Genomic DNA, 48,698 nt, shown 5'->3' with positions numbered 1-48,698 from the left:
ACAATAAATGTGTATAAAATACCATTATTAGTATTTCCTGATAATAAAAAAATATTACTAGAATTGAAAGTTTCCAGTAATATTTAGTAGCAAAAATATATATTTACACAAATCTATATACATTCTCTAGAAATACAAAAAAAGTAAGGGTCTTCATATTCTTCAGATGATCCTTCCTTCACTAAGTATCTTATTACATCTTCATTGATTTGTAGATCTATAGTATCTATTGCTCTTGATTTATCTATTGTAACTTTGGACACAAGTAAGTTCAACAATTGCTTTCTTTGTTGTATTGTACTACTCTCCTTGAATACTTCTCCAAACTTCTTCATCACTTGGCTTACTAATTCAAAATGAATTGGCTATCCTTCTATTATCATTACTTCTCTTTGAATCTCATCCAGTCTAAACTTCAAGCATTCTATTTCCTCATTCAGCTTATTTACTCTTTCAGAAATTCACTGTAGTAGTTACTTATCTTATCTATATCTATTTCCTCTATGTTTAAATTGTACCAAGCAAAGAATATTATCTTATCTATGTCTAAATTATTTATATTTTTATATTCAGTTACTATTTCGTCTAAATTATTACTATCTTTTAAAATATATTCCTTATATGTACTTATCCTCTATTCTTTTTATTACAGTTATAGTTTCATCATCTATGTTATTGTATTTATCCACTAATTGCTTTAATTTATCAAATAATAATTTATTTATTATTTCATATTTATTATTTATCATAGTCATTTCTACATTCCAATTTTTTAATTATTTACCTATTTCTACTAGGCTAAGACTCTCTACATCATGAAATTTTCCTTAAAACTAAAGTATGTATCATTATCTCCTACTATTATATAGTCTACTAATTCTATTCCTAATATTTCTCCACACTTTTTCAATCCATTGGTAATATTTTCATCTTCTTTACTACATTTTAGATTTCCTGATAGATGATTGTGAAAACAGATTATTTTTGAAGCATTGCTTAACATATCTACTTTAAAAACTTCTCTTGAATGTACTATTGCAGAATTTACACTACCAATTAAATCTACAGAAATATTTACAGGTTGATTTTTGTATCTAAACAGGCTACTACAAACTGTTCTCTATCACTATATATCAAAAAATTTTTTATTAACTTGTAAGCATCGTGCGGATTGCTTATCACTCTAGTTTCATATAGAACACTACTTCCCTTTACTAATTTCAATAAAACTATGCCAACTCTTTGTGTATGTATTTTCTTTTTATCCATTGTAATCACCTCCTTTTACTAATCTATTTTTTCAATTAGATCTTTTAATTCTTTTTAGTTGGTGTTGTTTTAGTTCTTCTATTCCATTTTTTTCTACTAAGTCTTCTACTGTCCTTTCTGTGCAGTAATTTTCATATAGTATTTCTAGGGTATTTTCTATTGTAGATAGCACTTCTATAGGTAGTTCCTTTGTTAAGTCTAAGTATTGCTTTTTCCAAATGCTTATTATTATTGTATATTCCTCCTTATTTTTAAAACAAAATAAGCCAGATGAAGTAATTTACCTCATCTAGCTTTATCATAGTTATAATATAATTTAAAATTATTTTTAATACTATTTAATTATATTCTCTGTTTTTTATTTATCATCATTTTATAATGCTATCCATAACCTAGTTTTTCAAACATCAGTCTAAATACTTCTAGGTATTTTTCTATTTTATCTGAATCCATAGACATTTCTAAGTCATCTCCTATAAAATGTGATCTGTCATTTATCCAAGAAATTAAATTTCCAATTTATAAATCTTCTTTACATATTATTTTCGCTGATAAAATTTTACTATCCTTTAATAATTTAAGTTTATTATAGCTTATATATATTCAGTTAAAAAATTGCTAAATACTTTTTTACATTTATATATTATTTCTTCTTCACTTAATAAATCATATGTATTTTCTTTTTCATATAAACATTTATTCAAAAACTTCTCTTTTGATGATATATGTCCTTTAAAAGTTATACTAAATATATCATTATATCTTTGTTTTAATCTCCAGCATTTTTCTGCAATTTTATTCTTTTCAACTATTCTATGTTCTAGTTTTTTTTTAATGTTACTTTATTACCATTAATTTAAGGTTTTAAGTTTTCAATTTCTTTATTAGCATTTTCTATAAAGTCCATACAATCTTTACTATATTTTCCTAAAGTAAAAATACCTCTAACAGATACACTTTGTGAAAAATTTTCTTTTGCAAAATCATTATTATATACCATAATTTGATTAGATGGGTTTGAATATGTTATATCACAGGTCGGATATTTTGTATAATTATTAATTACTTTAGATATCGTAGTTTTTCCACTCCCATTGCTTCCATAAAAATAATTAATTGCTGTAGGATTAATTTCTACTTCTATTTTTATTTTATTAATCAACCTTTTTCTATCCTTTTTAATAATTTTACATTTTATTATATTATAACATATGCTAATTTTTTAATTTACTTATTAATTGTTATAGTACCTTTCAAATAATAACTTCACTAGTATTAAATTTAAATTACACCAAATATTTATAACATTATCTATTACTTATATCAAATAAAAATAGGCTAGATAAGATATTTTTATCTTATCTAGCTTATTCTTAGCTATTTATATATTTAATTTTTCAACAGATTTTCTTATGTTAAACAATTGTAACAATGAAATTCTTATACTTTCATAGTAATCTTCTAAACCAAATGCTTTTAACACAGCTTTATCAAATTCAATCCTATCTATTTGATCTAATTCTTCTGTAATTGGTTTAACATCTCTAGATTCTAACTTTTTATACAATTCTATTATTTTATCTCTACTCTCATTAGTAATCAATTCAGGATTCAACATTTTGAAACGTTCTTCTACCTTATTTTTGTTTAAATCTAAAACCCCTAATCCCCTTCCAAATCCTATAGCTTCTATATAGAACAATCCTAAAATGCTATTTAACATTGCAGATAATATCATTAAATCATCTGATTTATTTTTTCTAACTAATCCTGTTAACCTTTGATCAAAAAAAACAGGGTATGGAGCTTTTGAAAAAAATAATCTCTCATCAGGATTAATTAATAATCCAATATCAAATGTATTATTTAATGACATTTCATACCAATTTAGATTAGCTCTCTTCAATTTTTCATTATATAATTTTCCGTTTTTATCTAATTTACCATTAAACTTATTTATCCAATTCTCTGCACCAATATGACCTAATTTTTTCAATTCAGCCAAAGATTTTCCACATACAAATCCATCAATAGATGCATTTAGATTCATAATATATGATGATGTATCTAATTTTTTCATGACTGGTACTATATAGTCATTCTCAATATTATGGTCTTTAGGATAAAACAAATCATTACACCCTCTACGTTCTCCTCGTTTTACTATAAAATACTTACTTATCGGTTCAACTTTATCTTTAAAATCTAGTAGCCATCTGCAGTCAGTAAACAAAGAATTTTTAATCATTCCCATAGCATCTAAATTTTTCACTTCTTCATCTGAATAAGTATTTATTGTAATTTCCTCTGTATTAATATTTCGTCTTATTTTCGCCACTAATCTAGATGCATTTTCAACTTGTGCTGTTGTATTATTATCTCCTATTAACACTTCAATTTTATCATTCAGCGTAATAAACTTAATATCACTAACTTTATCTATATCTTTTTTATTCAATATAATTATATTCGTTACAACATCTGCATTTTTGAACCATCTACCTTTTCCAGATGTTATTATACATTCAACATTATATTTTTCCTTTAATTCATCGAAAAACTTATCGCCAAATTCAGTTCCTAACCATGAATTAGAGACTATAATTCCTATTCTTCCTTGTTTTGATAAAATATCATCTAACTTCAATGATATATATGCATATAGGTCACTTCTTCCGTTAAATATTGAGTTTGTTTTATTAATAAACTCTACTGCTGTGCTGTTTAATTCTAATAAATTTTCTTGTTGCACAAATGGTAAATTTGATATTATAGAATCATATTTTCCACATTCAATACTAAGGATATTGTTACTATTTGCATCATGTATTGAAATTTCAGTCTCTGGCAGTAAATTAAAAACATCACTCTTATAAATATTTATTTGTCGCCCCATATTTTCTGGACTAGTTAATGCCAACATCGCAAATTGCAATGGATATCTAAACTTATCTCCTGCCCATACCTGACTAATAGCATCTTTACTATCAATACCTGATGTTATCTTTATATCATATGCTGCTTTTGCAATTGTTCCAGTACCACAACAAGGATCTATAACTCTAGATGCTTTATTTTTTATAGTCAATGCTGATAAGAAAACAGCTAATTCCCTTGGTGTTGAAAATTGTCCTGCCACTTTTCTCTTACTTCTAGTTACTACTTGAGTTAGTAAACTTTCTAAAATTCTATCATCATAAATTGTAAAATCTAGTTCTAACAAGTAATTATTAAAATTCAAAATTGTAGCCAAAGATGATGAATCAATATATCTTTCACCTGTTTTCTCTTCAAATATATTATAAAAATCACAATCATTTGAAATTTTATTAAATACTTCTAAACACTCATCAATCGATGATTTCTCATTTATTTCATTTATTATACTTGCTTTGCTATTGTATTTTTTTAAGATATTAGCAAATATAAATTTATTCATTAAAGATATAATTGCTAATTTAGATATCTCAAACCACTTATCGGCTTTTTTACCATAAGTAATACCTTCCATATCCCACCACAACATTATTTCATCATTTAAGTCACTATCAATTATACATGCATTCTTAATTGATTTAGAACATTCCCCCACATTATTAAACATTAATGATAGTAATTTATCACCTGCTATAGAATTTAATATTTTTTCACTTTTTAAAGTTCCATTTCTAAAAAAATAATTTAAATCATCTAATATAACATGAAGTTCATTCTTAATTTCATGCATGTTATATGAAACTTCAGTTCGTGTTGTTATATGTGATAATGAATTCCATTCTTTTATAGCTTTAAACTCATCTTCTTCATTAAGTTTTGCATACAACTTAGCAATAGAAACATTCCATACTAAAAAGCTATTCACTCCCAATAATTCAGCTTTAGTTTTTGCATTATTAATAAGATCTTTGTCATCAATATTTGTATCTGGGTACTTTAGCTCCCAACCTTGTAAAATTCTCGTTTTTCCTTTATCTCCAAATAATAATGTATCTGGAAATAATGAGCCAATGCCCGTCGATAGGCTCATTTCTCCTCCTGCATATTGTATTATACTTTCTTTACTTTCTTCACAAACATAAGTGTTTATATCTGAAATTAAATCAATTGCCCAACTTCTTTCATTATCACTTGTTGTCCCTATTATTTTCATATTCTATATTTCCCCCATGAATCTTTTTATAAGCATCATTTATTCTCTCATTACAAATATCAATTAAGTCTATTTCTTTATTTTTATATAATTGAATTCCTTCATTTTTTTCTATTCCTATAAAATTTCTTTTTTCCATTATTGCAGAAACTAAAAAGCTACCACTTCCACAAGCATTATCCAAAACTACATCATTTTCATCGGTAAAAGTCTTTATTAAATATCTCCCTAATTCAACTGGTTTTTGTGTTGAATGATATACTTTGCCTTCTGACTCTGCAGTTTTAAAATAAACAACATCTGTAGGATACCTCTGACCCTCACTCTTTACATGTATTGGATTAAAATCTCCATAACTTCCTGTTAATTGATTTTTTCTTACCCCTTTATCATATGGTTCTCCTTCTCTCATTTGAGGATTGTATATAGGTTGTTTATTATAGAATACACATATATCTTCATGCTTCCTTAATGGTTGCTTTTTTGCATTTAGAAAATTTGTTGCTTTAGATTTTTCCCAAACTAATTTATACTTGAACCATTTTTCATTGCTCAATATAAGTTTTGCTGTAAATACACCTTGTGATGTAAGTACAATAACTCCATTATCTTTTATTATTCTTTTATACTCTTTCCAAAGCTCATCAAGTGGGATAATAGAATCCCATTTATTTTGAGTAGTACCATAGGGTAAATCACACAATATCATGTCTATAGATTTATCTTCAAAATTTTTCATTACGTGAATACAATCGCCTTGAATTACTTTGTTTAAATAATTTTGTAACATTAACTTTCCTCCTGCTTCCAAAGTAAATTATATCATATAACTATTATCCTCTAATATGAAAAAGTTACTTCTGCAAATTAGAAGTAACTTTTTCATATTACCTATTTATTATTCAAAGTTCTTATTTTATTAAAACACTATCCCTTACTTGTGATACGGTTCTCCATTATTTATCCTATAGGCCCTATAAATCTGCTCTAACAATATCAATCTCATCATCTGATGAGGAAAAGTCATCCTCGAAAAAGATAACCTATAATCAGACCTTCCTAATACTTCATCAGAAAGCCCTAGAGAACTTCCAATTATAAAACAGACGCTACTATTCCCTCTAACTGCTAAATCACTCATAGTCTTAGCAAGCTCTTCAGAGGACAAATTCTTCCCATCAATAGCCAGAGCTATAACATAACTATTATGTTTTATCTTCCCTAAAATTTTCTTTCCTTCTTTATCTTTTATAATTTCCATTTCTTTAATACTCAAATTTTCTGGAGCTTTTTCATCATCCAACTCTATAATTTCAAGCTTACAGTACTTAGAAAGCCTCTTCTTAAATTCATCAATACCTAACTTTAAATATTTTTCTTTAATTTTACCTACTACAACTATACTTATATTCATATGTTTCTCCTAAACTTGATTTTGCTACAAATTTATATACTAATATAATTTACAAACTGTTATAAAATTATCTCACTCTTTATTGATTTGTATACTCTACGAACTTGTCAAAAAATATAATCTTACTAAATAGTACCCTCAATATATTTCACATCCTAAGCTATAAATTTATCTCTTTGATTCAAATTGATAAAAGCAGTTGAGCCCATCATGATAGTAGATATCGCTAAAATACTTTCTTGTTCACCTCTACTTCATCTCATAGACATTAGAAACATCGTTTCGTGATAGTACATCTAACTTTACATCTTGTCCAACTACTATATCATTTGATGCTAATACTCCTTTTGAAGTTTCATATGCCAATTCTGGAAAATTATTTTCTTTACTTAAGTGTGCTAATAATATAGATTCTGTACCTTTATTAATCAACTCAACACAGAAGTCAGCAGCATCCTCATTAGATAAATGTCCAGTATTTGACATCACTCTTTTCTTTAAAGCATATGTATATGAACCCATCATAAGCATATTAGGATCATAATTTGATTCTAGCACTACTAATTTAGATTTATACAGATGTTTTTTTATATTTTGAGTTATACATCCTATATCAGTAGCTATAGATATCTTTTCATCACTCTCTGTGTAAAAATTATACCCAACTGGGTCAGACGCATCATGTTCTATTGAAAAAGGTCTGACTATAATATCTCCCAGTGAATAAGTTTTATCATTTTCAAAAACTTTCATATTTTTATCTTTGATATCACCTAACTTATCCTTCATAGAACACCACGTCTTTATGTTAGCAAATATTGGTATATCAAACTTTCTTGATAATATACCTGCCCCTTTTATGTGGTCAACATGCTCATGTGTTATAAATATTCCTTTTAATTTATCTGCATCTACATCAATGTCTTTAAGACCTGTAGTTATTCTTTTTCCACTTAATCCTGCATCTACTAGTATACTGGTATTTTTATACCCTATATAATGGCAGTTTCCACTACTGCCACTTCCAACTGAACAATACTTTAGCATTCCTTCACCTCTTTTTCTGCCTTATAAATTATATTATACCAAAAAAACAGGAGTTGTCTCGAAATTGATTTTTTCCAATCAAATTCTAAGTTCAACTCCTGTTTTGAATTTTCATGAGTTATTTTTGATACTTCATGTTAACGAATAGGTAACATCATTTTAGTCAATAGTTCGTTTGTTGGACGATTTGGTGTATTTAAGTACTGATAATAAATTTCTCCAATAATTTCATAGGGGCTACTTTGTATCCATGCAAACAATTCTTCTAACGTAGAATCTTGCAAAAGATAATCACCTTGGTCAATTGCAGTAACTATCTTCTGTGCAGGTATTTCTATGCTCTGAATATCATCGACACCTTCCATCTTAGTTGAAGTAGGGAAACCTATCTCAATGTCCAAATTTTCTAAATCCATGTTGTGAAAGCAGACAATAGGTTCTCCTGCCACGAAAGTATTTTTTCTTTTTACATAGCCCATGATTTTCGCATATCCTTGAGCAGAGAACTCTTGAAATTCATCCATGAAGTTAATTGTTTTTCTTATTACTAAAGCATAATATGCACTCTGTTCAACTACAGTAATATCTGTTATTCTTGACATCTTATCTCCTCCAACAAGTTTATTTTATTTTTTGAGGGGCTTTCTCACGCTTATGCGACTAAAAATACCCTTAGTATTTTCCTTGATTTGTTCCTATAAAATCAAGCCTTTGTACATGACTAGATTTTCTACTTTTAAAGGTTTTATATTTCATTATCTATTTCATCTTACTATTATAAATGCTCTTCAATGTAATCCATTACTAATTGAATTACTTTTCATTCATGACATAACTGCCTTCCTAATTTATTTTTCTTTATAGTTAACATGATACCACCTATTATAGATTATGGCTTGTCCTACAGTGCTCTTTTTGAGTTCCAAATTAATGCTATTATTAAATGGCATAAGTATAGTTGAATACTATAAATAGTGTTTATTTTTAAATAGCAATCAAATATGATAATTGTTCTTTGTACAAAAAAAGGAAATGCTTCAAACTCCCATTTTGAAACATCTCCTGTACAAAATTTACTTGTATTCACTTATAATCTTATTTATATCTACCCCCTTACTATTCCATAGCTCTACAAAAGCTTTTCCATTAACGTTTTTATATTTATATTTATTATAATATTCATTTAAAGTCTCAAAGAATACTTTATCACCAACTTCTTTTCTTATTTGATTAAAAGCTATTGCCCCTTTTGTGTAAACATTTAAACTATATTCAGTAGAATTTTTATATTCATTTGTTGGTTTAAATATATTCTCACTCAAATAACTCTTTGTCTGTATTTCCATTGTCTTTATAAGCTTATTTGCCATTTCCTTACCATACTTCTGCTCAAAGTAAACTATTGTAGAATATTCAGTAAGTGCCTCATCCAACCAAGGTTCACTTATTTCATCATTTCCAACAGCAGAATACCACCATTGATGTGCTGTCTCATGAGCAATAACATATTCTAGTAAAAATTCATTTTTTTCATTATATAGGCTTTGATCTATCATAACAAGCATAGGATATTCCATTCCCCCTATAAAAAAGTCACTTGCTACAACAGAGTATTCTTTATACGGATATTTCCCAAATAATTCACTAAATATATTTATTGAATCTTTTGCAACTTCAGTTGCTTTTTTAGAAAGATTTTTATTTAAATTGTATGTATTAATAGCTACTCCTCTTGAATCAACCTTATTTACATCAAATTTACTACTTAATATAAATGCAAAATCTCTAACATTTTCAGCTTCTATTTCATATAACATCTTCTTATTATCATGTTTATCATCAATAAGTTTTCCCGTATGAGCAATTTTATATTTATTTGGAATCAATAGTTTCACATGAAAATCACTAGTCTCACTATAAAATGGGTCACCAATAGCTTCATAACTCTTTAAATTCCATCCTCTTTCATCATTTACACAAGCTATAGGAAACCAATTAGTAACATTTATAGTATTTTCTCCATATCCAAATCTTCCAACTGAATTTGGTATTTTTACATTATATTTTATATCTAATGACATTCTTTCATTCGGTTTTAATTCTTTCCCTAATTCAATTTCTAATATATCGTTTTTATCCCCTTTAATTTTATACTCCATTTTACTATTCTTATTTAATATATTTTTTATATCTATATACCCTTCATTAAATCCATTAGGATAAGCCCTTGTCATTTCACTTTTTTCAAAAGGAGCAAAATCTTTTTTGGAAAAAGCATTCGGATATATGTGGAAATATATTTTATCTATGTTTGATTTTGTATTATTTATGTACTCAACATTCTGATTACACATTAGCCTCTTAGTCTCATCATCAAATATAACATCCATATTATATTGATTTATTTTTGAATCAATTTTTTCTTTGTATGTTTCTAAACTGTCATCCTTTTCTATAAAGCAACCTATTATTAATACCATAAATAGAATTGCTACTGATAATGTTCTTCTTACTTTTTGGTTGAATTTTATAACCAAAATATCTCCTCCTTTTCAAAATGAATATTTCTAGAAAATATTTACATGCTAATCTTATGACCTTTTATTTGTTTACAGACAAATATAATATAAAAAATGATATAATTTAATCTGAGGTGATAAAATGTTTTTTAAAGAAAGCAATGAAATAGATTTAGGTGAAATCACTATTCCCAATATCTTTATAGATATATTTATGCCAATGGCGGACGGGTTATACGTAAAAGTTTATCTTTTGGGATATAGACAGGCATGTGATATTACTTCTAATCCTAAGTTCGACAATAATTCAATAGCCAAAAACCTAAATATACCCTTATCTGATGTGTTATCTGCTTGGAAATTCTGGGAAGAAAAGAAGATTATAAAAATACATGACAATGGAGAATATGATAATTTTAATTATTCAATAGAATTTTTAGATTTAAAAAATTTCTATATTGAGAATATATTAGGTAATAATTCATCTATAAAATCTAATACAGATCAAGTTGTATCTACTTCTGAAAATCCAAGTATTAGAAAAATGTTTAATTCTATAAATAAAATAGTTGGTCGATATCTCGACCCAAGTGAGAAGATTAGTATTATGGATATAATGAATAAATACAATATGAGTCCTGATATGATACTTTGTGCTTATGAATATGTCAAAGATAAAACTGGTACATCAAAGCCAGTTAAATACATTGAAGGCATTATCAGGAATTGGTATGATTCAAATTTATATACACCAAAGGATGTTGAAGAAAGCTTTTTAGTTAGAAGTGAAAGATATATTTTATATAAAACGATTTTCAATGAATTGGGATTTTCAAGACAACCATCAAAATCAGAAAAAGAGCTTATGGACACTTGGTTTGATGAATTTGATATGGATATAGAACTGATAATAAATGCCTGTTCTAAATCTAAAAATATTTCAAACCCAAACATATCTTATATAAATGGTATAGTTAAAAATTGGAATGAAAAAAATATAAAAAATTTAAATGATTTAAAGCAAAAAGAGGAAGAACGTATAGTTAAGGAGAATATTAATAAGAAGCAGATTAATACTACTCAAAACAACAGTACTTACAAGAAAACTAAGTTCCATAATTTCAACGAAACATTTACTCAGTATACTTCTGATGAACTCGATGAGATTATTAAAAAAAGTCAAAAAGAAAAGTTTAAGTAGGTGATTAAATGAATGAGGATAAAATAAGAAAAATACTTGCTAAATACGATAAGAGAAGAGATAACAATGAACTCTTATTAGAACATAGAAAAAATGAGGTATATAATAGAATCCCTGAAATAAAATCTATAGATGATGAAATTTCTAAAATAGGTCTTAGATTAGCTAAAATAGTGCTTTTAAATCCTAAGTCTAAAGATGAAATTGTAAATAAGACTAAAGAGAATATAGAATCCTTAAAAATAAAGAAAGAAAAACTTTTAGCTGAAAATAATATACCTCTTGATTACTTGGAAATAAAGTTTCAATGTGCTTCTTGTAAAGATAAAGGTTTTTTACCTAATGGTGAAAAATGTTCTTGTCTTAAACAAGAAATTGTAAATGAAGCTTATAAGATGTCTAATTTAGACAGGATTTTAAGTCAGGAAAATTTTTCGAATTTTAACTTGAATATATTTTCTCCTAAGAAAGGTTCTAATGGAGAAATATCTCCTAGAGAAAATATGCTAAATAATTTAAGTATCTGCGAAAATTTTGTTCATGATTTTAATAAAGATAATAATGAAAATCTACTATTTTATGGTTCTACTGGACTAGGAAAAACATATATGTGCAATTGTATTGCAAAGGATTTGTTGGATAAAGGTAATGTTGTAATCTACCAGACTTCTTTCAGAATCTTAGATATTCTTGAAGATTATAAATTTAGGAGAGACACAAATAATCAGATAAGTGAAGATAATTATAAAAACTTGTTTGATTGTGATTTATTAATAATAGATGACCTTGGTACTGAACTTAATAATTCTTTTACTAGTGGAGAAATCTTCAATATTGTAAATACAAGACTTGTCGATGGTAAAAAAATTATTATCTCAACCAACTTAACACCATCTCAGATAGGAAATACTTATACTCAAAGAACTCTCTCTAGAATCTTAGATAAGTTTAGAATTTTAGAATTTACTGGAGATGATTTGAGATGGGAAAGATTCAAATAAACTAGCCCTTAAAAAACATTTTTTTATTTTTAAATAGAGAGGTAAGAACAAACTTGCTTCTCTGTTTAAAACTTATACTACATAAATTAAGCTATCCTTTTTATTTTTCTATTTACATATCTAATGTATTCTCAATATAATAAATCTTTTACGTTCTTTGTAATTTATATTTATTGGCACTATAAATTTATTATATTATTCAATACGTTTCTATAATTATTCTAAATTTTAGTTTTAAAACTATAGTGTTAGAAATAATTAAATATTTTGTTGTAATTAAATTTCATTTTTCATACAATAAAAAATGAAATTAAAAAAAGATACTTAAAAGTATCCTGTAACATAGAAAATTATATTAATTTAAATTTATGTACCTTGTGGAGCTGGTGATAGGAATCGAACCTACAACCTGCTGATTACAAGTCAGCTGCTCTACCGTTGAGCCACACCAGCATATAATCTAATCTTTATCTCTAATTCAAAATTTGGTGGGACTAACAGGGCTCGAACCTGTGACCCCCTGCTTGTAAGGCAGGTGCTCTCCCAGCTGAGCTATAGTCCCATACTGGTGACTCGTAGGGGAATTGAACCCCTGTTACCGCCGTGAAAGGGCGGTGTCTTAACCTCTTGACCAACGAGCCATATTTTGGTGATCTATCCGCGACTCGAACGCGGGACACCCTGATTAAAAGTCAGGTGCTCTACCGACTGAGCTAATAGACCACATTCTTTCGACTTTTTTCGTCGTTTCTTTCACTTTCTTTCACTCACAAATTATATTATAACTGCTGTATAATTTTTAGTCAATAGTTTTTTTATTTCTTTAGTATATAATTAAAATACTCTGGAGTTGTCTATTTTCAACAAAATATTTTAAATAAAATATATAATTAGAATACAGAAATATGACTTTAATTACACTTAAAATATACATAAATTTTAAGTAAGTAAAAATTTGATATAAATCTAATGCAAAAGAGTATCTCTAATAACTACAATCATTACCTTGAGATACTCTTTCCTTATTATTCAAAATTTAACTTTTTTAATAAAATATTAAGCAAATATATTTTTTCTTATTATTGTTTGAGCTCTGTTAGGACCAACAGAAACCATGTCTACACTTACTCCGACCAACTCTTCTATTTTAGCTATATATTTCTTTGCATTTTCTGGAAGATTATCAAAATTATCTACTTGAGTTATATCTTCGTTCCATCCATCTAACTCTTCATATACAGGTTCACATTTTGCTAAGTCATCTAATGAAGCTGGAAAATCTGTTATTATTTTATCACCCATTTTGTAAGATGTACAAACTTTTATTTTATCAAATCCAGTTAAGACATCCAGTAACATAAATGAAATACTAGTCAATCCATTAACTCTAGCAGCATACTTAACTATAACTGCATCAAACCATCCACATCTTCTTGGTCTACCAGTAGTTACTCCAAATTCACGACCTTGTTCTCTTATTTTGTCACCAGTTTCATTTATTTGCTCTGTAACAAACGGTCCTTCTCCAACTCTTGTAGTATATGCCTTTACAATACCAACAACGTCTTTTATCATATTTGGTCCTATTCCTGCACCAATCGCAAATCCGCCAGATGTTGGATGAGAGGATGTAACAAATGGATAAGTTCCTAAATCTAAATCTAATAAAGTCCCTTGTGCTCCTTCAAATAATACTTTTTTACCTGCTTTTATTGCATCATATACAATAACTGATGTATCTGCCACATATTTTCTTATTTGCTCTGCGTATCCCACATATTCATTATATATAGTTTCAAAATCAAACAATTCTTCTTTTCCATATATATTTTTAACTATTTCATTTTTAGCATCTATTTGAGCTTTTAATTTTATAGCGAATTTCTCTTTATCCATTAAGTCACATATTCTAATTCCAGATCTCTCTGTTTTATCCATATAACAAGGTCCAATACCTTTTTTTGTTGTACCTATCTTTAAATCTCCTCTGGCTTCTTCTGACAATGCATCTAGTTCTTTATGATATGGGAATATGACATGTGCTCTATCACTTATTTTTATATTTTCTGTACTTATATTATCCGCTTTAAACATTTCCAATTCTTCTAAAAATCCTTTAGGGTCAAACACTATTCCATTTCCGATTATATTTACTGTATTTGGATTTAAAACTCCAGATGGAATTAAATGTAGTGCGTATTTTTTACCTTCTACAACTAATGTATGTCCTGCATTGTTTCCACCTTGCCCTCTTACTACTACATCTGCTTGAGTAGCAAGATAATCTATAACTTTACCTTTACCTTCATCTCCCCATTGAGAACCAACAATTGCAACTGTTTTCATGTAATTCACCTCTATATTTTATATACTCTCGAACACTTTACTTACTTATTCTATCAAATATTCGTATTTTTTTCAACTTTTTTAGCATTCTCCAATATTTAACATATATTCTTCTATTTTTGAAAATTCTTCTTTCTCTATTATTTCTTTTTCAGATTTTATAATTTTTTCCATAAATTTATCCACATCTAAAAGTTTTTCTAATTTACATATGTTAATTATGTTTCCAAAGTTTGTATTAGTCATGTTTATATAATATTGATTATCCACATTATTAGCATAAACAACAATAGATTCTCTTAAATTACTATCAATTACTCTAAATAAGTTTATTTCATCAAGTACTTTAATTATATTGGGATATATATATTTTAAGCTTATTTTTTCCATATTATTCCTCCTAATAATTAATATTTATACACAGATAAAGCAAGCCAAAAGCTTGCTTTATCTACTTATTCACACTTATCAACAGGCCATCTGTGGATAATGTGGATAATTTTTTAGCTAAATTTCAATGTTTAGCCATATTTAGTGACATGTATCCACATTTTTCCTGTAGAAAGAAAGGATGTTCTGTGGATATTAGTTAGATTATAGGTCTCTCAACTTATCCCCAAATCTTTGAACTTCACCAAGCCAAACAAGTTCCACAGAGCCAGTTTCACCATGTCTATTTTTTGATATTATTACTTCTCCTATATTTTTACTTTCAGAATCAGCATGATAATATTCGTCTCTATATAGAAACATGACTATATCTGCATCCTGCTCTATTGCTCCAGATTCTCTTAAGTCAGATAACATAGGTCTATGGTCTGCTCTTTGTTCTGGTGCACGTGATAGCTGAGATAATGCTACCACAGGACAGTTTAGTTCTTTTGCTAGTACCTTTAATGACCTTGATATTTTAGATATCTCTTGTTGTCTACTCTCATTATTACCTTCACCTTCCATAAGTTGAAGATAATCAATAAGCACTAAATCTAGTCCTTTTTCTATTTTTAACTTTCTACACTTTGACCTTAGTTCTGATATTTTTATACCAGGAGTATCATCTATGTGTATTTTTGCATCTGATAACACTGCCATAGCATCTATAATTCTAGGCCAGTCATTATCATTAAGTGTTCCAGTCTTTATTTTTTTTAATTCTACACTAGACTGTGAAGATAACATACGTTGTACTAATTGTTCCTTAGACATCTCTAAACTAAATACAGCTACAGAAGCATCACCTTTTAAGGCTGCATTTTGAACTAAGTTTAAAGAAAAAGCAGTTTTACCCATTGCTGGTCTAGCTGCAATTAATATTAAATCAGTTCTTTGAAGACCATTTATTTTTTTGTTTAAATCTTTAAAACCAGTAGTTATACCAGTAACATCACTCTTATTGGTATATAATTTTTCTATCATATCATAGGCATCCATCAAAACTAAGTTTATAGATTTAAAATCATCACTAGTTTTCTCCTGTGATATATCAAATATACTCTTCTCAGCTTGTTCTAAAACATCTTCAATCTTAGTTGCTCCACTATATCCTAGATTTATTATTTCATTAGAAGCTTTTATAAGCTTTCTAAGTACAGACTTTTCTTTTACTATGTCAGCATAGTATTTTACGTTTGAAGTCGTCGGTACTATAGTAGAAAGACTTGTAATATAACTGATTCCTCCAATATCATTAAGATGCCCTTGTTTTCTTAGCTCTTCTGTCAATGTTATCAGGTCTATAGGCTCACCTTTATTACTTAAAGTTATCATACATTCATATATTATTTTGTGAGCCTCTTTATAGAAGTCATCAGGCTTTATAGTTTCTGTAACCGTTATTATAGCATCTTTATCTAGAAGTATAGAACCAAGTATTGATTGTTCAGATTCTACACTATGAGGAGGAATTCTCGTCATATCTTCCATCTTAATCACCTCTAGTTATTACTGTTTTTCTTTTACATCCACTCTTATTTTAGTAGTTACTTTTTGATGTATTTTTATTTCTACAAAAGTTGAACCTAAAGCTCTTATTGGCTCATCTAATAATATTTTTCTTTTATCTACGTCTATGTCTTTTTGTTTCTTTAATTGCTCAGCAATTTCTTTAGCAGTTATTGAACCAAATAATCTTCCACCTTCCCCTGCTTTTGAATATATTTCTATATTAATTTCTTCCATTTGCTTACCTAATAAAACTGCTTCTTCATACTCTTTTTGTGCTTTTATTTCTTTAGATTTATTCTTTTCATTTAACTCTTTTATTGCTACACTATCTGCTTGCACAGCCATCTTTTTAGGAAATAAGAAATTTCTTGCATATCCATCACTTACTTCTTTCATTTCTCCCTTTTTACCAGTTCCTTTTACGTCTTTCAATAATATAACTTTCATCTATTCTTCCTCCTCCAAATACTCCTCTATTATTTTATTTACCATCTTATAAGCTTCTTTTAGAGAAACATTTTTTAACTGTGCTCCAGCTATATCTATATGTCCCCCGCCTCCTAATTTTTCCATAAGTACATGTACATTTATTTGTCCTAAAGACCTAGCACTTACAAATATAGTATCATCTTTTTCACCTAATACAAAGGAAGCTTCTACTTCTTTGATGTTTAGTAACTCATCAGCAGTTTGAGCTATTATAACATTTATACTATCTACTTCAGTACTTGAATATGCTAGACATATTCTATTATTTATTATTTTAGTACTTTGAATTATTTCAGCTTTTATTATGAAGTCTTTTACATCAGAATTGAAGAACTTCTTGACCTCTATAGTATCTGCTCCAACTTTTCTAAGGTAAGAAGCAGCTTCAAAAGTCCTAACACCTGTTTTAAATGCAAAGTTTTTAGTATCTAGACTTATACCTGCTAAAAGCCCTTCAGCTGTAAGTTTATTTATTGTTACATCTTCATCCATATACTGAACTAACTCTGTAACCATTTCACATGTTGAAGATACATATATCTCATGGAATAAAAGTACTGCATCATTTATGAACTCAACACCTCTTCTATGATGGTCTATAACTACTACCTTCTCTGATAGCTTTAACAGTTCTTCACATTCAGTATAATTAGGTCTATGAGTATCAACTACTACAACTAATGTATTTTTAGTACAGTTGTCAATAGCCTCCTCTTTTCCAATAAACAACTTCTTATAGTAACTATTTTCATTTATTTTATTTATAAATATTTCTATAGATTCATTTACAGATTGTAAAACTATGTTTGCGGTTTTGTTACAGGATTTACATATATCATAAACTCCAACTGCTGCTCCCATAGCATCCATATCTGGATATTTATGTCCCATTATATAAACTTGATCACTTTGTTGTATGACCTCTCTTAAAGCATGACCTATTAATCTGGATTTTACTTTGGTTTTCTTTTCTACAGCTTTAGATTTTCCTCCATAAAATACAAATTTATCTTTTGTTTTTACAACAGCCTGGTCACCACCTCTACCAAGTGCTAAATCAAGAGCACCTGTAGCAAGCTTTAGGTTCTCATTTAATGTATCTCCATCTATACCAATTCCTATACTTATAGTAACAGGAAGATTATTTCCATAATCAATATGTCTTATTGTATCTAAAATAGAAAACTTCTCAGCTTCCAATTTTTTTAACTCTTTTTTATGCATCACCAAGAAGAATTTATCTTTTGAAGTTCTTCTCAATGCACCATTTGAATTTAATTCTAAAGCAGAAAGTATTTTTTCTACTTCAACATTAATTAAAGCCCTCTTATCTTCTGCTGCACTTTTTAATACTTCATCATATCCATCTACTTGTATTAGCATCATTGCATTTTTTTCATCATCATAATCTTGTTTTACTTTTAAATATTCAGTCTTGTCTATCCAGTATAATATCATCAAATATTTAGGATTCTTTTCTTGGTCATTTTTTATAACATTATAAATTATTGTATATTCTTTTTCTTTGTAGTTTATTTCTGTGTACATCTCTTTATTTTCATTTAATACTTTTCTTAAATTAAGATTTTTAACTATGTCTTCTATATTTTTATCCAGTAAATCTTTTTGACCAATCATATCATAAAACTTTCCATTATACCAGGATATATTTCCATCAAATTCTAATATACATAGTGGTATTGGAAGATTTATTATAGCTTTTTTAGTTGTTTCATCTATATCTAAAGATAAATTTTGAATATACTCTGTCCATTCATGACGTCTGATATTAGTTGTTCTCCAGTTGTGAAAAACCATATATACAAAAATACAGAAAAATAAACACCCTACATACAAGTTGTAATAAAGCAAAATTATACTAGAAATACCAATAACAATTATATATAAATTTATTTCTGGCATATTTAATTTAAAGGTTTGTTTATTACTCATTTCTATCCTCCTAAGTGGATTTATAACTTCTTACCTTTCTAAAGTCAATTATACTATCTACCATACCAACAAAAGATATTCCCATAAATCCAAATAAACATAAAATTATCCCTGAAAGAAACATAATTTTATTTGGTCCTTGTCTTATCCATTTCTTTAAAAAATAAATACAAACTGCTATACCTTGAATTACAAACATTAAATTAAAAACTAGCTGTAAATTAGTCATTATTAATTCTGTATATAGTTTTGAACCAATAATTTGAATAAATAATACTAACAAATAAAGTAAGAATGTTGTGAGTATAGCATTTCCTGGTAAATAAAAGTCAGCAAATTTAGGAAATCTTATATTCATCTTTGTAATTCTTTTAATAAAAAATACACTTAAATAATATGTTACAAATGCTGATAACAACCCTTGTAAAAATAACATCATTGGTAGCATATTTGTAAAATAACTTACAATCTCATCTGGCTTCATTTTATCAAACACTTTAAGCTCAGTTGCAGAAAAACTATTTTTTTGAATATTTACAACTTCTGTTATCATCTTAGAAGCTTCATCTAATAGATTTACATTTAAAAATATCTTTAATACAAAAAAATATACAAGCATTGAAAGTACAAATATTATAGTTCCACCATATATTGGTTCAAATTTATTACTATCCTCTTGTTCAAAACTTCTCTTTAACATCTTTCCTATTGCTATACCTGGTAAAGAATACATTATACATATATTTAATGCATAAGAAATGTCTGCAAATAGAGCAAGTACGCAAAATGTAATTAAAATAGATATAAAAGAATACTTTCTATCAGTAATAGCACCTATAATTACATATGGAACAGCTGCTAATATACTAAACATTCCTAGCATTGGAATATAGGCTATTACTAAAGCGATTATTATAGCTAAAACTATTATAGAAATTGCTTTAGATAGTCTAATTTTATTATTCAATTTAATATCACTCCCTATTATCCATATGTTTTTTTAAATTAGATAAATCTCCATACCATCTTTCAACGCTATGTTCCTCATCTATACCAATTTTTATTTTTTCTTTGACTTTATAATCCACGTCTCTAAAACTAATTCCTAATCTCTTTGCTAAGAGATATGTTATCATTATTATATTTGCTAAAGTATCTTGAATTGCTTCATCTAATGGTTTTACCCCTTTAAACAATAAATTAAACAAATCACTTACACTCATTAATATTTCTGTTTTCATCCACTCTATTATCTTTATGTTTCTAGTTATCTCAGAACCTTTATCTATTTTCACGTTTACAACCCTCCTTAATATATAATATTATATCATAAATAATAATATATTTAAGTATATAAACAAAAAAACGAGCTTTATAGCTCGCCTCATTAGATATATAAATGCATACAATAAAAAATGAGCACAAGGCTCATTTTTTTAGTCTAATGTATATGGTAAAAGTGCTATATTTCTCGCTCTTTTTATAGCAACTGTTAATTCTCTTTGATGCTTAGCACAAGTTCCAGATATTCTTCTTGGTAATATCTTTCCTCTTTCAGTTATATACTTTTGTAATCTTTGAGTACTTTTGTAATCTATTTTAGCGTTTTTGTCAGCACAAAATTGACAAACTCTTTTTTTCTTACGTCTTTTTTTATTCATCATGACTTTTTTCCCTCCTTTTTAAAATGGTATATCGTCATCATCTATAGCTTGGAAACCTTGTGGGTCTAAACCTTGAGGTTCAAAGCTTGGCTCAAAAGCTGGAGCACTCTCTCTATATGAATTTTCCGATTTATTCTTACTATCCAAAGCTTGTACTGATCTAGTACTTACTTTTGTAAAAGTTCTCTTTTCACCTGATTGTGTCTGATAATTGTCTACTCTTATAGATCCTTGAAGTGCAACTAATCTACCTTTAGTTATGTAATTAGCACAAAACTCAGCAGATTTCCCCATTACTTCAACAGGTATAAAATCAGTTTCTTTAGATCCATCTTTTTTTACATAGTCTCTATCAATGGCTATTGTAAAGGATGCCACTGGTGTTCCTGTACCTGGGATGTATCTTAATTCAGGGTCTCTAGTCAATCTTCCCACTAATACAACTTGATTCATAAAAACACCACCTATTTTTTATAATAAAACCAGTTATTAAGCAACAACTATCATGTGTCTTATTACGTTTTCATTTATCTTTAAGTTTCTGTCTATCTCTTTAGGAACGTCTACTGCTGATTTGAAGTTAACTAATACATAGAAACCTTCTGTAAACTTAGCTATTGGATAAGCTAATTTTTTAGTTCCCCAAGTATCAACTTTAACTATTTCTCCGTCAGTTGCAACAACTTCCTTAACTTTGTTTAGTATAGCCTCTCTTATTTCTTCATCAGAGTTTGGCTTTACCACATAAACTAATTCATAATTTCTCACTATAATTCACCTCCCTTTGGACTTAACGGCTCTACACTCTTAGAGCAGAGAAATGAGACTAAAATCTCATACCTACATATTTTATCATTTATTCTTATTTCTGTCAATTTAAATTTTGGACAAAGTTTAGTATAAGATAAATTATATATTCTTAAATTAACAAGGGATGGCAACAGCCATCCCTTGTAATATATCTATATAAGTTATTATTTTTAATTAAGCTTCTACACCCATAGCCTCTTTTAATACAGCTGCTATATTTTTTATACCTTCTATTATCTTTTCTTCTGGCATATTTGAATAATTAAGTCTGAAAGTATTTTCTCTACCACCATTAGGGAAGAATCCTCCTCCAGCAACATAAGCAACATTCTTATCTAGGCATTTTGGCATTAATTCTTTAGCATTTAAATTACTTGGAAGCTCTACCCATGTAAATAATCCACCTTCTGGATGAGTAAATACTAATCCTTCTGGGAATTCTTCTTCCATAGTCTTAAGCATTACATCTCTACGTTTAACATAAACTGCTTTTATTTTGTCAACATGCGCATCTAAGTCATACATATCCATAAATTTACTTACTTCCATTTGAGATATAGTTGATGCTTGTAAGTCTGCACCTTGTTTTGCAAAGTTAAATTTAGATAATATTTCTGGAGAAGCACAAGTCCATCCTAATCTGTATCCTGGACAGAATATTTTAGAGAAAGTTCCTAAGAATATTACCAATCCTTTTGTATCCATTGATTTTAAAGATGGTAAAGTCTCTCCTTCAAATCTTAAATCTCCATATGGATTATCTTCTATTACTGGTATTTCAAATTTATTTACTATTTCCATGAATTTTTTACGTCTTTCAAGTGGCCAAGTTCTTCCTGTTGGATTTTGGAAGTCAGGTATTACGTAAATCATTTTTATTCTATCAGTTGTTTCTAGTATTTTTTCTAATTCTTCCATTATCATTCCATCAGCATCTGTTGGAACATCTATGAATTTAGGTTGGTAAGATTTAAATGCGTTTATAGCTCCTATGTAAGATGGGCTTTCACATAAAATTACATCACCCTCATCAATAAATACTTTTCCTGCAAAATCTAGACCTTGTTGAGAACCACTTGTAACTAATATATCATCTTTGTTTACATTAGTTTTATTTTTCTCATTCATTCTAGCTGCTATTTTTTCTCTTAATGGTTCATATCCTTCTGTTGTAGTATATTGCATAGCTGATCTTCCATTTTCTTCAAGCACTGCAACTGATACTTTTTTCATTTCCTCAACTGGAAATAACTCTGGAGCCGGCATTCCACCAGCAAAAGATATTATTTGTGGTTGTTGAGTAAGTTTTAAAAGCTCACGTATCTCTGATCCTTGTAAACCTTGCATTCTTTTCGCATATTTAACTGCCATAATTAAAGCACCCCCATGAAAATGTTTTCTTCATTTTTTATTATACCAAAATTTTGGATATTAATATACGGTATTTGACATTTTTAAATGTTAAATTTTTATCACTTTTTTATTAGCTTTTTTATTCTCTTTTCTAAGGTCTCTCTATCAAGCATTATTAGCCTTGAACATTTGATACATTTTATCTTTATATCCATTCCAGTTCTTATGATTTCAAATTCTTTACACCCACATGCATGTTGCTTTTTTAATTCAACAATATCTCCTATTTTTAAATCCATTGGCATAAATAATTAGCCTCCTAATCTAACTTCTCTACTTCTTTTGAGCCATTTTCTAATTTACTTATACAATAAATTCCTTTTATATCTACATTATTTTCAACTAAAATATTTTTTATCTTTTCCATATCTTCAAAAGAAAATTTAATTGATATTCCACAACTTGCTGTTATTTCTCTTGGTGTTGGAAGAACCATTACTTTTAGACTATTTTTACCAAATAACTTTTCTGATCTTATCGCATGATGTGTCGAATTAAATGACACTATATACATTTGATTCATTACTTAATCCTTTCTGACTATCTATTTGAGTTAATCTTTATTATTAGTTTTATATTATTAAACAAACATACATTATATAGAAATGGTATTTGATGCATTCTTTAATGTCTCAACTATAGTATACATATTTGTAACCGTACCCACTTGTAATTTGTCTTTTAAATTATAATAATCTAAACAAGTACCACAAGATAAAACTTCTACACCCATCTTCTCAAGTATTTTTAGATTTTCTATAGTTTCTTCATTTTCAGCACTTAATTTTACTCCTCCATTAACTAAAAGTATATACTTAGGATAAGGTTTAGATTCTGTTAATGTATATATAAATCCTTTTATTAACACTTTTCCTAATTCATCATTTCCAAGTCCCATCTTATCTGAAGATATAAATATACATGTATTGTCTAATTCGCTTTCTTTATTATCTACAACATTTTGTTTATCTAGTATATTTTTACCTTTTCTAATTTCTATAGATATAAAATTCTCTTTTTCGTCAACAATATTTGCTTCACAACTTAAAGATTTAGCAAGTTTTAATATATTCTCCTTAGCTGTTTCATTGTCAACTATTGTAACTACAACACCTTCTTCTAGGTTATCCAATTCTCTTTTTGTATTTATAACTGGTTTAGGACAAGCAAGCCCTCTAGCATCTATTTTTATACTCATTGTCTGATTCATCTCCTTAAAAATATTCATACAATTTACATTGTATCATAGATATTATCTTGCTTGTTATAGATTGTTTCTATACCCTTATAGGTTTATTTATCTTACATTATTTCTAAATTTTTATACATAAATACACCTTTTTGATAATATTCTAGCTCTTTTTCTTTTGATATATTTGAATATAATTGACCTAAGTCTATATATAAATTGGCCAATATTCTATTGTTACCTAAATCTGATACTATTTTTATGCATTTAATTAAATACTCAATTGCAAGAGTAATTTCATTTTGATTTTTATACATATTAGCATAGAATCTTAATACTTTATATTCATTGAACTTATTTTTATTTTTTATTGATGAAGCTAAAGCTATCTTACAATATTTTCTAGCCAAATCATAGTCTTCTTTATCTATATATGCTTCTATTATCTTAAATAATCCTGACATCATATATTCGTCTTCATCATTTTTCTTTATGTCATATACCTTTTGTGAATATTCAAGTACCCTATCTGTTTCACCTATTTTTCTGTAAACGTCACAAATTGTTAAATACACATTTGCTAATCCAGTTTTATTATCTTCATTTTCAAGTATTTTTAATGCTTTTTTGAAGTAATCTTTTGATTCTTCATATTTTCCAATCTCAAGCATATTACTTGCTTTTAACACCAAAATATCAACATCTTCTTTTCTATCATTTTTATTATCTATTTCATTTATCTTATCTATGTATTTCAGTGACATATTTGGATTATCTAATTTTATGTAACAATATGCCATCTTACTATATAGTTCCTTGTATATGTTAACATCCTCAAACTTATTCTCTAATAAAATTTCCTCTGCAAAATTAAAGTGACTTATTGCACCTTTATAAAAGTTTTCCTGCATGTATATTTTTCCTATGTTTAAATAACACTTAAGTATATTTTCACTATCACTATTTTTTATAAAGAAGTATAATGCCTTCTCAAAGTTTTCTATAGCATCATTATAATTAGATTTTTTCAAATTGATATTAGCCATTAAATAATTACATCTGCCATAGTTCTCCATTAAATCGTATCTCTTACATATATCTAAAACTTCTTTTATTTGGGTCTCAGCCTTGTTTAACTCATTTTCTTTTATATAAATTTCGCTCTGTAGTATTAAATTATCAGTTATCTTTTTTGACTGCATCTCTTTAGTCTCTAACAAGTATTCTACACTTACATCTAGCTTATCGCCTAGATATTCCAACAGTTCATAACTAGTATGAGATTTATCCCTCTCTATATGGCTTATTTGTGCTGCTGTTATCCTATCTCCAGCTAATTCTTTTAATGTCATGTTTTTTTCTTTTCTTAATTTTTTAATCTTTTCTCCTAAGCTCAAAATTTCCATACTATTCCCACCTTTTGAAGACATTTTTTTATAATATAATTATAACTTATATTTATTTTAAAAACACTACTTTTATTTTACAATATTTTCTGTGTACATTAAATGATTTCCCATAAAAATGACTAAAATTTAGTTTATTTTGAATTTAATTAATTTAAATAAATCATTTTTTAAATTTGTTACTATTTTGTATTCATATATTTGCTCATAACGACTATAATTATATATAAGAATAGTTTTTAAGAGGGGAGAAATTTTTATGAAAAATAAGAAAATAATGTTAGTGTTAAGTATATTATCTATATCTATATTTGCAGTTGGTTGTACTAATGCTCAAAATGGAAATGATACATCTAAAAAAGAAACTAAGAGCAATACAAATGTTGAACAAACAAAAGAAGAAAACAACACTGAAAAAGAGGTTCCTAACAAAAAAACTACATCTACTCCAAAAGAAGAAACTAAAACTCAATCGGTTACTATTTACTCTTTTGATGTAGACAAGACAGATTTAATTGAAAATAAGGTTGATTTAAGCAAAATTGATGAAAACATTCTATTTGAAGAACTTCAAAAACTTAAAGTTGTTCCAGAATCTGCAAAATTAAATTCATTTACTACAAAAGACATTAATGGTGTAAAAACTGGTATATTAGACGTTAGCTCTGATTTTACAAAATCAAATTTAGGTAGTGATGCAGAAACTTTAATGCTTGATTCAGTTGCTCGTACTTACATAAAAAATATGAATGTTGAACAAATAAAAATTACGGTTGATGGCTCTAATTATGAAAGTGGTCATATAGTTCTTGAAGAAGGGGATTACTTAAAGTAACTTCTTAAAACAATTATCAAAAAGAAAAGAGGTTCTTAGGAACCCCTTTTCTTTTTTGTATAAAAAAGGAGATGATTCAAATCTTTATTTTGATACATCCCCATTTTTTATTTCTATATATTATTAAACTCCATACTATTTATTTTTTGAAATTTTCTTCAAAGCTTCCACTGCTTTATCTATTTCATCTTTTGTATTGAAATATCCTATACTAAATCTCACTGCACCTTGCTTTAAGGTACCTAAAGTAGTATGTGCTAGTGGAGAACAGTGTATTCCTGATCTAGTAGCTATATTATAATCACTATCTAATAAAAAAGTAACCTCTCCAGAATCCATATTTCCTATATTTAGAGCTATTACTGATGCTCTTTTTTTACTATCTTTTGGTCCATATATCTTTATATCTGGTACTTCCTCTAACTTGTCTATCATATATTGACATAATTCTTCTTCATGTTGTCTTATATTGTTGATTCCTCTTTCAAATATAAATAATATACCTTGATTAAGACCTGCTATGCCTGGAGTATTATGAGTTCCTGATTCATATTTATCTGGGAACAATTCTGGTTGAATCATTTCTTCTGACTTACTACCTGTTCCACCTTCTTTTAAGATATTTAAATTTAGTCCTTCTCTTACATATAATATACCTGTTCCTTGAGGCCCAAATAAGCATTTATGACCTGGCATTGCCAACATATCTATATTACATTCATTTACATCTATATCATAAACACCTGCTGTTTGTGATGCATCTACTAAAAACAGTATCTTATGTTTTTTAGCTATTTCTCCAACCTTTTTTATATCGATTAAAGTTCCACATACATTAGATGCATGTGTTGTTACAATCAATTTAGTATTCTTTTTTATTGATTTTTCTAAGTCTTCATAATCTAGAAAACCCTCATAGTCGCATTTTACTACAGTATTCTCAACACCTTTTTTTTCCAATGCTTTTATAGGTCTTATTACTGAATTATGCTCCATAGACGTTGTTATTACGTGGTCTCCTTCTTGTAATACACCTTTTATTGCTAAATTTAGAGAATCTGTTGCATTAGATGTAAATACTATATTCATAGGATTACTAACATTGAACAACTTAGCTATATTCTCTCTTGCATCATATATTTCCCTAGCAGCTCTCATAGCAAGTTTATGCCCTGCTCTACCTGGATTTGCACAATAGTTTTTCATACAATTTAAAACAGCATCATACACTCTTTCAGGTTTTGGATACGTAGTTGCAGCATTATCTAAATAAATCATAACAATATTCCTCTCTGTTTTATATTTTTGTTCTATTCAAGAAGCATTGATACAATACTGTTTAAGTCGTCATCATTATAGTATTCTATCTCTATTTTACCTTTTTTCTTTCCTTTAGAAATATTCACTTTTGTTCCAAAGATATTTCTAAGTTTATCTTCTACGTCTAATATAAATACATCTTTAGGCTTAGATTTTTTTGGTACTTCTTCTTTATTTTCAGATATCTTTTTAGCTATATTTTCGACTTCTCTTACAGAAAGTTCTTCTTCTTCTATTTTTTTTGCTATTTGTAATTGTAAATCTTTATCTACAATCCTTAATAAAGCCTTTCCATGACCTGCCGTAATTCTACCACTATCTATCATCTCTATAACATCTTGTCCAAGGTTTAAAAGTCTTAGTGTATTAGTTATATGAGGTCTACTTTTACCAACGGCTTCTGATATTTCTTCTTGAGTTACATTGTAATGCTCTATTAAGCTCTTATATGCTAGAGCCTCTTCTATTGAGTTTAAATCTTCCCTCTGTAAGTTTTCAATTAAGGCTATCTCCATTACATCTTTCATATCTATATCTTTAATTATAGCAGGTATTTGATTTTTATTTGCAAGTTTTGATGCTCTGAATCTTCTTTCTCCAGCTATTATCATATATTTATCATTTTCATCAATTTTAACCACTATCGGTTGTAAAACACCATAATTTTTTATAGAATCAGAAAGTACTTTTATCTTTTCTTCATCAAACTGCTTTCTAGGTTGAACTTCGTTTGGATATATTTTGTCTATATCTATGTTGACTATTTCTTTTTCTGAAGTTTCTCCTTTAATTTCTGGTATCAACGCACTAAGACCTCTACCTAATCTATTACTTCTTCTAGACTTATTTTCCATACTACCATTCCTCCTCTTCTAAATCTATAAATTCTTCTGCTAGTTCCAAATAAGCTACAGACCCTCTACATCTTTTATCATAATAAATTACAGGTTTACCATGACTTGGAGCTTCTGCAAGTCTTACATTTCTTGGAATTAGAGTTGTATATACACTTCCTTTAAAATATTTCTTAACTTCTTCAACTACTTGTATTGATAGATTAGCTCTTCCATCAAACATACTTAAAACAACACCTTGAATCTCTATGTCAGCATTTAATCTTGATTTTACTAATTTTATAGTCTCCATCAATTGACTAACACCTTCTAAAGCATAATATTCACATTGTATTGGAATCAAAACACTATCTACAGCAGTTAAACAATTTATTGTAAGCATCCCAAGTGAGGGTGGACAATCTAAAAATATATAATCATATTCATCTATTACTGCTTTTATGGAATTTTTTAAAATATACTCTCTGTTAGTTTTAGATGTAAGCTCTATCTCTGCACCTGATAGTTCAGTAGCTGATGGAACTACATCCACATTTTCAAATTCAGTACTTATTATTGCTTCTTTAATATGTAACCCATCTAACATAATTTCATAGATTGTATTTTCTACTTCATTTTTATTAATACCATATCCACTGGTTGTATTTCCTTGTGGGTCTAAATCTAATACTAATATTTTCTTTCCTAAAGTTCCTAAACTAGCACTTAAATTTACATTTGTTGTAGTTTTCCCGACTCCACCCTTTTGATTGAATACAGCTATAACTTTGCCCATGATGTTCCCCCCTTTAAGAATTAAATTAATTTTAAATGTTGAATAGGTGTTTTTTAATTATAAATAATGTCTATAAATCAATTTATATTACAAGGCTTATATTACAAAAAAAGATTACTGATAAGCAGTAATCTCTATTTTTTAGGGATTTTTACAACAACCTCCATATAATCTCCCTTATCTATTTCATTATACTTAGCATCAATTCCTGTATTTGATATAGCATCAAAGGCCTGCTTTATAGTATTTATGTAAATTCTTATACTCATAGCACCCTTTATATTCTGTTTTTTATCAGGCTCTTCTTGAACTTTAGCTTCTTCTAATATATCTTGTATCAATTTTTCTGTTTTTTTAACAGTCAATTCATTTTTTATAACTTTGTCCAGTACACTTTGCATTAAATCTTCACTTGGTAGTTTAAGAAATGCTCTAGCATGCCTTTCTGTTAAATTATTCTCTATCAGCTTCATTTTTATATCGTTTGGAAGCTTTAATATTCTAAGCTTATTTGCTACAGTAGATTGATTTTTGCCCAATTTTTCCGCTAATTGCTGTTGAGTAAAAGCATGTTCTTTTATTAAGTTTTCATAACCGATTGCTTCTTCAATGAAATTTAAGTCTTCTCGTTGCAAATTTTCTAATAACGCTAGAACAGCAGAAGATTCATCGTTCATATTATTTATAATTGCTGGTATAGTTTTAAGCTCTGCTAATTTAGCTGCTCTTAATCTTCTTTCTCCTGCAATTAGCTCATATTTTCCACCTTTTGCTCTAACTGTTATAGGTTGAATTATACCATATACCTTTATAGAATTGCTCAATTCCTCCAATGAAACTTGTGAAAATATTTTTCTTGGTTGATATGGATTTGGAACTACATCTTCTATAGGTATCTCCATAACTCTTTTATCTTCCATAACATACCTCTCTTATTTTAGATATAAATTATTTTTGTTCTCTATATGTACATACAAATTTATTTCTGCATCTACTTTAATAATTCCTTTATTTTTGTTTTTTTTGAGGTAAGCTTAATTATTTCCTGAGAAATAATTAAGCTTACCTCTAATAATTTTTCAATTACTTAATAGGATTTTTAGCCGGTTTACCAGCTTTTCTAGGGTACTTAACTGGTGTTTCCTTTATTTTTTTAAAAACTAATATATTATGATTTAAATCTATCTCTGGTAATTCTACATCTATTTTTTCAATAAACTCCAATCCTAAAACGTCAATAGCTTTTTGTGATTCTTCTAATTCTAAATTAGCATTTGGACCTTTCAAGCAAATAAAATATCCTCCAACTTTTACAAATGGTACACAAAATTCCATAAGAATTGGTAATCCAGCAACAGCTCTTGCTGTAGCAACATCATACTTTTCTCTATAGTTTTCATTTTTACCAAAATCTTCAGCTCTTCCATGTATAAATGTGATATTATCTAACTCTAATTCTCTACTGACTTCCTCTAAAAAGTTTATTCTTTTATTTAAAGAATCCAACAAAGTAAGTTCTAAGCTATCCATACATATTCTCAATGGTATTCCAGGAAAACCAGCACCTGTGCCAACATCTATTATAGATATACCATTTTTTATATACCCATTTTTTACAGCTGAAATAGAATCTAAAAAATGCTTTATATATACTTCTTTTTCATCCTCTATTCCAGTAAGATTCATCTTTTTATTCCAGTCAACTAATATCTCTCTATAGATTTTAAATTTTTCTAACATACTATCATTCGTATCTATATTAAAACTTTCAATCCCATTTTTCAGAAGTTCTATATTATTCACTTTTTCCACCTCTGGTTCTTCTGGCTTGTTCTAGGTATACAAGCAAAACTGATATATCAGCTGGGGAAACACCAGATATACGAGATGCTTGACCTATTGAAATAGGTTTTATATCGTCCAATTTCTGTCTAGCCTCTAATCTAAGACCTTCTATAGATGAATAATTTATTTTCTCGTCCAGCTTTTTATTCTCAAGTTTTTTAAATTGGTCTATTTGTTTCAATTGTTTTTCTATATAACCTTCATATTTAGTTATTATTGCACATTGCTCTTTAACTTCTCTTGAAACATCTTCACCAGCACCTTTTCCTAATTCTTCAAGCAATTCGTAAGTAACCTCTGGTCTCTTTAAAAATTCATATAGAGATATTCCAACCTTTATTGGGGTTGCTCCCTTTTCTTCTAGCAGACTATTTACTTCTTTTGGTGTAACTCTTTCATTTTTTAATCTTTCAAATTCTTTCTCTACAGCAGCCTTTTTATTTATGAATCTTTCATATCTATCTTTTTTAACTAACCCTATATCATAACCTTTTTGAGTTAATCTCATATCTGCATTATCTTGTCTTAAATATAGTCGATATTCTGCTCTTGATGTCATCATTCTGTAAGGTTCGTTAGTCCCTTTAGTAACAAGGTCATCTAATAAAACACCTATATATGCTTCTGAACGGTCTAATACAAAAGGCTCTTTTCCTTCTATCTTTCTAACTGCATTTATGCCAGCCATAAGCCCTTGAGCTGCTGCTTCTTCATATCCAGAAGTCCCATTAAACTGTCCTGCACTAAATAAATTCTCAACTCCCTTTATTTCCAAACTTATTTTTAGTTGTGTTGGGTCAACACAATCATATTCAATAGCATATGCAGGTCTCATTATCTTACAATTTTCAAGCCCTTTTATAGTTTTGTACATATCTAATTGAACTTCAAAAGGTAAACTAGTTGAAATTCCTTGTATATACATTTCCTTAGTATTTAACCCTTCTGGTTCTATAAATAATTGATGTGATGTTTTATCACTAAATCTTACTACTTTATCTTCTATAGAAGGACAATATCTTGGGCCAGTGCTCTCTATCACTCCACTATACATAGCAGACCTTTTTAAATTATCCATTATAACTTTTTGAGTATCTTCTGTAGTTCTTGTTAAATAACAAGGCTCTTGCTCTTTCTCTATATTTTCATTCATAAATGAGAAAGGAGTTACTTTTTCATCTCCTTCTTGTAAAGACATTACAGAGAAGTCTATACTATCTCTATGAACTCTTGCTGGAGTTCCTGTCTTAAATCTTCTCATTCTAAGACCAAGCTCAACTAAGCTATCTGTAAGGTATTTTGCATATCCCAATGCATTAGGTCCTTCATAAAATGAGACCTCACCCATGTATATTTTTGAATTCAGATAAACTCCAGTAGCCAATATTACAGCTTTAGATTTAAATGAACATCCTAGTTTAGTTCCAACTCCTATTACAACATTTCCTTCATGCAGTATTTCTACAACTTCATCCATAGCTATATCAAGATTTGGTTCATCTTCTAATGTTTTTTTCATTTCTTCATGATATTTAAATTTATCTGCTTGTGCTCTTAAAGAGTGAACTGCTGGACCTTTGGCAGTATTTAACATTCTACTTTGTATATATGTCTTGTCTATATTCAATCCCATTTGACCACCTAAGGCGTCTATCTCTTTAACTAATTGACCTTTACCAGTTCCACCAATAGATGGATTGCAAGGCATTAATGCTATAGAATCCAAAGACATTGTTATTATCAAAGTTTTATATCCCATTCTTGCAGTAGCCAAAGCAGCTTCACATCCAGCATGTCCTGCTCCGACCACTATCACATCATATTTTCCTGCTTCAAACTTTATCATTTATAATTCCTTTCTTTTTAAAATTAATGTTTCATGAGAAACACTGTTGATTTTTTTAAAATCTCTATAATAAAAAACAAATTTACTTTTTTACATTACTTACCAATACAGAAGTTGTGGAATATATTATCTAGTAAATCCTCTGTTACTGTATCACCATTAATATATCCAAGATAGTCCCATATATTTTTTAAATCAACTTCTACAAAGTCAAATGGCATACTTTGTTCCAAAGCAATTAAAGCATCTGTTGCAGATTTATATGCTTTACTAAGTGCATCTTTATGTCTTGAATTTGTTACTACTAAACTAGAATTATTTTTAATACTACCTTTATATACCATAGACTCTATTTTATCTTGTAATTCTTCTATTCCTTCTTGCTGTAAAGCTGATATTTTTATTATACTATTATTTTCTACATATTTAAGTATTTTTTCTTCTTCAATCTCCTGTTTCAAATCACTCTTATTTAACAGCACTATTGTTTGTTTATTCTTAAGCTTTTCTAATATCTCTATATCTTCTTCTGACAGCTTTCTAGATGAATCTAAAACCATTATAATCAAATCTGCACTAGTAAATGATTCTTTAGACTTTTCAACACCTATTTTTTCAACGATATCGTCAGTATCTCTTATACCTGCTGTATCAACAATTTTTAAAGGTATACCTTTTATATTTACAAACTCTTCTATAACATCTCTAGTAGTTCCTGGTATATCAGTAACTATTGCTCTATTCTCTCCTAAAATAGAGTTAAGCAGAGAAGATTTACCTACATTTGGTTTCCCAACAATTACTGTCTTTAAACCTTCTCTAAGTATTTTTCCACTTTCAGCTGTATCATATAATTTTTTAATTTCTTTTTTAAGTTCATCAGTTTTTTCTTTAAGAGTTTGATACGTTATGTGTTCAATATCTTCCTCCGGGTAATCTATAGCAACTTCTACATGAGCTAATATCTCAGTGACTTTATCTCTCAATTCTCTTATCTTTTTTGATAAAGACCCCTCTAATTGATTTTGAGCAACTTCATGAGCTATATCAGTTTTGGCTTTTATAACATCAATCACAGCCTCTGCTTGAGATAAATCTATTCTTCCATTTAAAAATGCTCTTTTAGTGAACTCACCAGCCTCTGCTAATCTAACATCTTTGGATAATATTAGTTCTAAGATTTTCTTCACTGAAATAAATCCACCATGACAATTGATTTCTATAACGTCTTCTCCTGTATATGAGTTTGGTCCTTTCATATATGCCAATAAAACTTCATCAATTATATTCTCATCATCTACTATATTTCCATATATTAATGTTCTCTTATTGTATTCTTCAATACTCTTTCCTGATATAGGCTTAAAGATTTCTTCTGCAACCTTCAAAGCTTTTTCTCCACTTATTCTAAGTATACCTATACCACCTTCTCCAGGTGCTGTAGCTATTGCTGCAATTGTATCATCTATAAACAAATTTATCACCTCTTAATTTATAATTTTTTACATATAGGTTTATATTTAACCAATCATAATAATTTAATAAGATTAAAAAATAAAACCCCCTAATGTTTAGGAGGTTGATTTTATCTTTTACACTCAATTACTAATCTTCTATATGGATCAGTTCCTTCACTATATGTAATTACATACTTGTCGTTTTGAAGAGCTGAATGTATTATTCTTCTCTCATACGGATTCATATAATCTAATTTTTTAGTTTTTCTTGTTTTCGCTACTTCTCTAGCAACTTTATTAGCATATCTTATTAAAGATTCTTCTCGTTTTGACCTATAGTTTTCTATATCTACAAGTACTCTTGTATGAGAATCTTTATTTATTTTATTAAGAGCTAATCCAGTCAAAAATTGAATAGAATCTAAAGTTTCCCCTCTTCTACCAATTAAACTTGCAGCTTCTTTGCCTTCAATATCAACCATGATTAAATTATCTTTTTGAGATACATTGACTTTGGCATCAATATTTGCATTTTTCAACACTACCTCTATAAAATTTTTAGCTACATCTAATTCCCTCTCGATAACAAAAATTTCATAAGTGCCATCTTTAGCACCTATAAAACCTAAAAATCCTTTGCTTGGATTTTCAAGTATTTCTACTTCTATATCCTCTGCTTTTAAATTTAACTCTGCTATAGCTTTACTTATAGCTTCTTCCTTACTTTTACTTTTTATTAATTTTAGGCTTTTTCTCATTAACTTTTTCCTCCTTAGAGTTAGCAGCCAGTTTAGCTTTTAAAGGATTCATTATTAAGTAATATTGAGCTATTGAGAATAAGTTACTTACTGTCCAGTACAATGTAAGTCCTGCTGGGAATATAAATCCCCAATAGAAAGACATACCTGCCATTACATATGTCATTACTTTCATAGAGCCTTGTAACTGATCTTTGGGTGTCATTACTTTTTGCATAACATATGCACTTGCTCCTGAAAATACTGCTAATATATAATCTGGTGCTGTTAAGCTTTTTATCCATAAAAACCCATTGTCAGCTGCTAAAAATGCAGCTTGATTTGCAAAAACGCCATGAGCAACTGGTTCTCTCAAAACGCTAAATAATCCTATTAATATAGGAAACTGTATTAATAAAGGTAAACAACCAGATAGTGGATTAATTTTAGCTTCTCCATATAACTTAACAATTTCTTCATTTTGTTTTTCTGGCTTATTTTTATATTTTTCTTGTATCTCTTTTATACGAGGTTGTATATCTTGCATTGCCTTTGTTGACTTAGTCTGCTTAACTGTTAATGGTAATAAAATAATCTTTACAAGTATAGTAAAAAGTATTATAGAAATACCATAATGGTTAACAAATTCAAATATTACCTTAAGAATTAATCCTAAGAAATTTCCTATTATATTCAATTTTTTTATACCTCCTAATAGTTACTCTCTTTTATTTTAGAGGGTCGTAACCTCCTGGATGAAAAGGATGACATTTTAAAAGTCTTCTTATTGTTAAATACATACCTTTTACAAATCCATATTTCTTAAACGCCTCTATTGAATATTGTGAGCAAGTTGGATAAAATCTACAGGTAGGTCCCTTTAAGGGAGATATATACTTTTGATAAAATCTCACTAAATAAATACATAAATTCGATAAATACTTACTTATTTCCTTTAATATATAAATTATTTTATTCAAAGTCATTAACCTCCATATTTATAGCGTACAATTAAATAGAAATATCCGTTCTTTTAACTAAATTTTTTATAGACTTGTCTATAACTTTAAAAGTAGCATCCTTACTAGATACTCTTGCTATAAATACTATATCATATCCAGGCTTAATTTTTTCATCAATATTTAATCTATAGGCCTCTTTTATTAGTCTTCTTACTCTATTTCTAGTGATGGCTTTTCCTACTTTTTTTGAAACAGAAATGCCTACTCTACTACAATCTGATTTATTTTTAAGTATATATATTACTAAATATTTATTTGCAAAAGATTTGCCGTGTTTATATACTTTTCTAAAATCAGAGTCTTTTTTCAACCCTTTAGTCCTATTAAAGTCCATAGTTAACCTCCATAAACACAGCTATGAATTGTAATTATTTACACAAAAAGGCCACCTTTGCAGCGGCCCTTTTGTAATTAATGAGTTAATCTATTTCTTCCTTTAGCTCTTCTTCTCTTTAACACGTTTCTTCCGTTAGACGTCTTCATTCTTTTTCTGAAACCATGTTCTTTACTTCTTTGTCTCTTTTTTGGTTGATAAGTTCTTTTACTCATTATTTTGCACCGCCTTTCAGATTTTATTTTCCGTTTATAAAAATAATAACTTTACCCTCAAAGTAAACATAACACATATAATTATAAATACTTTTACTACTGTTGTCAACGAGTTTTTGGGACGCTTATATCACAAAATCTACCATATATATATTATGTATTTTTTTTATTGAAAATACTAGTAAAAATCTATTTAATTTTATTCTAAATTATTTTTTTCAATTATATACACAAATAAAGTAATTTTAACATGTTTATATTTTTATCAACAATTAGTTAATATTGTGGATAAATTAGTTATAAATCATTGAAGTTTGACATATATTTTGATATTATAAATATACTTGTTGATAATGTGCATAAATATTATCAACTTATTAGAAATTATTCACAGCTTGTGGATAGTTTTGTGTATAACTTTTAAGATTACTGACAATACTCTAGTTATAATCACCATTTATTGTATGTTTATGTTATTTATAACTTTATCTACATATTGTTTATATCTTTTCATATTTTTTTAATAATTTATACTATTATTAATTTATCAACACCATTATCCATAAATTTAGTTATTCTGTAAAATTTATATATATTTTTGCTTTTCTGTTAATAACTTTGTGGAAAATATTAATTATTCTGTTCGGAGGTTTATATTATGGATATAGTTTCTTTATGGGACAAAACCCTACAATTAATAAAAGGTGACTTAACTTCAGTAAGTTTTAATACCTTTTTTAAAAACATCGTACCATTAAAAATACATCTTAATGACTTAATTTTACTGGCTCCTAGTGATTTTAATAAAGATATCTTAGAAAATAGATATTTGCATTTAATTGAAGATGCTATCAGTCAGTTGTCATTAAAAAAATATAATATTAAATTTGTATTGAGCGAAAAAGAAGTTGCCGACTTAAATTCTGATAGTACAGATTTAAATTATAGGGTGCTTTACCCTAATCTAAATCCAAAATACACATTTGATACGTTCGTTATTGGTAATAGCAATAGATTTGCACATGCTGCATGTGTTGCAGTTGCAGAATCTCCAGCTAAAGCTTACAATCCACTTTTTTTGTATGGAGGAGTTGGATTAGGTAAAACTCACTTAATGCATGCTATAGGTCATCATATTGTTAGTCAAAAAAAAGACTCAAAAGTCGTTTATGTTTCTTCAGAAAAATTTACTAATGAACTTATAAATTCTATAAAAGACGATAAAAACGAAGAATTTAGAAATAAATATAGAAATGTAGATGTATTATTAATCGATGATATTCAATTTATAGCAGGGAAAGAAAGAACTCAAGAAGAGTTTTTCCATACATTTAATACTCTTCATGAAGCAAACAAACAAATAATTATATCTAGTGATAGACCGCCAAAAGATATACCTACACTAGAAGATAGACTAAGATCGAGATTTGAAATGGGACTTATAACTGATATTCAAGCACCAGACTTTGAGACAAGAATTGCTATACTTAGAAAAAAGGCTCAACTAGAACGTATAGATGTGCCAAATGAAGTCATGTCATATATAGCAAAGAATATTAAGTCAAACATAAGGGAACTAGAAGGTGCATTAACTAGAGTAGTTGCTTATTCTTCTCTTAGTAATAGGGTAATCTCTTTTGATCTTGCTACAGAAGCTTTGAAAGATATTATAACAACTTCTAAAAATGAAGAAATAAATGTTCTTAGAATAAAAGAAAAAGTATCTTCTGTATTCAATCTAAAAATGGAAGATTTTAATTCTAAAAAAAGAACACGTTCAATAGCTTATCCAAGACAAATAGCTATGTATTTAACGCGCGAACTTACTGATTTATCCCTTCCTAAAATAGGTGAAGAGTTTGGGGGTAGGGACCATACAACAGTAATTCATGCTCATGATAAAGTGTCTAAGGATATAGAAGAAAGTGAAGAAATTAAAACTAAAATAGATAAAATTATATCAGATTTGAAGGGATAATTTATACACAATTGTATGTTTATATCTCTTGAATAACCTGTTAATACTTTTTTTGAACAAAAATTATTAACAAATTATCAAGTCTAAAATAACAAAGATATTAACATCTTATACACATGTTAATATCTTTGTATTTATAATGTTATACATACTTATTAACATTATCAACAACACCTACTACTATTACTACTATGATTTTAACTTATTTTTTTATATAAAAAGCCAGAGGAGGTTATCCACATTGAAAATAATTTGTAATCAAAAAATCCTAGCAAATAGAATTGGAATCGCTCAAAAAGCTATTAATGGAAAAACTACTATAGAACTATTAAAAGGTATACTTATATCTACAGAAGAAGGTCAATTAAAACTTACTGGATATGATGCTGAAATAGGAATAGAAACTTACGTACAAGCAGAAATTATAGAAAAAGGTGATGTTGTTGTCGATGCAAGGCTATTTGGAGATATAATTAGAAAATTACCAGATTCTTTTGTTGAAATAGAAACTGATTCAGAAAATAATATTTACATAAATTGTGTAAATTCAAGATTTAAAATTAAAGGATATGCAGCAAAAGAATTCCCTAAACTACCAGAATTAAACGAAGAAGATTTATATAGCATACCTCAAGAAATCCTAAAAAATATGATTAAACAAACTGTATTTGCTATCTCACAGGATCAAACGAAACCTGTTTTAATGGGAGAGCTTTTAGAGATTGTTGATAAAAACTTAAATTTAGTAGCAATTGATGGATATAGATTAGCTGTAAAAAGTTGCTCAGTTGATAGTTTAACTGAAAATATAAAAGTTATAATTCCTGGAAAGACACTTATAGATGTAAATAGCTTGCTTTCTGGAGAAGATAATGTTAAAGTTGGATTTAACGAAAAAAATGCTATTTTTATAATTAATGATACAAAAATTATTACAAGACTACTTGAGGGAGATTTTATTGATTATAAAAAATTATTACCAAGAGAACATAACAGCAGAGTTAAATTAAATACTAAGGAACTTTTAAATAGTATAGAAAGAGCATCTTTATTGTCTCAATCAGAAAAAAATAATCTTATAAAATTATCTATAAGGGATAAGGTAATGGCAATTACTTCCAATACAGAAAAAGGAAATGTGTATGAAGAGGTTGAAATAGATTTAGATGGAGATTATCTAGATATAGCTTTTAATTCTAGATACTTTATTGAAGGTTTGAAAAATATAGATAATGAGGAAATATTTATAGAATTTACTACAAATGTAAATCCTTGTATAATTAAACCAACAGATGATGTTAATTATATTTACTTACTACTTCCAGTAAGAATATCATCAAATATATAGCAGACATGAAGGAGTTGTCTTTTGTAGAAAATTTTTCTAATCTTAGACAACTCCTTTTATAAGCATATTTATGGTATAATATACTTTTAGTGTATCAATAGGAATTTGTTTAAAATAGTGACAAGGAGGAGCTATTATGACTGAAATAACTATAGAATCAGAATATATAAAGTTGGATCAATTTCTTAAATTAGCAGAGATTGCATCAACAGGAGGTCATGCAAAATTTTTAATTCAAGAAGGTTTAGTGGCAGTAAATGATGAAATAGAATTAAGAAGAGGAAAAAAGATAAAATCAGGAGATATAGTTGAGATAGAAGGAACTAAAATAAAAGTATTGTAAAAAAGGAGAACTTTTTGTGAAACTTAAAAGTTTGCAGCTTGTTAATTTTAGAAATTATAAAAAGTTGCATCTGGAATTTAATGGGAAAGTAAATCTACTTGTTGGTAAAAATGGTCAAGGGAAGACAAATATAGTAGAATCTATTTATATGCTTTCTTTTGGAAAATCATTTAGGACTAACAAAGATAGAGAAATGGTTAGGTTTAATAGTGAAAACTCATATATTGGAGGAAGTTTTTCAAAATATGATAAATATAGTCTAATAGAGCTAATTATTGGAAAAGATAAAAAGGGGATAAGAATAAATAAAGTTCCTTTACAAAAGATACAGGAATTACTTGGCAACTTAAATGTTGTTATATTTTCTCCTGAGGATTTGAGATTGGTTAAAGAGGGTCCTAAAGAAAGAAGGACATTTATAGACAAAGAGATTAGTCAGATTATACCTAAATATTATAAATATCTTACCAATTACAATAAAACACTTTCTCAAAGGAGTAGGGTGCTTAAAAGTATACATGTCGATGAAGCTTTATTAGATGTATATGATGATACATTAGCAAAGTATGGAAGTTATATTTATATTTTGCGTAGAGACTTTATAAAAAAGATAGCTAATATATCTGAAAATATGCATATGAATTTGACTAATGGAGTTGAAAGATTATCAATTCGATATAAAAATCAAATAAATATAACTGATGAAGATACTATAGATACAGTATATAATAAATTTTTAGCCAAGTTGTCATCGAATAGACCTAATGATATAGAATCTAAGACTACCAGATATGGTATACACAAAGATGACTTAAATATATTCATAAATGATTTAGATGCAAGACTTTTTGGTTCACAAGGTCAACAAAGAACTGCTTCAATATCATTAAAGTTATCAGAGATAGAATTAATAAAAAATGAAGTTGAAGAGTATCCAGTATTAATTTTAGATGATGTTTTTAGTGAGTTAGATGAAGCAAGACAAAAACTTTTAGTAAATAATTTAAGCAATGTTCAAATGTTTATAACAAGTGCTGAGATTTCACATAAAAAAATATTTGATGAAAAAAATGTTACAATATTTAATATTGAAAATGGCGATGTTATTAGCATAGAGAATGGAGGAAATTAAATGAAACAAGAATACGGTGCAAGTCAGATACAAGTATTAGAGGGATTAGAAGCCGTTAGAAAAAGACCAGGTATGTATATTGGTAGTACAAGCCCTAGGGGTTTACATCACTTAGTTTATGAAGTTGTAGATAATAGTATAGATGAGGCTTTACAAGGATATTGTTCAGACATATATGTATCTATTAATGAAGATGGCAGTGTTTTAGTAAAAGATAACGGAAGAGGTATCCCTGTTGAAATACATCCTAAAACTGGTAAATCAACTTTAGAAACAGTATTGACTAATCTTCATGCAGGAGGAAAGTTTGGAGGCGGAGGATATAAAGTATCTGGAGGTCTTCATGGAGTTGGTGTTTCTGTAGTTAATGCATTGTCAAAATGGATGGTAGCAGAGGTTTACTTAAATGGAAAGATATATAAGCAAACATATGAGAAAGGATTACCAACATCTAAGCTTGAAGTAGTTGGGGAATCTCAAGATAAAGGAACAATGATTCAATTTATGCCAGATGAGACAATATTTGATGAAGTAGAGTTTAAATATGAAACACTGGAGTATAGACTTAGAGAACTTTCTTTCTTGAATAAAGGAATAAAAATAGTATTTGAAGATAAAAGAGAAGGACAAGAAAAAAGAAAAGAATTTCACTATACAGGTGGTTTGGTAGAATACATTAAGTATTTAAATAAATCTAGAACTGGTATACATGATGACATAGTTTATATAGATAAAAAGGTTGATGATTATTTTGTCGAACTAGCTATGCAATATACGGATGGTTATACAGAGAACATATATTCTTTTGCGAATAATATAAATACACATGAAGGTGGTTCTCATTTAAGTGGATTTAAAGCAGCTCTTACTAAGACTATAAATGATTATGCTAAGAGAAATAAATTTTTAAAGGAAAATGATGTTAACCTACTTGGTGAAGATATAAGAGAGGGTCTTACAGCAGTAGTATCAGTTAAATTACCAGAACCTCAGTTTGAAGGTCAAACTAAAACAAAGTTAGGTAATAGTTTTATGAGAGGTATAGTTGATAGTGTAACAGTTGATGAACTTGGTTCCTTCCTAGAAGAAAACCCATCAACAGCGAGAATAATTGTTGATAAAGCTTTAAGAGCACAAAGAGCTAGAGAAGCTGCAAAAAAAGCAAGGGAATTAACAAGAAGAAAAAGTGTACTAGAAAGTACATCTTTACCTGGAAAGCTTGCAGATTGTGCAGAGAAAGACCCTGCTAAAAGCGAAATATTTTTAGTCGAGGGAGATTCAGCGGGAGGTTCAGCTAAGCAAGGTAGAGATAGAAATAGTCAAGCTATACTTCCTTTAAGGGGTAAAATACTTAATGTTGAGAAATCAAGACTAGATAGGATATTATCTTCAGATGAAATAAAAAATATGATAACAGCTTATGGCTGTGGTATTGGAGAAGATTTTGATATAGACAAGGCTAGATATCATAAAATTATAATTATGACCGATGCCGATGTAGATGGAGCCCATATAAGAACTTTATTATTAACATTCTTCTTTAGATATATGAGACCTCTTATAGATGAGGGGTATGTTTATGCAGCACAGCCACCTTTATATAAAGTGACAAAGCAAAAAAAGGAACATTATGTTTACTCAGATAAAGAGTTAAATATCTTATTAGATGAAATTGGAAGAAATGGTGTTGAACTTCAAAGATACAAAGGTCTTGGAGAGATGAATGCAGAGCAATTATGGGAAACAACTATGAATCCTGAGACAAGAACTTTACTACAAGTGACTGTAGAAGATGCTGCAATTGCAGATGAAGTATTTTCAATGCTTATGGGTGATAAGGTTGCTCCAAGGAAAGAATTTATAGAAGAAAATGCAAGATTTGTTAGAAACTTAGATATATAGAGAGAGGGGATTAGTATACATGGAAGAAAATAACAAAATACTCCCTATTGAAATAGCGGAAGAAATGAAAAAATCGTATATTGATTATTCGATGAGTGTCATAGCTGGACGTGCTCTTCCTGATGTTAGAGATGGTTTAAAGCCAGTTCATAGAAGAATACTATACTCAATGAGTGAATTAAATTTAACTCCAGATAAACCATACAGAAAGTCAGCTCGTATTGTTGGGGACGTTTTAGGTAAGTACCACCCTCATGGAGATACTGCTGTTTATTATGCAATGGTAAGAATGGCTCAAGACTTTTCAACTAGAGCACTTTTAGTAGATGGTCATGGTAACTTTGGTTCTGTTGATGGAGATTCACCGGCAGCTATGCGTTATACAGAAGCTAAAATGAGTAAATTATCATTAGAGTTATTGAGAGATATTGAAAAGGAAACTGTAGACTTTAAACCAAACTTTGATGAGTCATTAAAAGAGCCTTCAGTATTGCCAGCGAGATATCCTAATTTATTAGTAAATGGTTCAAATGGTATAGCTGTTGGTATGGCAACTTCAATACCTCCACATAATTTAGCTGAAGTAATTGACGCAACTGTATACTTAATAGATAATCCAGAGTGTAGTGTAGATGAGTTAATAAAATTTGTTCAAGGACCAGATTTTCCTACTGCTGCAATTATAATGGGAAAAGAGAGTATAGCAGAAGCGTACAGAACTGGAAGAGGAAAAGTTAAAGTTAGGTCTAGAGCTTTTATAGAAGAACTACCAAAAGGAAAACAGCAAATAATCGTTACAGAAATACCTTATCAAGTAAATAAGGCTAAACTAGTTGAAAGAATAGCTGAGCTAGTTAAAGAAAAGAGAATAGAAGGTATATCAGACTTAAGAGATGAAAGTAATAGAAATGGCATGAGAATCGTTATAGAATTAAAGAGAGATGCTAATGCTAATATAGTATTAAATAATCTGTATAAACATTCTCAAATGGAAGATACTTTTAGTATAATAATGCTTGCACTTGTAGATGGTCAGCCAAGAGTTTTAAATCTTAAGCAAATACTGTATCATTACATTAAACATCAAGAAGATGTTGTTACAAGAAGAACTAAATTTGAATTAAATAAAGCTGAAGCAAGAGCACATATTTTAGAAGGATTAAAGATTGCTTTAGATAATATAGATGCTGTTATAAGCTTGATAAGAGCTTCAAAAACAGGTCAAGAAGCTAAGATAGGTTTAATAGAAAAATTCAAATTAACCGAAATCCAAGCTCAAGCTATATTAGATATGAGACTTCAAAGACTTACAGGTTTAGAAAGAGACAAGATAGAAGCTGAATATGAAGATTTAATCAAGAAGATAAATAGATTAAAAGAAATTTTAGCTGATGAAAGACTACTTTTAAATGTAATAAAAGATGAAATTACAATAATAAAAGAAAATTACTCTGATGAGAGAAGAACAGAAATAAGACATGCTGAAGGCGAAATAGATATGAGAGATCTTATAAGTGATGAAGAAATAGCAATAACTCTTACTCACTTTGGATATATAAAAAGGCTTCCATCTGACACTTATAAGAGTCAAAAAAGAGGTGGAAGAGGTATTTCAGCACTTACAACTAGAGAAGAAGATTTTGTAAGACACTTGATAACTACAACTACTCATAGTAGACTATTGTTCTTTACAAATAAAGGTAGAGTGTTTAAACTAAATGCATACGAGATACCTGAAGGTAAGAGACAAGCTAAAGGTACTGCTATAGTGAACTTACTTCAATTGTCAGCAGATGAGAAAATTGCTACTCTAATACCTATAGATGGTAATGATGAAAATGAATATTTATTACTTGCAACGAAAAAAGGTATTGTTAAAAAGACTAAGAGAGAAGAGTTTAAAAATATAAATAAATCTGGTCTTATTGCTATAGGATTAAGAGATGATGATGAGCTTATTGGAGTAGAACTTACAGACGGAAAACAGGAAGTACTTTTAGTAACTAAAGAAGGTATGTCTATAAGGTTTGATGAAAATGATATAAGATATATGGGTAGAACAGCAATGGGTGTAAAAGGTATAACTTTAAGTAAAGAAGATTTTGTTGTATCTATGAACCTTTGTAGTAAAGGTACAGATGTGTTAGTTGTAAGTAAGAATGGTTTTGGAAAGAGAACAAATATAGAAGAGTATAGAAGTCAAATAAGAGCTGGTAAAGGAATTAAAACTTATAATATCTCTGAAAAGACTGGTACAATTGTAGGTGCAGATATGGTCAATGAAGATGATGAGATAATGATTATAAATTCTGATGGAGTTCTTATTAGGATAAAAGTTAATGAAATATCACTATTTGGAAGAGTTACAAGTGGTGTTAAATTAATGAAGACTAATGATGAAGTCAATGTAGTTTCGATTGCCAAAATAAATATTGAAGAAGAATAGGATAAATATCCTATTCTTTTTGTATAATGTAGTTAGATAAAAATTTAAAGTTGAAAGGAGTAATTGTTATGTGCAATAAGAGAAGTTGTAAAAAAGGTGGATTTTTATTATTAGGAGCTATTTTAGGGTTTTTATTTGGTATGTTTTTTGCACCCAAAAAAGGTTCTGAACTAAGAAAAGAAACAAAAGAGAAGTTTAATGATATGAAAGAAAATCCAAAAGAAGTTCTACATGAAACATTTAATGATGTTAAAGAGAGAATAATAAATTTAGTAGACGATGATAATAATGAAGAAGATATAAAGATTTCAGAAGAAGATATAGTAATAAGTAAAAGCTTTGATGATGAGGGAGATGTTAACTAATGAATGCATGGGGGTGGCAGATTGGAGCAGTTTTAGTAGGAAGCTCTGCTCTTATAGTAGCAATTTATTTAGCTAAAACTCTAAATAGTATAAATAAGATTGTTGAAAAGGCGTATAAGATTGTAGATTATAATGAAAGACATATACAAGATATTGTTGAAAATGCATCATCAATATCAAAGGGAATAGATGATATAGTTTATGTAATTAATAAAATATTGAGTATAGGAAATATATTTAAAATTATTAAGAGGAAATAGGAGGTTTTTACATGTCTATGAATATAGAGTCAAATTTAGATTCGCAAAATAAGTTTTGGAATGTTTGTCTTGATGGAGAACTTGATGTTTCTACAGCAGATAAATTAAAGGAACACTTGCATAGTTTAATAGAAAAGAACATGTTAGATGTAAAAATTAATCTTAAAGATTTAGATTATATAGATTCAACAGGTTTAGGAGCTATGATAGGCGTATTAAAAAAATTAAAAATAAATGAAAAAGAGATATACATAGTAAATCCTAAGACTAATGTTAGGAAGATTTTTACTATAACAGGTCTAGATAAAATATTTAAAGTGGAGGGATAAACTTTGGCTTGTGAGACTATAAAGATGGAAATTACTACAAATCCGGATTATGTTAGTATAATAAGATTAACAGCATCTGGAATTGCTAATAAGATGGGGTTTCCAATAGATGATATAGAAGATATAAAGGTAGCAGTATCAGAAGCATGCACAAATGCAATAAAGCACAGTAAAGATGATGTGTTTAATATAGTATTTAATATTTTAGATAATGCAATTAATATAGAAATTCAAGATAATGGAAAAGGATATGATGTTAGCTCAATAAGTACACCAGATTTAGAGAATCCAAAAGAAAGTGGTCTTGGATTATTTATAATTAAAACTTTAATGGATGATGTAGATATTGAATCAGAGCATAATCAAGGGACAAAAATAAAAATGACTAAATATTTAGGAGTTGATATTTAATGAAAAATGTAGCTAATGCTACACATTACCTAAATATGGATACAAAAGAGCTATTTAATTTATATAATAAAGATAAAAATGTAGACATTAGGAATATTCTTATTGAAAGACATCTGTATTTAGCAAGATTGTTAGCTAAGAAGTATATAAATAAAGGTGTTGATTTTGAAGATATATATCAAGTTGCTTCATTGGCATTAATTTATGCTATTGATAGATATGATGTTGAAAAAGGATTTGAATTCTCCAGTTTTGCGACACCAACTATAGTAGGAGAAATAAAAAAATATTTTAGAGATAAAGTATGGACACTTAGAGTACCAAGAAGAATACAGGAACTAAGCAAAAAGATAAGTGATGCAAAGATTAAACTAGAACAAGAAAATAAAAAGCATCCAAAGGTAAAAGATATAGCTGATTATATAGGAGTTAGTGAAGAAGATGTTCTAGAGGCTATGGAAGCTTCTTATGGATATCAACCAATGTCTTTAGACTCATCAAGCAATGATGATTCAGAGGATAAAGATATAACTCTTATTGATAAGATTGGAAAAGAAGAAGCTAACTTTGGGAGTATAGAGTATGAAGATTTTATTAATAAGTTTATTGAAACTTTAAATGAATTAGAAATTAAAATTTTTAAAGATAGATTTTTCTTTGATAAAACACAATCTAGTATAGCTAAAGAACTAGAGATATCACAAATGACTGTTTCTAGACTAGAGAAAAAGATAGTAGAGAAGCTGAAAAAAGAATATGAAAAAAATTTATAAAAAAATATAAAAAAAGTATTGACCTACTGTTTTAAAGATGATATAGTATTACTTGTCCTTGAAAAAAGGAACAGGAAATAAACACGAACATTGAAAATTAAACAGTAGGTTAATTTATATTAAGAAACAAACCATAAAGCCAGATATTTTGATAACAATAGTATCTGAGCCTGATGAACTTTTATTTGAGAGTTTGATCCTGGCTCAGGATGAACGCTGGCGGCGTGCTTAACACATGCAAGTTGAGCGATTTACTTCGGTAAAGAGCGGCGGACGGGTGAGTAACGCGTGGGTAACCTACCCTGTACACACGGATAACATACCGAAAGGTATGCTAATACGGGATAATATATTTG

General features: G+C 28.3%; 52 protein-coding genes, 4 tRNA genes and 1 rRNA gene. 15 read left to right on the top strand and 42 right to left on the bottom strand.

All coding sequences use genetic code 11. The features are described from left to right. Positions 1–113: 113 nt before the first annotated feature. From IR152_RS17370 to IR152_RS17325, 11 genes are all read right to left on the bottom strand, one after another. On the bottom strand, positions 114–335 hold the full coding sequence (locus IR152_RS17370) for a hypothetical protein (RefSeq protein ID WP_227453149.1): 222 nt from the start codon (positions 333–335) through the stop codon (positions 114–116). A 282-nt stretch (positions 336–617) separates the two neighbouring features. Further along, positions 618–749: a hypothetical protein gene (locus IR152_RS20135; RefSeq protein WP_255624992.1), complete on the bottom strand. Its 132-nt coding sequence runs from the start codon at positions 747–749 to the stop codon at positions 618–620. Between the two features lie 59 nt (positions 750–808). Continuing rightward, on the bottom strand, positions 809–1,036 hold the full coding sequence (locus IR152_RS17365; protein ID WP_311315454.1) for a JAB domain-containing protein: 228 nt from the start codon (positions 1,034–1,036) through the stop codon (positions 809–811). A gap of 38 nt (positions 1,037–1,074) precedes the next feature. Beyond that, positions 1,075–1,269, bottom strand: coding sequence for a JAB domain-containing protein (locus IR152_RS17360; protein WP_227453148.1), 195 nt, complete (start codon positions 1,267–1,269; stop codon positions 1,075–1,077). An 856-nt stretch (positions 1,270–2,125) separates the two neighbouring features. After that, entirely contained in the window at positions 2,126–2,431 is a 306-nt protein-coding gene (locus tag IR152_RS17355) for an AAA family ATPase (RefSeq protein WP_227453147.1), read from the bottom strand. Between the two features lie 219 nt (positions 2,432–2,650). Continuing rightward, positions 2,651–5,419, bottom strand: a complete 2,769-nt coding sequence (locus IR152_RS17350) for an N-6 DNA methylase (protein ID WP_227453146.1) — start codon at positions 5,417–5,419, stop codon at positions 2,651–2,653. Next, entirely contained in the window at positions 5,394–6,209 is an 816-nt protein-coding gene (locus IR152_RS17345) for a site-specific DNA-methyltransferase (protein WP_227453145.1), read from the bottom strand. Before IR152_RS17345 ends, IR152_RS17350 begins: the two co-directional genes overlap by 26 nt. Before the next feature lie 144 nt (positions 6,210–6,353). Continuing rightward, positions 6,354–6,833 carry a 23S rRNA (pseudouridine(1915)-N(3))-methyltransferase RlmH gene (rlmH, locus tag IR152_RS17340; protein WP_227453144.1) on the bottom strand — a complete coding sequence of 160 codons (480 nt, stop codon included), beginning with the start codon at positions 6,831–6,833 and terminating at the stop codon, positions 6,354–6,356. Between the two features lie 249 nt (positions 6,834–7,082). Next, complete coding sequence (locus tag IR152_RS17335; RefSeq protein WP_227453143.1) at positions 7,083–7,880, bottom strand: MBL fold metallo-hydrolase; 798 nt, start codon at positions 7,878–7,880, stop codon at positions 7,083–7,085. A 137-nt stretch (positions 7,881–8,017) separates the two neighbouring features. Next, positions 8,018–8,482 carry a GyrI-like domain-containing protein gene (locus tag IR152_RS17330; protein WP_227453142.1) on the bottom strand — a complete coding sequence of 155 codons (465 nt, stop codon included), beginning with the start codon at positions 8,480–8,482 and terminating at the stop codon, positions 8,018–8,020. Between the two features lie 471 nt (positions 8,483–8,953). After that, a complete protein-coding gene (locus IR152_RS17325; protein WP_227453141.1) occupies positions 8,954–10,417 on the bottom strand; it encodes a M1 family metallopeptidase in 1,464 nt (487 codons plus the stop codon). A 124-nt stretch (positions 10,418–10,541) separates the two neighbouring features. On the opposite strand from IR152_RS17325, the gene IR152_RS17320 reads away from it, so the two are divergent. Together IR152_RS17320 and IR152_RS17315 are read left to right on the top strand one after the other, a co-directional pair. Next, positions 10,542–11,600, top strand: coding sequence for a DnaD domain protein (locus tag IR152_RS17320; protein WP_227453140.1), 1,059 nt, complete (start codon positions 10,542–10,544; stop codon positions 11,598–11,600). 8 nt (positions 11,601–11,608) lie between these two features. Further along, the gene (locus IR152_RS17315; RefSeq protein ID WP_227453139.1) at positions 11,609–12,601 is read left to right on the top strand and encodes an ATP-binding protein; all 993 of its coding nucleotides are present in this window, start codon (positions 11,609–11,611) and stop codon (positions 12,599–12,601) included. A 378-nt stretch (positions 12,602–12,979) separates the two neighbouring features. On the opposite strand, the gene IR152_RS17310 is transcribed toward IR152_RS17315, so the two are convergent. The 19 genes from IR152_RS17310 to rstA form a co-directional block, all read right to left on the bottom strand. After that, positions 12,980–13,054 (bottom strand) — tRNA-Thr (locus tag IR152_RS17310). Between the two features lie 33 nt (positions 13,055–13,087). Then, positions 13,088–13,163, bottom strand: a tRNA-Val gene (locus tag IR152_RS17305). A 4-nt stretch (positions 13,164–13,167) separates the two neighbouring features. Further along, positions 13,168–13,242 (bottom strand) — tRNA-Glu (locus tag IR152_RS17300). Between the two features lie 6 nt (positions 13,243–13,248). Continuing rightward, a tRNA-Lys gene (locus tag IR152_RS17295) sits at positions 13,249–13,324 on the bottom strand. A 333-nt stretch (positions 13,325–13,657) separates the two neighbouring features. Next, entirely contained in the window at positions 13,658–14,947 is a 1,290-nt protein-coding gene (locus IR152_RS17290; protein ID WP_227453138.1) for an adenylosuccinate synthase, read from the bottom strand. A gap of 81 nt (positions 14,948–15,028) precedes the next feature. After that, on the bottom strand, positions 15,029–15,337 hold the full coding sequence (locus IR152_RS17285; RefSeq protein ID WP_227453137.1) for a hypothetical protein: 309 nt from the start codon (positions 15,335–15,337) through the stop codon (positions 15,029–15,031). 204 nt (positions 15,338–15,541) lie between these two features. Then, on the bottom strand, positions 15,542–16,870 hold the full coding sequence (gene dnaB, locus IR152_RS17280) for a replicative DNA helicase (RefSeq protein ID WP_227453136.1): 1,329 nt from the start codon (positions 16,868–16,870) through the stop codon (positions 15,542–15,544). 18 nt (positions 16,871–16,888) lie between these two features. Next, positions 16,889–17,338, bottom strand: a complete 450-nt coding sequence (rplI, locus tag IR152_RS17275) for a 50S ribosomal protein L9 (protein WP_227453135.1) — start codon at positions 17,336–17,338, stop codon at positions 16,889–16,891. Continuing rightward, positions 17,339–19,333: a DHH family phosphoesterase gene (locus IR152_RS17270; RefSeq protein ID WP_227453134.1), complete on the bottom strand. Its 1,995-nt coding sequence runs from the start codon at positions 19,331–19,333 to the stop codon at positions 17,339–17,341. Between the two features lie 10 nt (positions 19,334–19,343). Then, positions 19,344–20,300, bottom strand: a complete 957-nt coding sequence (locus IR152_RS17265; protein WP_227453133.1) for a YybS family protein — start codon at positions 20,298–20,300, stop codon at positions 19,344–19,346. A 7-nt stretch (positions 20,301–20,307) separates the two neighbouring features. Continuing rightward, positions 20,308–20,628: a MazG-like family protein gene (locus tag IR152_RS17260; RefSeq protein WP_054272079.1), complete on the bottom strand. Its 321-nt coding sequence runs from the start codon at positions 20,626–20,628 to the stop codon at positions 20,308–20,310. 141 nt (positions 20,629–20,769) lie between these two features. Then, positions 20,770–20,997: a 30S ribosomal protein S18 gene (rpsR, locus tag IR152_RS17255; protein WP_003420527.1), complete on the bottom strand. Its 228-nt coding sequence runs from the start codon at positions 20,995–20,997 to the stop codon at positions 20,770–20,772. A gap of 18 nt (positions 20,998–21,015) precedes the next feature. Continuing rightward, a complete protein-coding gene (locus IR152_RS17250; protein WP_003420524.1) occupies positions 21,016–21,450 on the bottom strand; it encodes a single-stranded DNA-binding protein in 435 nt (144 codons plus the stop codon). A gap of 36 nt (positions 21,451–21,486) precedes the next feature. Then, the gene (gene rpsF / locus IR152_RS17245) at positions 21,487–21,765 is read right to left on the bottom strand and encodes a 30S ribosomal protein S6 (protein WP_227453132.1); all 279 of its coding nucleotides are present in this window, start codon (positions 21,763–21,765) and stop codon (positions 21,487–21,489) included. A 216-nt stretch (positions 21,766–21,981) separates the two neighbouring features. Continuing rightward, complete coding sequence (locus IR152_RS17240; RefSeq protein ID WP_227453131.1) at positions 21,982–23,178, bottom strand: PLP-dependent aminotransferase family protein; 1,197 nt, start codon at positions 23,176–23,178, stop codon at positions 21,982–21,984. A gap of 101 nt (positions 23,179–23,279) precedes the next feature. Further along, the gene (locus IR152_RS17235; protein WP_227453130.1) at positions 23,280–23,465 is read right to left on the bottom strand and encodes a DUF951 domain-containing protein; all 186 of its coding nucleotides are present in this window, start codon (positions 23,463–23,465) and stop codon (positions 23,280–23,282) included. 14 nt (positions 23,466–23,479) lie between these two features. Then, the gene (locus IR152_RS17230) at positions 23,480–23,743 is read right to left on the bottom strand and encodes a DUF3343 domain-containing protein (protein WP_227453129.1); all 264 of its coding nucleotides are present in this window, start codon (positions 23,741–23,743) and stop codon (positions 23,480–23,482) included. Between the two features lie 72 nt (positions 23,744–23,815). Further along, on the bottom strand, positions 23,816–24,418 hold the full coding sequence (gene yedF, locus IR152_RS17225; RefSeq protein WP_227453128.1) for a sulfurtransferase-like selenium metabolism protein YedF: 603 nt from the start codon (positions 24,416–24,418) through the stop codon (positions 23,816–23,818). A gap of 104 nt (positions 24,419–24,522) precedes the next feature. After that, the gene (gene rstA / locus IR152_RS17220; RefSeq protein WP_227453127.1) at positions 24,523–25,815 is read right to left on the bottom strand and encodes a toxin production/motility transcriptional repressor RstA; all 1,293 of its coding nucleotides are present in this window, start codon (positions 25,813–25,815) and stop codon (positions 24,523–24,525) included. A 259-nt stretch (positions 25,816–26,074) separates the two neighbouring features. Between rstA and IR152_RS17215 the strand changes: the two genes are divergently transcribed. Continuing rightward, positions 26,075–26,650 (top strand): GerMN domain-containing protein, encoded by a 576-nt coding sequence (locus tag IR152_RS17215; protein ID WP_227453126.1) that lies wholly within the window; start codon positions 26,075–26,077, stop codon positions 26,648–26,650. 135 nt (positions 26,651–26,785) lie between these two features. Here the strand turns inward: IR152_RS17215 and IR152_RS17210 are convergent, their stop codons facing one another. The 12 genes from IR152_RS17210 to rpmH form a co-directional block, all read right to left on the bottom strand. Then, positions 26,786–27,928 (bottom strand): aminotransferase class V-fold PLP-dependent enzyme, encoded by a 1,143-nt coding sequence (locus IR152_RS17210; protein ID WP_227453125.1) that lies wholly within the window; start codon positions 27,926–27,928, stop codon positions 26,786–26,788. A gap of 32 nt (positions 27,929–27,960) precedes the next feature. After that, positions 27,961–28,824 (bottom strand): ParB/RepB/Spo0J family partition protein, encoded by an 864-nt coding sequence (locus tag IR152_RS17205; RefSeq protein WP_227453124.1) that lies wholly within the window; start codon positions 28,822–28,824, stop codon positions 27,961–27,963. A 1-nt stretch (position 28,825) separates the two neighbouring features. After that, complete coding sequence (locus IR152_RS17200; RefSeq protein ID WP_003420496.1) at positions 28,826–29,599, bottom strand: ParA family protein; 774 nt, start codon at positions 29,597–29,599, stop codon at positions 28,826–28,828. Between the two features lie 134 nt (positions 29,600–29,733). After that, the gene (gene noc, locus IR152_RS17195) at positions 29,734–30,519 is read right to left on the bottom strand and encodes a nucleoid occlusion protein (RefSeq protein WP_227453123.1); all 786 of its coding nucleotides are present in this window, start codon (positions 30,517–30,519) and stop codon (positions 29,734–29,736) included. Between the two features lie 163 nt (positions 30,520–30,682). Then, entirely contained in the window at positions 30,683–31,402 is a 720-nt protein-coding gene (rsmG, locus tag IR152_RS17190) for a 16S rRNA (guanine(527)-N(7))-methyltransferase RsmG (protein ID WP_227453122.1), read from the bottom strand. Continuing rightward, entirely contained in the window at positions 31,395–33,290 is a 1,896-nt protein-coding gene (mnmG, locus tag IR152_RS17185) for a tRNA uridine-5-carboxymethylaminomethyl(34) synthesis enzyme MnmG (RefSeq protein ID WP_227453121.1), read from the bottom strand. Before mnmG ends, rsmG begins: the two co-directional genes overlap by 8 nt. Before the next feature lie 95 nt (positions 33,291–33,385). Beyond that, positions 33,386–34,765: a tRNA uridine-5-carboxymethylaminomethyl(34) synthesis GTPase MnmE gene (mnmE, locus tag IR152_RS17180; RefSeq protein ID WP_227453120.1), complete on the bottom strand. Its 1,380-nt coding sequence runs from the start codon at positions 34,763–34,765 to the stop codon at positions 33,386–33,388. A gap of 110 nt (positions 34,766–34,875) precedes the next feature. Continuing rightward, positions 34,876–35,505 (bottom strand): RNA-binding cell elongation regulator Jag/EloR, encoded by a 630-nt coding sequence (gene jag, locus IR152_RS17175; RefSeq protein ID WP_227453119.1) that lies wholly within the window; start codon positions 35,503–35,505, stop codon positions 34,876–34,878. Beyond that, positions 35,474–36,181, bottom strand: a complete 708-nt coding sequence (locus tag IR152_RS17170) for a YidC/Oxa1 family membrane protein insertase (protein WP_054275523.1) — start codon at positions 36,179–36,181, stop codon at positions 35,474–35,476. Before IR152_RS17170 ends, jag begins: the two co-directional genes overlap by 32 nt. A 31-nt stretch (positions 36,182–36,212) precedes the next feature. Then, positions 36,213–36,464: a membrane protein insertion efficiency factor YidD gene (gene yidD, locus IR152_RS17165; RefSeq protein ID WP_003429301.1), complete on the bottom strand. Its 252-nt coding sequence runs from the start codon at positions 36,462–36,464 to the stop codon at positions 36,213–36,215. Between the two features lie 31 nt (positions 36,465–36,495). Continuing rightward, on the bottom strand, positions 36,496–36,840 hold the full coding sequence (rnpA, locus tag IR152_RS17160; RefSeq protein WP_227453118.1) for a ribonuclease P protein component: 345 nt from the start codon (positions 36,838–36,840) through the stop codon (positions 36,496–36,498). Positions 36,841–36,917: 77 nt separating this feature from the next. Next, entirely contained in the window at positions 36,918–37,055 is a 138-nt protein-coding gene (gene rpmH / locus IR152_RS17155; protein ID WP_003420485.1) for a 50S ribosomal protein L34, read from the bottom strand. Between the two features lie 658 nt (positions 37,056–37,713). Between rpmH and dnaA the strand changes: the two genes are divergently transcribed. The 12 genes from dnaA to IR152_RS17095 all read left to right on the top strand — a co-directional run. Beyond that, positions 37,714–39,033, top strand: a complete 1,320-nt coding sequence (dnaA, locus tag IR152_RS17150) for a chromosomal replication initiator protein DnaA (RefSeq protein ID WP_003420483.1) — start codon at positions 37,714–37,716, stop codon at positions 39,031–39,033. 241 nt (positions 39,034–39,274) lie between these two features. Beyond that, entirely contained in the window at positions 39,275–40,381 is a 1,107-nt protein-coding gene (dnaN, locus tag IR152_RS17145; protein WP_227453117.1) for a DNA polymerase III subunit beta, read from the top strand. Positions 40,382–40,517: 136 nt separating this feature from the next. After that, the gene (gene yaaA, locus IR152_RS17140; RefSeq protein ID WP_227453116.1) at positions 40,518–40,724 is read left to right on the top strand and encodes a S4 domain-containing protein YaaA; all 207 of its coding nucleotides are present in this window, start codon (positions 40,518–40,520) and stop codon (positions 40,722–40,724) included. A 16-nt stretch (positions 40,725–40,740) separates the two neighbouring features. Further along, a complete protein-coding gene (recF, locus tag IR152_RS17135) occupies positions 40,741–41,856 on the top strand; it encodes a DNA replication/repair protein RecF (protein WP_227453115.1) in 1,116 nt (371 codons plus the stop codon). Beyond that, on the top strand, positions 41,857–43,758 hold the full coding sequence (gene gyrB / locus IR152_RS17130; protein WP_227453114.1) for a DNA topoisomerase (ATP-hydrolyzing) subunit B: 1,902 nt from the start codon (positions 41,857–41,859) through the stop codon (positions 43,756–43,758). Positions 43,759–43,777: 19 nt separating this feature from the next. Continuing rightward, complete coding sequence (gene gyrA, locus IR152_RS17125) at positions 43,778–46,204, top strand: DNA gyrase subunit A (RefSeq protein ID WP_227453113.1); 2,427 nt, start codon at positions 43,778–43,780, stop codon at positions 46,202–46,204. A 68-nt stretch (positions 46,205–46,272) separates the two neighbouring features. Further along, entirely contained in the window at positions 46,273–46,569 is a 297-nt protein-coding gene (locus tag IR152_RS17120) for a YtxH domain-containing protein (RefSeq protein WP_227453112.1), read from the top strand. Further along, on the top strand, positions 46,569–46,829 hold the full coding sequence (locus tag IR152_RS17115) for a DUF948 domain-containing protein (protein WP_227453111.1): 261 nt from the start codon (positions 46,569–46,571) through the stop codon (positions 46,827–46,829). The genes IR152_RS17120 and IR152_RS17115 overlap by 1 nt, the downstream gene beginning before the upstream one ends. Before the next feature lie 11 nt (positions 46,830–46,840). Further along, a complete protein-coding gene (locus IR152_RS17110; RefSeq protein ID WP_227453110.1) occupies positions 46,841–47,158 on the top strand; it encodes an STAS domain-containing protein in 318 nt (105 codons plus the stop codon). 3 nt (positions 47,159–47,161) lie between these two features. Beyond that, a complete protein-coding gene (locus IR152_RS17105; RefSeq protein WP_009892343.1) occupies positions 47,162–47,569 on the top strand; it encodes an ATP-binding protein in 408 nt (135 codons plus the stop codon). Next, the gene (locus IR152_RS17100) at positions 47,569–48,342 is read left to right on the top strand and encodes a SigB/SigF/SigG family RNA polymerase sigma factor (protein WP_227453109.1); all 774 of its coding nucleotides are present in this window, start codon (positions 47,569–47,571) and stop codon (positions 48,340–48,342) included. Before IR152_RS17105 ends, IR152_RS17100 begins: the two co-directional genes overlap by 1 nt. A gap of 181 nt (positions 48,343–48,523) precedes the next feature. Continuing rightward, positions 48,524–48,698: ribosomal RNA gene (locus tag IR152_RS17095) — 16S ribosomal RNA — on the top strand; the annotation flags it as partial.

Origin of the sequence: Clostridioides sp. ES-S-0108-01 (assembly GCF_020662285.1) — a bacterium.
Taxonomy (GTDB): Bacteria; Bacillota; Clostridia; order Peptostreptococcales; family Peptostreptococcaceae; genus Clostridioides.
Note: the sequence above shows the minus strand (reverse complement) of the source record. Positions and strands in the feature narration are given on the sequence as shown.

What these genes read in the sequence shown, in the direction of transcription:
- IR152_RS17270 (WP_227453134.1), bottom strand. Translation starts at nt 19,333, where the DNA reads ATGAGTAATAAACAAACCTTTAAATTAAATATGCCAGAAATAAATTTA.
- IR152_RS17335 (WP_227453143.1), bottom strand. Translation starts at nt 7,880, where the DNA reads ATGCTAAAGTATTGTTCAGTTGGAAGTGGCAGTAGTGGAAACTGCCAT.
- dnaB (WP_227453136.1), bottom strand. Translation starts at nt 16,870, where the DNA reads ATGGAAGATATGACGAGAATTCCTCCTCATAGTGTAGAATCTGAACAA.
- yaaA (WP_227453116.1), top strand. Translation starts at nt 40,518, where the DNA reads ATGACTGAAATAACTATAGAATCAGAATATATAAAGTTGGATCAATTT.
- IR152_RS17210 (WP_227453125.1), bottom strand. Translation starts at nt 27,928, where the DNA reads ATGATTTATTTAGATAATGCTGCAACTACGTATCCAAAACCTGAAAGA.
- IR152_RS17370 (WP_227453149.1), bottom strand. Translation starts at nt 335, where the DNA reads ATGAAGAAGTTTGGAGAAGTATTCAAGGAGAGTAGTACAATACAACAA.
- mnmG (WP_227453121.1), bottom strand. Translation starts at nt 33,290, where the DNA reads ATGATAAAGTTTGAAGCAGGAAAATATGATGTGATAGTGGTCGGAGCA.
- IR152_RS17100 (WP_227453109.1), top strand. Translation starts at nt 47,569, where the DNA reads ATGAAAAATGTAGCTAATGCTACACATTACCTAAATATGGATACAAAA.
- noc (WP_227453123.1), bottom strand. Translation starts at nt 30,519, where the DNA reads ATGGAAGATAAAAGAGTTATGGAGATACCTATAGAAGATGTAGTTCCA.
- IR152_RS17235 (WP_227453130.1), bottom strand. Translation starts at nt 23,465, where the DNA reads ATGCCAATGGATTTAAAAATAGGAGATATTGTTGAATTAAAAAAGCAA.
- gyrB (WP_227453114.1), top strand. Translation starts at nt 41,857, where the DNA reads ATGAAACAAGAATACGGTGCAAGTCAGATACAAGTATTAGAGGGATTA.
- IR152_RS17115 (WP_227453111.1), top strand. Translation starts at nt 46,569, where the DNA reads ATGAATGCATGGGGGTGGCAGATTGGAGCAGTTTTAGTAGGAAGCTCT.
- IR152_RS17360 (WP_227453148.1), bottom strand. Translation starts at nt 1,269, where the DNA reads ATGGATAAAAAGAAAATACATACACAAAGAGTTGGCATAGTTTTATTG.
- rpsR (WP_003420527.1), bottom strand. Translation starts at nt 20,997, where the DNA reads ATGATGAATAAAAAAAGACGTAAGAAAAAAAGAGTTTGTCAATTTTGT.
- IR152_RS17350 (WP_227453146.1), bottom strand. Translation starts at nt 5,419, where the DNA reads ATGAAAATAATAGGGACAACAAGTGATAATGAAAGAAGTTGGGCAATT.
- rstA (WP_227453127.1), bottom strand. Translation starts at nt 25,815, where the DNA reads ATGGAAATTTTGAGCTTAGGAGAAAAGATTAAAAAATTAAGAAAAGAA.
- IR152_RS17320 (WP_227453140.1), top strand. Translation starts at nt 10,542, where the DNA reads ATGTTTTTTAAAGAAAGCAATGAAATAGATTTAGGTGAAATCACTATT.
- IR152_RS17330 (WP_227453142.1), bottom strand. Translation starts at nt 8,482, where the DNA reads ATGTCAAGAATAACAGATATTACTGTAGTTGAACAGAGTGCATATTAT.
- IR152_RS17200 (WP_003420496.1), bottom strand. Translation starts at nt 29,599, where the DNA reads ATGGGCAAAGTTATAGCTGTATTCAATCAAAAGGGTGGAGTCGGGAAA.
- IR152_RS17250 (WP_003420524.1), bottom strand. Translation starts at nt 21,450, where the DNA reads ATGAATCAAGTTGTATTAGTGGGAAGATTGACTAGAGACCCTGAATTA.
- gyrA (WP_227453113.1), top strand. Translation starts at nt 43,778, where the DNA reads ATGGAAGAAAATAACAAAATACTCCCTATTGAAATAGCGGAAGAAATG.
- IR152_RS17120 (WP_227453112.1), top strand. Translation starts at nt 46,273, where the DNA reads ATGTGCAATAAGAGAAGTTGTAAAAAAGGTGGATTTTTATTATTAGGA.
- rlmH (WP_227453144.1), bottom strand. Translation starts at nt 6,833, where the DNA reads ATGAATATAAGTATAGTTGTAGTAGGTAAAATTAAAGAAAAATATTTA.
- IR152_RS17290 (WP_227453138.1), bottom strand. Translation starts at nt 14,947, where the DNA reads ATGAAAACAGTTGCAATTGTTGGTTCTCAATGGGGAGATGAAGGTAAA.
- IR152_RS17205 (WP_227453124.1), bottom strand. Translation starts at nt 28,824, where the DNA reads ATGGAAAATAAGTCTAGAAGAAGTAATAGATTAGGTAGAGGTCTTAGT.
- IR152_RS17110 (WP_227453110.1), top strand. Translation starts at nt 46,841, where the DNA reads ATGTCTATGAATATAGAGTCAAATTTAGATTCGCAAAATAAGTTTTGG.
- IR152_RS17215 (WP_227453126.1), top strand. Translation starts at nt 26,075, where the DNA reads ATGAAAAATAAGAAAATAATGTTAGTGTTAAGTATATTATCTATATCT.
- rnpA (WP_227453118.1), bottom strand. Translation starts at nt 36,840, where the DNA reads ATGGACTTTAATAGGACTAAAGGGTTGAAAAAAGACTCTGATTTTAGA.
- rplI (WP_227453135.1), bottom strand. Translation starts at nt 17,338, where the DNA reads ATGAAAGTTATATTATTGAAAGACGTAAAAGGAACTGGTAAAAAGGGA.
- IR152_RS17315 (WP_227453139.1), top strand. Translation starts at nt 11,609, where the DNA reads ATGAATGAGGATAAAATAAGAAAAATACTTGCTAAATACGATAAGAGA.
- dnaA (WP_003420483.1), top strand. Translation starts at nt 37,714, where the DNA reads ATGGATATAGTTTCTTTATGGGACAAAACCCTACAATTAATAAAAGGT.
- IR152_RS17285 (WP_227453137.1), bottom strand. Translation starts at nt 15,337, where the DNA reads ATGGAAAAAATAAGCTTAAAATATATATATCCCAATATAATTAAAGTA.
- IR152_RS17230 (WP_227453129.1), bottom strand. Translation starts at nt 23,743, where the DNA reads ATGAATCAAATGTATATAGTGTCATTTAATTCGACACATCATGCGATA.
- IR152_RS20135 (WP_255624992.1), bottom strand. Translation starts at nt 749, where the DNA reads ATGATAAATAATAAATATGAAATAATAAATAAATTATTATTTGATAAA.
- rpmH (WP_003420485.1), bottom strand. Translation starts at nt 37,055, where the DNA reads ATGAGTAAAAGAACTTATCAACCAAAAAAGAGACAAAGAAGTAAAGAA.
- jag (WP_227453119.1), bottom strand. Translation starts at nt 35,505, where the DNA reads ATGAGAAAAAGCCTAAAATTAATAAAAAGTAAAAGTAAGGAAGAAGCT.
- IR152_RS17240 (WP_227453131.1), bottom strand. Translation starts at nt 23,178, where the DNA reads ATGGCAGTTAAATATGCGAAAAGAATGCAAGGTTTACAAGGATCAGAG.
- IR152_RS17345 (WP_227453145.1), bottom strand. Translation starts at nt 6,209, where the DNA reads ATGTTACAAAATTATTTAAACAAAGTAATTCAAGGCGATTGTATTCAC.
- yedF (WP_227453128.1), bottom strand. Translation starts at nt 24,418, where the DNA reads ATGAGTATAAAAATAGATGCTAGAGGGCTTGCTTGTCCTAAACCAGTT.